Source organism: Streptomyces sp. NPDC091209 (assembly GCF_044757755.1).
In the GTDB taxonomy this organism is placed as follows: Bacteria; Actinomycetota; Actinomycetes; order Streptomycetales; family Streptomycetaceae; genus Streptomyces.
Genome location: NZ_JBIVVR010000012.1, coordinates 57,672 through 115,342, shown reverse-complemented (window position 1 = coordinate 115,342; position 57,671 = coordinate 57,672). Strand labels below are relative to the sequence as shown.

Genomic DNA, 57,671 nt, shown 5'->3' with positions numbered 1-57,671 from the left:
TCTCGAACTTCACCATCGCGGCCATCGGCAGCGACGGCAACTACTGGTTCCGGGTCCGCTCCTCCAACGGCGCGTGGACCGCCTGGCAGGTGAGTTGCAACGTCCAGGACGGCCCGGGTTGCCCGTGACCGCCGTACGGCGCTGCCCTGTTCCTCGGTGGCCAGGTCGGCCAGGCCCGCGGGGCCGAGGTAGCGGCCGGTAGCCGCGTAGCGGACCTCGATCCGGTGGTCGTGGTGGGGCATGAAGCAGACCTGGGCCTGGATCCCGGCCGCTGGGCATTCGCCCACCCTTGACCGCCCTGACCAAGCCCTACTAGGCCATGGGAATATTCCACGCCGAACTCTATTGCTGCACCGGCGTCCTGATGCATGGTGTGTATGTGGACGTCCTTCGCCCCCCGATGAGGACTTCCACACCATGGGCCCCCTGAGCTGCGTGTTCAGCGGGGCCCGCCGCTCCTCCCGGCTCCCCACGGGAGGCTCTGCGGCTGCCCTCAGCCCGGGGCGCGGTTGCCAGTGCCCTGGACGACCCGTCATCAGTTCAGCCAGGGCACCTCCGTGAACGGCAGGTGCCGCTGCGGGTGTTGGTGGGACAGGCCGTCGGCGGTGGGCTGGGTGCCACGGCCGGTGTCGAAGGTCAAGCGGCCGACGACGGGTGTGGTCCGGCCAGCCAGGTGGCAGTTCCGCCGACGGCGGCGAGCCCTGGACCTACCCCGAGCAGCAGGCCGCGGGTCCCGTCGGCGGGGGATCGTCGTGGGTGCGGGCGAGGACGGCCAGGACGCCGACACCGCCAAGGTTGCCTTTCTCGCGCAGGGTGGCCCAGGTGTGGCGGTTCACCTTGGCACGGTCCTCAATACCGGGGGCCTGGTCCACGCCGAGCCCCCGTTCGGCGTCCTCGATGATCCGAGGGCCGCCAGGATGCAGCACCGTGAACCGGACCTCGTCGAGTTCCTGTCGCTTCAAGTAGTTCAGCAGGGCGGGCATGATGTCGTTGACCGCTTCGGTGGCAGACTTCTCCCAGTCGTTGCGCAGGACGCAGCGCAGGCTGCGGCCGTGCTGCCAGGCATCTCCTCGGGCCGCTGCCTCCATCTGGATTCGAACGATGGGCAAGGCTCGGTGCGTGCGGTGAGGGAGAAGGAACTCCTTGTAGAGCGGCGAACTGAATGCGCTGCTCGCGAGTTGGTGCCGGAGTGGTCTGTGGCGGTTGGCGCTGCGCCGGCTTGCGCAGATGTATCGATCCGCTGGTGGCGCGAGCCACCGCAGGTCGCTGGTCTGGCGGCCGGAGCGGTGAATTCGGGACGCTGGCAGGACGTGGGGGCCGCGAAGTATCCACAAGGGTGCGGGCTTGCGCCTGTTGCGGGACGCAGGGTCTTCCTGGACTTCGGCAGGGCCGGCCGCTCCTGGCGGGAGCGGTAGGCCCTGCCGAAGGTGGGGAGTCAGTGCAGTGCGCCGACCTCGGTGGCCGAGAGCGTGCGTGGGAAGACGTGGACGTCGGCTACGGATCCGGGGAACGCCAGGTAGGGGCTGGTGGCTGACGCGCTGTTGACGCAGCCGCCGATGGTCAGGGGCAGGGACGAGTCGTACTGGGGGCTGAGGTTGGTGGCTGTCCCCATCAGGGTCCCGTTTTGGTAGAGGGCCATCGAGCCGGAGCTGGAGTTTCCGGCGACGGGTGCTCGGTAGGTGGCGACGAGGTGGGTCCAGGTGCCGATGGGGGCCGTGTTGGTGTCTCCTTCCGCGGTGGGGAAGTCGGAGTTGTCGTCGTTGGTGGTCGTGGTCTGGTACATCCAGGCCTTACTGGTCTTGTCGTACGAGAGGTAGAACGCCTGGTGCTGGGTGGTGCCCTGGCAGACAGCCGCGGCGCCGAGAGCTGAGTTGATCTTCACCCAGGTCGAGACGGAGTAGTCGCCGAGTGTGTTCACCGCGCTCTGTTTGCTCCTGACGAAGCCGGTGCTCCCGTCGAAGGCGACGCTGCCGGAGGCCCCGCTCGGCGCATCGGTGCCGAAGGCGGCGCTGCCGGAAGCGGTGAACGGGTTGAGGGCGGCGGTGTCGTTGCCGTTGGCGGCGAGCTTCCACTCGTCCTCGGGCATGCCGTTGTCCCAGCCCATGGGCATGATCACGCTGTCTGCGCTGGCCTGGCTCGCCTGCATGGCGTACGGGTAGGTGTGGACGTCTGCCACGGAGCCAGGGAAGGCGGCGTACGGTGCGGTCGCGTCTGGGGCGTTGATGCAGCCGCCGATGGTCAGGGGCATGGACGAGTCGTACTGCGGGGTGAGGTTGGTGGCGGTCCCCATCAGGGTGCCGTTCTGATAGATCGACATCACGCCGGTGTTGGACTCTCCGTCGACCGGGGCAGTGTAGGTGACCAGCAGGTGGGCCCAGGTGCCGACGGCGCCGGTGTTGGTGTCGCCCTCCGCGGTGGGGAATGCGGCGCCGGCGTCGTTGGTGGTCGTGGTCTGGAACATCCAGCCCTTGTTGCCGCTGTCGTAGCCGATGTAGAACGACTGGTGCTGACTGGTTCCCTGGCAGATGGCGGTGGCATCGACAGCCGAGTTGATCTTCACCCAGGCAGAGATGGTGTAGTCACCTGAGGTGTCGACGGCGGTGTGGTCGCTCTCCAGGAATCCGGTGCTGCCGTCGAAGGACGCTGCGCCGGCTCCGGCGTTGACCGCGTCCGGGCCGGCGGCGCTGAAGGTCGTGCCACCGACCGCGGTGGATGGGTTGTCGCCGTTGCTGTCGGTGCCGTCGGTGGCCAGCTCCCAGTCGTCCTCGGGGGTGTCACGGCCTGTGGTGAGCGGGACGATCAGGTTCGGCGCGATGCTGACCACGTTGTTCGTGTCGCTGACATATTGGCTGGCGAGGTCGGCGTAGTAGGCGTTGGACGGATTGCCGTTTGAGAGGTCTGCAGCCTTCACGGTCGATGACTGAGTCGTGCCGTCCGTGGATACCGCCTTGGCGAAATCGATGACCTGACTGGGGAAGTTGTTGAGGAGAAAGTCGTTGACTAGCTCGCGCGCGGCTTCCTGGGTTGCTGTGCCCGGGTGGGCAGAGGTGAAGGGCGGGATGGTGGCGAAGTACGCGGTGATGTTGGCGTTTTGGGTGATGTACTGGCCGTTGACCGTGGTCTGACCGTCATCGGTGTTGTACCAGGTCACCTGGCTGTTGAGCGTGGCCAGTCCGTTCTCGACGTTGGTTGCGCAGGTGTCAGCGCTGCTGGTGCAGTTGAGCAGGTCGGCAGCCCCCGTGGAGAGGACGACGGTGCGTACGTTGCCCTGGGTCAGCACGTTGCGGTCCAGGGGGTTGAGTGCGCTTTCCGGGGTGGCGCTGTTGGTGATCTGTGGCAGCAGGTTGTTACTGAGGCTGGTGCTGTTGGTGCCCGCGTTGAGGACGCCGTAGTCGACGGAGTTGTCCCCGTTGGTGTCGTTGACCAGGGCGTCGGTGATGGCGTCGCTGAGGTGGTGCTGTCCGTCGCCGTTTGGGGAGTTCCCGTCGCCTTTTGCGGTATCACCGTTGACGCTCTGGTCGCCGTAGAGGACGACCGAGCCGGTGGGGGCGGTGGTGGGGGTGGTGACGTCGATGCCGACGAGGTAGGGCAGACCGGTGTAGGTGGTCTGCGTGTAGTTGGCGCCGGCGGTGTCACCGGTGCGGTTGGCGGCGTCGGTGCTGGCCCAGACGGGGGTCTGGGCCACGGCGTGGCCGGGCATGGCGGACACCGAGCCGTGCACCTGCAGGCTGACCAGGAGTGTTGTCTGCTGTGCGACGGGCAGGGACACGGGATCGCTGGTGGCGTCGGCGCCTGCGGGGATGGTTATCGCGCCGGAGCCGCCGAATGTCACGGTTGTCGGTGTCGCGGACGCGGTGGCGCCGCCCGCGGTGGTGTCCTGCAGAGCGACGGAGGCTGCGTCGAAGGTCACCGGGGTGGTCCCCATGGCGTTGGACAGGTGGATGCGTACCCCCTTGCCGTCGTCATCGGTGCCGATGCTGACATGGGCGGGGATACGCAGTGTCTGCCCGTTGACGCTGGCGGTGCTGCCGCTGGACAGCTGTACCTTGGCTGTGTCCTGGACCGAGGACCAGGTGCCGACCCAGTGTTTGGCGCTCGATCCGCTGCCGGTCACGGTCATCGGCCGCACGCCCAGCCCGAGGACGTGCAGAGTGGGCTGTCCTGTCTGGACGCCGTTGGAGAACAACGGCAGGGAGATGCTGCTGATGACCGAGCCGGGACATTTCAGCGGGACACTGACGGCGTAGACCTTCGGGCCTGAGCTCGGACTGGTCTGGGTGTTGTTGCTGTGGTTCTCGTGGACCAGCGTGATGGAGGCTGCGGCGGCCGGACCGGAGAGCCAGTCCGGCACGGTGTCCAGCCGGTATGCCTGGTTGACCGCGTTGTTCTGGTCCACACAGTTGTTCTTGGCGTACGTGATGGTGCCGGTGGCGCCCTTGGCGGCGCCACCGGTCGCGAAGGCAAGGAAGATGACGGCATCACCGGTGTTCACCACTCCGCTGCCGGGCAGGGTGATGGTCTGGCCGGATGCCAGCATGTTGTCGTAGGTGCTGGTGCCGAACTTCGGCAGGGCGACGGTCGCGCCGTCGACGGTCACCGTCTTGTTGCTCTGCCAGCCTGCCGTGCTTGTCAGGTCGGCGGAGTTGATGCTGTTGCCGGAGCCGTCGGCGTCGGCCGTGCTGGTCGTGGTGGTGAAGGTGCTGGTGGTGGTGTTGTTCAGGCAATTGCTCGTGGCGTTGATCGAACAGGCCAGCGCGGGCCCGAGGCGCAGCACGTCAATTCCGGCCTGGTAGCCCGCCGATCCGGGGTTCTTGCCGCTGATGGTGAGGGTCAGGGTGTGTACGCCTTGACTGAGGATGAGCAGCTGGCCGTTGGCGTCCTTGGGGATGCCCAGGTTCAGGAACTGGGTGGTGGTGTAGGAGTTGTAGGCGTCGAAGCCGCTGATCAGGGTGGACTGGGTGCTTTTCCCCGCGTCCAGGATCAGGTGGTAGATGCCGTAGTCCTTGGCCTTGGTGAGATTTGCTCCGAAGCTCCAGGGACCGTCTTTGGGGATGTCGAAGCTGAAGGTGGCGCTGTCACCGCTGACGACCTTCGAGGTGGTGGTCTTGTTGCTGAGCATGGCCTGGTAGCCGTCGGCGAACTCGTAGCCGCTGAAGGCCGCTTGGCTGATCAGCTGGCCGCCGGTACTGGTGGTCGTCGCCTTGGGCACGGCGGTGGTGGTGCCGTCGGTGTTGGTCGCAGTCCAGCCGCTGATCATCTTGTCGCCGTAGGCGTACGTGGGGGCACTGGTCCCGGCGTAGAAGGCGTAGGCAGTCTGAGAGATGGACGTAGAGCCGGCCTGGTCCACCGCCTTGGCATACAGCGTGTGAGGTCCCACCACGGCCGGGGCGAACACGGGCGAGGCGCTGCCGTTGATTGCCGACGTCCCGGTCCCGGGACCGTTGTCGGACGTGGCGTAGTAGATCTGGCCTTGTGCGATCTTCGTGCCTGCCGTCAAGTGCATGACGCCGCTGCTGCTGTACACCGTGCTGCCGAGTGTGGCGTCCAGGGAGAACAGATAGCCGGTGATGTTGTTGGTGTGGTTGTTGCCCAGGACGAAAGTGCCCTGATCGCTGAAGGCGGCGCCTATCTGCTTGGCGGGGAACTGGCTGGAGGTCACTGTGGGGGAGGGCGGTGCGCTGGTGTCCACAGTAAAGGCCTGTGTCTTGGTCCACACAGCTGAACCGGTGTCGGCCCAGTAGCCCGCGGCGTTCTGTGCGGTCGCCTTCCAGGTGTAGGCGCCGTCCGGCAGGCTCGGGGTCGTCCAGTCGCTACCGTTGGTGTTGTACCGGGCGCGTTTCTTGGAGTCCAGATTGGGGCCGAATCCCTGGCCCACGAGGGTGCCTGCGGAGTTGTACACGTGATAGTCGACGCGCACCAGTTCGCTGCCGCCGGCCAGGTCCGGGTCGACCGCGCGGGCGGAAAGCGTCGGGGTGTGGGTGGTGGTCATCGTCTTGCCCGAGCTGACGATGGACGGCTTGATCGCGGGGGTTCCGGTGCCGTTCTTGAGCTTGGGCCGGTAACTGTAGGTGACCGACAGGGTGGCGCCGCCGCCGTAGGCGAGCTGCTTCCACTGGGTGGCGTCGTTCATGTCGGGCGACTGGACCATCAGCGTCATGCTGCTCCAGCTGCCGCCCGCCGCGCTCTGTGCCCGGGAGGTGACGTCGAACTCGAGCGACGGCGGGCTGACCCAGGAGTTGGACCCCTCCTTGACCGGGCAGGTGCCGGCCTCGTGGCTCTTGGGGTTGGTGCCGAGTGCGCCGGTGCGCCCGCCGGGCTCATGTCCCCAGTACAGCGAGGAGGAGTTCCATCCGGCGGGGCGGTCGGTGCCGTAGACGGCGGCGGGGGTGTCGTCGCAGGAGGCGGCGGAGAGCTGGTTCACGTACAGCGAGGCGTGGCTGACCACGGCGCCTTTGATGCCGCTGGTGTTGATCTGGTAGTAGGTGCGGGCCCGTTCACCGTTGCCCGGGGTGCTGTTGTCCCACCCTTCCCGGGCGTTGGTCGCTCCGGTGGTGGAGGTCGAGTTGTAGACGTTCCATCCGTTGTCGGAGATCCGGGCCCAGTCGAGCTGGGAGGGCCTGCCGCTCCACTCCGGGTCCACGTAGACCGGGTAAGACCGTGTCCTATGTGGTGACGGCTCGTTGTCTCATGTATGGGGCGGAGTACGTGGAGTTGGATTGTTCCGGACGGACTGTGGGAGATCGCGGAGCCGCTGATTCCGCCGTCGAGGGTACGGCCGCAGGGCGGCGGAACACAGGACACACCTGATGAGACGCTGTTCGCGGCCATCATCTACGTGCTGGTCAGCGGCTGCGCCTGGCGGGCCCTGCCGCCCTGTTTCGGCGTGTCGAAGTCGACCGCGCACCGCCGCTTCCTGATCTGGTCCAGAGCCGGCGTGTGGGGCAGGCTGCACGAAGCGATCCTGCACCGCCTCGACGACGCGGACCTGCTCGACCTGTCCCGCGCCGTCCTCGACTCCGCCCACGTCCGGGCTAAAAAAGGGGCGAACTCACAGGTCCGAGCCCCGTGGACCGGGGCAAGCCGGGTTCCAAGATGCACGTCCTGTCGGACGCAAACGGACTGCCCCTCCTCGTCGGCCTCTCGGCAGCGAACACCCACGACAGCCAAGCACTGAAGCCCATGATCACGGGTCACCAAACGAGACACGACCCCCACAACGGCCGCTACTTCAAGCCGCAACGCCTACATGCCGACAAGGCCTACGACATCCCTCACCTGCGAAAATGGTTGTGGGGCAAGCACATTGGCGTCCGCATCGCACGCAAGGGAGTCGAGTCCAGCGAACGGCTCGGTCGCCGAAGGTGGGTAATCGAACGGACCATGTCCTGGCTGTCGGGCTACCGCAGACTCAGCCCTCGCTACGAGCGCCATCCTCGCAACTACCTGGCCTTTCTCGGACTCGCCGCGGCCATCTGCTGCTACAAGCGACTCCTCAAGCTGACCACGTAGGACACGGTCTAAGTGGTGGTCTTGGCGGTGAGCAGGGACTTGTCCAGGCCGAGCAGTTGCTTGCCGTGCTTGAGGGTCACCTGGACGCGGGCACGGTGCCGGCCGACCTTGGCCGCTGCGGTGTGCTCGGCCCGTGCGGCAGCGATGGCCGGCGTCCGGGCGCGGGCAGCGCTACCTGTGTTCTGGCCGGTGCTGTCCCACATCAGGGCGGTGTCGCTGTGGAACAGCGTCTTACCGGTGTGCTTGTCGGTGGCCTGCGCGCCGCCGTCTGAGGTGGTGGCCAGCTTGAGGTTGGTCGAGGTGGTGTTCCAGGCAAGACCTCGCAGCCGCGGATCGGCGGCGGCCTTGGGGGTCTTGACCACCAGGATCGAGGAGTACCCAGAGGCGTCCGCCGTCAGCTGGAGGTCGATTCCAGGGAGCACTTCGGGGTAGGTGGCGGTGTCTTTGGAGATTACCGGTCTGGGAAGTGCACCCGGCCAGGAGAAGCCCAGCCTGTCGGCTCCGTCGCGCATCGTGACCAGTGCGCCGGAGCCACCGGCGGAGAAGGTCACGTGCGTGACAGCGGCTCTGGGTGCCCAGGTCCCGTCCGTCTGTCGCACCAGAGTGGTGTCGATGGGTACCCATTTCCCTTGCTGCTGCACGCGCTGCGGCATCGAGGAATCGGTCCGGGTGAAAGTGCCGTCCGGGTTGGCCACCACTTCGGTTCCGCTGCCGGTGAGCGAGTCGACGGTCACTGGTTTGCCAGTCGCTTTCGCCTGCGCGGACGCCGACTCAGTGGGGTTGAGGCGTAGGGCGGACTGGGGGCGGTCGCTCGGGGACGCGGCCTGGCGTGATGGGGTCGGTGCACTCGATAAAGCGTGAGCCGGTGTCGTAGCGGCCAGTGAACCGGCAGTCAGGGACGCGATGACTGCGGCGGCGATCGGTCTCGATGCGGGACGTCTGGACGCGCCGACAGGTACGCGAAAAGCGGACATCGAAGTTAGGGTCCTTCGCAAGTTTATGCGGTTCCCCCCGTGGGTCCCGCGCCGCTGTGCATTCTCTGGGGCCGGTGGGAGCCGGGTCCATCACCAGTTGATCGCCAAGTGCCCATACTGGGTCCACTTTTGACACATGGAAGGTCACTTGTGTTCCAGTCTGTGCGGTTCCTTTGCTTTTCCCCGGAAGATCCTTTGCCTGGAGATGTGACCTCAGGCCCTAGCTTGATTTCCTGCGGGGGGATTGATTGACGTGTGCCTCCGTTTTGACGTGCACTCAAATCGCTGAAGTTAAAACGAACTTGAGCGGATTGGGGCCAGGGAGGGGACGTACAGGATGGCGCGGATTTCGGGGTGGAGACGCGGTCGGGCAGTTTGGGCTGCCCGGAGGGTTCGTCGTACAGCGGTGGTGATGGCCGGCGCCTTGGTGGTGAGCCTGCTACCCGCCGGCGTGGCCGCGGCGGCCACGCCGGAAAAACGGAACATGTCGGCTCCTGCCGCTCCGCACAACAAACGGGTCCCCTTGGCCCGCCCATGGCCCAAGCGGGGCTTATCTCCCAAAAAGTTCCAACACTTCGATCCCCGTGGTCAGGCGAAATTACCCGCACCGGGCAGCGCCTTGGTGACCCTGCCCAACGCGACCCCCTTCGCGAGCCTGATCGCCAAGGCGCCTCAGGTACGGGCCGGAAACATCCCCGTCCTGCTCGGTGCTGCCGCAGGCTCGCAGCCCCAGCCAGTCACCGGGGCGCAGCGAGTGCGGGTCACGATGCTGGACCAGACAGCCGCGCGTGCCGCCGGTGTCCACGGTGTCCTGTTCACGCTGCATCGCACCAGCCCCGGTAACGGAAAGATCCCGCTGCGAGTGGACGACTCCTCGTTCCGCTACGCCTTCGGCGGTGACTTCGCCTCCCGCCTGCACTTGGTTCAGTTGCCCGCCTGCGTGCTGACCACGCCGAAGCTGGCCAAGTGCCAGACGCAGACCGCCGTACGTACGGCCCCGGGCGCGCCGTTGTCCGCCCAAGTCTTGCTGCCGGGCTCGCCCACGGCCTCGGGCACGGCTGTCTCTTCGCGCTCGGCAATGAGCGCATCCAGCGCAATGGTCGTCATGGCCGCAACCGCAGGGGCTTCCGGCTCATCCGGTGACTACTCGGCTACCGCTCTGTCACCGGGCGGCTCCTGGTCGACCTCGGGGAACACGGGCGCGTTCACGTACAGCTACCCGATCACGGTGCCGTCGGCGATCGGTGGGGCAGCGCCTCAAGTGGGCCTGTCGTACAGCTCCGCAGGTCAGGACGCGCGTACCGAGGGGACGAACAATCAGTCGTCGTGGTTGGGTGACGGTTGGACGTCGACGGAGAACTACGTCGAGCGCACCTACAAGTCGTGCAGCGACGACTCTTCGTCCGGTGCTCCGAAGGGCGACGGCGATCAGTGCTGGGCGGGACAGATCCTGACCCTGTCGCTGAACGGTACGTCCACCGACATCGTCTACGACGACGCCACCAAGAGCTTCCGTCCAGCCGACGACAACTCCACAATCAAGATCGAGGACCTCTCGGGCGGTTCGAACGGCACCAAGAACGGTGAGTATTTCAAGGTCACCGAGGGAGGCGTGCAGTACTTCTTCGGCCTCAACCGCCTGCCCGGCTGGACCAGTGGCAAGGGCGAGACCAAGTCCGTCTGGACTGAGCCGGTTTACCACGCACATGCTGGCGTATCCGACTGCCCGGACAGCACGGACTTCGCCGCCACCTCCTGCACGCTCGGGTACCGGTTCAACCTGGACTACGCGGTGGACCTGCACGACAACGCCACCGCCTGGTACTACGCACCGGAGACCGGCTACTACGGTGCGGACCTGAAGGACACCGCAGTGTCCTACACCCGCAGTGGCGTCCTTTCCCGCATCGACTACGGCATGACCTCCACGAGCATCTACTCGGGCACGGCGCCGGAGCAGATCCTCTTCGACACCACGGGAGAGCGGTGCATCCCCGGCACTCCGTCGGGCAACACCTGTGCGGACAGCCAGTTCACGACCGCCAACGCCGCGTACTGGCCGGATGTGCCGATCGACCTGAACTGCACCTCTGGGGCGAGCTGTACGAACCACGGTCCGAGCTTCTGGTCGCGCAAGCGCCTGACGTCGATCACCACGCAGATCCAGACGGGCGGCGCGACCCAGCAGGTCGACAAGTACACATTCACCCAGTCCTTCCCCGACGGCGGCGACCACGCCCCCACCCTGTGGCTGGACTCCATCAAGCGCACCGGCCTGGACACCTTGGGCGGTGCAGCGGGCAGCACGTCCACACCGGCAGTGAGCTTCGATCCGCCCCTGCAACTTCCCAACCGTGTGGGCACCATCCCGCAGATGCCGCTGATGTACCACGACCGCATCCAGACGGTCACCAGCGAGACCGGCGCCCAGACCACCGTCACCTACGACCGGCCCAACTGCTCCGGCGCCCCGGCCAGTGACCCCACAGACCCGACGGACGCGGCCGCCCAGACCTTCGCGTCGACCAACACGCTGTCGTGCTTCCCGGTGTACTGGACCCCGTACGGGCAGCCGGCACCGATGATGGACTGGTTCTACAAGTACAAGGTCACCTCGGTTGTCACCGATGACCCGCACAACTCCTTCCAGGACGGCACCGAGCCGAAGCTCGAAACGGACTACGCCTACAAGGGCAATCCGGGCTGGCATCACGACGACAACGAGGTCGTCAAGGCGAAAAATCGGACTTGGGGGCAGTTCCATGGCTACCCGGAGGTGGACGTCACCACCGGTGATCCCAGTGTTTTCCACCTGACCGACGGCGCCAAGGTCTATGACCAGAAGACGCTGAGCAAGACGTACTACTTCCTGGGCATGAACGGCGACACACTGCCGGGCAGCAAGACCCGCTCGGTGCCCGCGCTCACCAGCCAGGACGGCGCCACCTCCGTCGCCGATGACAACGCGCTGGCCGGACAGGTCTTCGAGACCGACACCTACACCAGTGCCACCGGAAGCCTGGACAAGGCCACCGTCACCGTACCCACGATCATCGGACCCACGGCCTCCCGATCCCGCAGCGGTCTCCGGGACCTGACGGCGCAGATGGTCCGCACCGCCAAGAGCCTCAGCCGGCAGAAGGTCTCCTACGGCTGGCGCAAGACCGAGACCGATACCTTCTACAACACCACCCTGGGCAAGTCGACGACCGGGATGCCCGCGCAGATCAACGACCGCGGCGAGACCGCTGACAGCGACAACGCCGCAAAGTGTGCCTACACCCGCTACCTCACCGGTGCGTTGGACACCTTGGTTGTGCCGGCCGAGATCATTGCCACCGACCAGGACTGTTCCGCCGCCGGAGCGACCCCGGGTGGCACCCTGATCTCCGACGTCCGTACCTCCTACGACAAGAACGCCTTCGCCTACGACGGAGACGGTCAGCAGAGCCCGGCGCTCCCCAAGACCGGAGACGTCACCCTCGTCCAGAAGGCGTCCGCCGCCACCGGCGCCACGGCGACCGCGTTCGTCGACGAGGCGGCAACCACCTATGACGGCTACGGCCGCAACACGCTGATCACCCGTACCCCCCACTCCACCGCCCCCAACAGCACCAGCCTGTCCCAGAGCACCGCTACGAGCTACACCCCCGCGACGGGAGAGCTTCCGACCAGCGTCGTCACCGCCACCCAGGTCACCCCCGGAGCCACCTGCACCACCGGCACGGCCAGCTCCAAGGACTGCCACGTCACCAGCAGCACCATGGACCCGGCCCGAGCCATGCCCACCGCCAACACAAGCACGGCCGGCCTGCTCACCTCAGTCACCTACGACGCGCTCGGCCGTCGCACGGCCGTCTGGCTGCCAAACGAGAGCAAGGCCAACAGCGCACCGGCGAACACCACCTACACCTACAACCTGTCCCAGACAGGCCCCTCGGTCGTCGCCACCAACACCCTGCTGGACAACGGCAGCTACGCGACCAGCGAAACGCTGTACGACGCTATGCTGCGCCCCCTGCAGACGCAGGCGACCGCGGAGAACACGAGCACCACGGTCAGCGACATCGAGTACGACTCGCACGGCTGGACCGTTGACACCAACAACGCCTACAGCGTCGCGGGCAACCCCGTCAGTACGCTCGTTCCAGTCTCTCAGGTGACCATCCCCGACACCACGGTCACCGACCACGACGGACTCGGCCGCGCCGGTCTGGTCACCGAAGAGCACGACGGCTCCAAGACCTGGACCACGACCACCGCCTATACAGGGGACAGGACCACCGTCCTGCCTCCCAAGGGCGGTGTCGCCACCTCGACAGTCGTCAACGCACGAGGCCAGACCACCGAACTGGACCAGTACACGGCGGCCCCCACCGTTTCCGGGACCGCGGCCACCGGCTTCACCGCCACCGGCGGCACCGCCTCACCCACGACCTACGCCTACACGGCGGCGGGCCAGCAGCACCAGGTCACCGGACCCGACCACACGGTGTGGACATCCGACTACGACCTGCTCGGACGCAAGAAGTCCCAGAACGACCCGGACGCGGGCAAGAGCAGCTACGGCTACGACGACGCCGGCAACCTCGTGTCCACCACCGACGACGCCAAGCAGATCGAACTCGACTACACCTACGACCTCCTGGGCCGCAAACTCACCGGTGGTGACAAGTCGAAGTCCAATTTCCAGTTCGCCTCCTGGACGTACGACACGCTGCGCGTCGGCCTGCCTACCTCCTCCACCCGCTATGTCCAGGGTGTGACGGGCGGTTACACGGTCGCCGCCACCGGCTACACCGTCCTTGGCAAGCCGACCGGTACCAAGGTCACCCTGCCGGCGTCCGAGGCGCCGCTGCCGTCGACCTATACGACGACGTACACCTACACCGTCAGGGACCAGCTGCTGGCGACGCAGAGTGACCCGCGCGCCCAAGGGCTGAACAGCGAGACCATCGCCTACGAGCACGACGCGCTGGGCAACCCGACGAGAACCAGCAGCACCGGCGACATCTACGTCGACGGGACCGTCTATACGGACTACGGGGCGCTGTCGCAGGTCACCCAGGGCGCCTCGACCAACCCGGCCACGACCACCTACCACTACGACGACCAGACCCTCCGGCCGACCGAGCGCCTCATCAGCCGGACCCAGGCACCCGGCCCGACCGTCGATGACACCAAGTACGCCTACGACGCCTCCGGCAATCCGACCTCCATCACCGACCAGCAGTCGGAGACCGGCAACACCGTCACCGACCAGCAGTGCTACAGCTACGACGCCCTGGACCGGCTCACCGACGCCTGGACCGGCAAAGACAACTGCGCCGCCAACCCGCCCACTTCAGGCACGCTCACCACAACGCCCGGCTCCTACTGGCAGTCCTTCAGCTACGACGCCATAGGCAACCGCCATCAGAGCGTCGACCACGCCATCGGCAGCACCGGCACCACCACCACCACCTACGCCAACGGTTGCACCGCCAACTGCAACTCCACTGGCGCCCAGCCCCACACCCTGACCGCCACCACTGGTGGCACCAACCCGACGACGTTCGGCTACGACGAGAACGGCAACCTGCACACCCGCACCCCCACCACCGGACCGGGCCAGACCCTTACCTGGGACGACGAGGGCCACCTGGCCCAGGTGGACACCAGCGGCTCCAGCCCCACGACCACCAAATACCTGTATGACGCCGACGGCAACCAGCTCATCCGCCGCGACCCCGGCCAGACCACCCTCTTCGTCGGCGACACCCAGATCGTCGTCAACACCGGCGTCACCCCCAACGTCCTCCTCGGCGCCGTTCGCAACTACTCCCACGGCGGCGCCGGGACCCCCGTGGCCGTCCACTCCAGCCTCACGGGCGGTGGAGTGAAGTACCTGTTCAACGACCCGTACGGCACGGCGACCCTCTCGATGGACACCACCACCCAGCAGATCGCCCGCCAGCAGTACACCCCCTACGGCCAGCCACGCACCAGCGCCAACACCACCACCTGGCCCGACCCCACCCATTCCTACCTCGGCAAACCCCAGGACACCTCCACCGGCTACACCGACGTCGGCGCACGCAAGTACGACCCCACCCTGGGCCGCTTCATCAGCGTCGACCCCGTCTTCGAAGCCACCAGCCCCCAGGAACTCGGTGGTTACTCCTACGCCGGCGACAACCCCATCACCAACAGCGACCCCACCGGCCTCTGCTTCGCGGATGTATGCGGTGTCGGCACCCCCAAAGGCGATGGCTCAGGGCAGATCATCACGGACGGTCCGATAGACCCGGGCAACCCCGGTGCCGGCAGCTGCCACCACGGTTCTTGCGGCCGCAGTGATAGTGGCGGTGGCGGCGGCAGTGGCGGCGGCGGTGGCAGTGGCAGTGGCGGCTGCTATTTCGTCCTGCTCAACCCGTGTGGTGTGGTCACGGTCCCTATGCAGTCCCATGGTCACGCCAGCGCGACGACGATCATCGCGGGGGAGCTCGCTGGCGTAGCCAACGGTCTTGACAAGATAAGCGACTTCGCGAATCCGGCGTGCTGGATCTTCTCGGACGCCTGCAGTAGCTCTGACTCGTCGCGTGCAGAGACCGACAAATGGGCGAAGGATGCGGGAGCAGATACTAGCTCGAGTATCTACGAGGCGGCAAAAAATAACGGATTCGCGGCGCCATTCCTTGCCCTCGGTGGTGGCCGATTTCCCGAAGATGATGCCCCACTCCTCGGGGTGACATGTAGTTTCACGCCTGCGACCCTGGTTTTGATGGCCCACGGCAAGATCAAGGCCATAGCGAAGATCAAAAGCGGTGATAAAGTCGAGGCCGCTGACCCCCAAACAGGAAAGCATCGGGGTCCACGTGTGGTCCTGGCACGCCTCGTCAACCACGACAACGACTTGATCGACCTGTCGATCGAAACAGCACCGCACCACTCCGCCATTATTCACACCACCTCGCGCCACCCATTCTGGGACGACACAGACCACACCTGGGTGCCAGCCGGTCGCCTCAAGCCGGGGCATGTCCTAGAGAGCGCAACCAACCGGCACGTTCGCATCCTCGACGTCCGGGTTCGTCTGGGTGCGGCGGACATGTACAACCTCACTGTCCAACAGCTCCACACGTACTATGTGCTGGCTGGGACCACGCCGGTCTTGGTCCACAATTCCAACGGCTGCATTCTTACCAACGAGCAAGGGCTTGCTGCTGCGAATGCGGCGAGCGGTGAGTTCGCAAATCCGGGCAACATGAGCGGAGCTCTCTACCTGGAGGGTCACGACAGTTCGATTGCCCTGTCGTCCGGACGTGGAAATGTTGGGGATGGATATGTCCGCCCTCCGGGTGCTGGTGATTTCTATCATCACCTGGAGGCTCAGGCGGCAGCCGAGATGCGGAGGACCGGCGTCATGGACGGGCATCTTTTCCTCAGCGGCGACTATATTTGCGGAGCGTGCACTGACAGGCTCCCGACGATGCTGCCGCCAGGTGCGACGCTCAGGGTGACCTTCCGAGCGGGTGACGGAAGTATGCAGACCGTTCCGTTTGTTGGCGCGGGCTAGTAGAAATTCGACGACCCCGGCAGGGTTTCCCTGCCGGGGTCGTTTGCTTCCTGAGCCTCGATGTTCCGGTGTCTATTACTCGATCCGACCGGACCTCATCCAGCGGAGACCGCCCAGCTCGTCAAGATAGGCCAGAAGAGCCGGATCGTTGCTGCCAATTTGGACTTGCACATACCCCGGCCTGTTTCCCCAGGGGGCCTGGTCCTCCAGGGCTGGCCCCACGCTGGCTACGAGTGCATCGCTCATGAAGACTCGGTGCCCCGGGCGGGGCCATCGCCACCCTCCGAATGTAACCTCTGTCATTGGGGCCAGGATGTCATCAAGTCGACTCTCTGCCACCTCGTCGCAAGCCCGCCTGGATGTAGCGTTGTAAGCGGCCTCATTCAAGGCGTTATGGATCAGAAATTCAGAAAGACTCTCTGTGGACTTTTCCCAGCCCTCGTAGAGCTCACCTTCGTAGACATCCATTGGGCTGTCTGGATCGAAAGCCCAGACTGCATCTCCGGGGTCTGCCATGAAGATGGCTTTTCCGCCCTTTACTGCGATCTCTTCTGGTGCTCGCATCCTCTTGAGAGTCATGAGCGGAGTTGTCCATTGAGACGAAAGCTCGTGCCATTCTTTCAAGGGTTCGGGCAGCCATGCGGCGCTGTCCGGCAGGCGGCTCGGCGGAGCATCGGGAGATCCGTACCAATTAGCAAGGAATCGGGGCAAGTCGATGCTCGGCGGATCAATCATGGTGTGATTATGGCACGGCTCCGGCGAGGAATTGTCATCGCTTGGGCTGTGGCCGAGACGCGTCGGCCAAAGGCTGTGAGGGAGGCTGCGTCCAGGCGCAAACGGCGGCTCATCGAGAAGATCGCCGCCTCCAACAAGGGCATACCCGTCGCCTCCGACGCCACCACCACCGTCGGCGACTACCTCACCGCCTGGATGGAGACCGTCGCCGTCCACAATCTCCGCGAGACCACCTACGCCACCTACGACAGATACGTGAGGACCTTCATCATCCCCGGCATCGGCAGCAAGCGGCTCGCCGCCCTCACCCCCAAGGACGTACGCCTGTGGCTGCACCAGGTCCGCACCGCCTGCCAGTGCTGCGCCGAGGGCTGGGACGCCGCCCGCGACCCGGCCGCCAAGCGCCAGACCTCCCGGCCGCGCTGCTGCGCGATCGGCCGGTGCTGTGACAAGCGGGTGTCCCCGGGCACTCTGCAGTACCTCCGGAGCGTGCTGTCCTCCGCCCTCGCGCATGCGGTTCGTGAGGACGAGCTGCCGCGCAATGTCGCCTCCTCGATCCGGCTCGGCGACACCCGCCCGAAGGCGTTCGAACCGCTCACCGGAGCGGAGGCACGTCGGCTCCTGACGGCCGCTCGCGGCAGCCGCCTCGGTGCGCTGATCGAGCTCACCTTGCGGACCGTCCTGCGAAAGGGTGATGTCCTGGGCCTGCGCTGGTCAGACCTCGACCTGACACAAGGCGTGATGAGCATCCGCCAGACCCTCCAGCGCAGTCCAGCCGGCGGGCTGGCGTTCTACGGCACCAAGACCGATTCCTCCGAGCGCCGGATCGTCCTGCCCCGAGAATGCGTCAACTCCCTCCTGGCCCACCGCGAACGACAGATGACCGAACGGGAGGAGGTCGAGTCAGCCGGCGGCGTGTGGCCGGACCAGGACCTGGTGTTCACCAGCCCGAGCGGCAAACCGGTGGAGGGCAGCACACTGACCCGCCAGTTCGGCAAACTGTGCTACCAGGCCCAGATCCGCCGCATCCGGTTTCACGACCTCAGACACACCTGCGCGACCCTGCTGCTGGAGCAGGGCGTCGACCTGGTCACCATCAAGGACCTGCTCGGACACTCCCAGATCCACATCACCGCCGACGTGTACGCCCACGTCCGCCCCCGCCTCCAGCGCAACGCCATCGAGGCCATGGGCAACGCCCTCAACGAAGAGGAGGACGACGACCCACCGCCGTTGGTCCCGGCGTGACCTGAACTGACAGCCCGTTGAGCACCACCAAGGATCACACCTCGGTGGTGCTCAGGCTCAGTCAAGATTTCCGTGACAGGGTGACGCGGCGTCATCTTGGTGGCACGGTCTACAGTGTGTGACGACTGGCTCGGCCTTGTGTTTCCGCACCTGGAGAAGGTGCTGGTGGAACGGGTGCAGGTGGAGGATGGCGTGGTGCGGGTCGAGGCCCGCACTCGAGACAATGTGCTGCCGTGTCCGGCCTGTGGTGTTCCCTCGCGCCGGGTCCACAGCTGGTATCAGCGGCGCCTGGCCGATGCCGCCGTGGGCGGGCGTGCGGTGGTCATCGACCTGTCGGTGCGGCGACTGTTCTGCGATGTCGCCGATTGTGCGCGTCGCACTTTTGCCGAGCAGGTCGAAGGACTGACGATCCCGGAAGAACTGCTGCCGCACGAGAACGGCTCCGTCAAAGACGTCGTGCAGCTACTGAAGCGACTGCATCCCTACGCCCCCCGACTTCCCCCTGGGGCGCTTGGACCCGTTCGTACGCGTCTCCGAGCGCATCACCGCGGCGACCTCACTGACCCAGGACGACCGCGACTGGCTCCGTGGACGGCTCAAGGAACTGACGGAACAGTGGGAGCAGCGCCCGGACGGGCGGCCCGACTACGTGGTGCACGGCGATGCGTGGGTCGGCAATGTCGCCCGCACTGCCAACGGCCCGGTCCTCATGGACTTCGAACGCGTCACCATCGGCCCGCCGGAATGGGACCTCGTCTCAACGGCTCTCAAGACAACGACCACGGGCGCAGTGACCGAGGAGGAATACGCCGAGTTCTGCGCCGAGTACGGCATGGACGTCACCCAGTGGGAGGGCTACGAACTCCTGGCCGGTGCCCGAGTTGCGCATGACGACGTACGCGGCCCAGCACGCAGCGACCCGACCACAGTGGCGAGCCGAGGCGCAGTACCGAGTCGACTGCCTCCGCGGCCGGACGGCGCCCAAGCCGTGGCACTGGACCGGAATTCTGTAGCGCGCATCGAGCCGAGCCTCGACCTGACGCACTCTGACCACGCGCGTATCGCCGCGCATGGTCAGACGACGAAGTTCTTCTGAAGGAGCGGACCAGCACCGTTGCGCTTGAATTTTGAGCCGCAGGTCGAACATGTTGCGCAATTCCGTGCGGGGTGGCTGTGGGCGCGGGATGAGAATGGGCGCGCTGATTCGGACGCCGACGAAGTGCACAGTAGTTCTTCCGGGGATTCAAGGAGAACCTCGCTGGGTGCAGATCTTTTTAAGGGTGTCCGGCACAAGGGTGGCTTGCGGGTTCTTGATCCAGCAAGGCCACGCCGTGCCAGATACGCCCGGCCGTACGGCGCCGACGCGGGAAAATAGGTGCCGTGAGAGACAGGCAGGTCTACGGTGATGGACCCCGTGGCGATGATGGACTCGATCCATGCAACCGTAGGTGGGCCAGGCCTTCAATAGATCTGCACCCAAGCTTGTTTGAGGAGTTGGAGGCCGCGTGCTGGAACAGATTTGGTGGTGTGAACGCCGGTTCCTATTTCTAATGGACCTTCTGCTGCTCCAGCCATTTGAAGATCTCAGCTCTCTTGTAAAGGACCTTGGAGTTCCTGCCTCGGCCGAGCTTGTAGCCCTTCAAGCCCAGTTTCGATGCCTCCCTGTAGACCCAGCTTGTGGACATGTTGAGCATCGCTGCGACCTCAGCAGTGTCCATAAGGACGGGCTCGACGCTACGGCGCCCGCGCGACAAGTTGATATCAGTGTGGGTCTCGTCGGGGTGCGACTGCGGTTCCACGGGCAAGATGGCTCCTTGAGGCTGGCATGAGCGTGGTCGCGGCATCGGCTCGCGCTCTGCTCTGGCCGAATTTCAACCGTCTTTGACACCCGCCCTGTGTCACCTCCAAGAGTCACCGGACGAGCTGTAGCCATGGTCATGAGAATCGCCGGTTTGGCTAACCGGCGATCCGCTGCTATGTTGCCGCGCCCTTTGGCCACTGAGGTTCCTTGATGAACATGGGGGCCTCCTCCTTCGGCGAAATAGAGGGGCTTGGGTCGGCTGACCCATGGTGGCGCGTGGCCCGACTCCCGCTCGACCGCCATCGCTCGTGGCTATCGCCCAGAACGTCCGAGTGACGGTGATCACGGAAGGCCTTCGAAGGGTGCTGCGTAGGCTTGGGCCGTCGTTGTGGCGGGGTCCGGGAGAGCGGGCGAAGCATTCAAGTGGTCAGCATGAGTCCTGCAAAACCTGGGGAAAGCTGCCCGGACGTGCGACTCGTTATAAGGTTCAGAAACAGCCCTTGACCTGCAAAAACGCAGGCAGGGAGCCTACTTGTGGGAGTACCTCGATGCTGCGTACCATGTTCAAGTCCAAGATCCACCGTGCCACGGTCACCCAGGCCGACCTGCACTACGTGGGATCCGTCACCATCGACGCAGATCTGCTCGACGCGGCCGATCTGCTGCCCGGTGAGCTCGTTCATATCGTCGACATCACCAATGGCGCCCGCCTGGAGACGTACGTCATCGAGGGGGAGCGCGGTTCGGGGGTCGTCGGGATCAACGGAGCGGCGGCCCATCTCGTGCATCCCGGTGACCTGGTGATCATCATCAGCTACGCTCAGGTCACCGACGCCGAGGCGCGGGCGCTGCGGCCGAGCGTGGTGCACGTGGACCGTGACAACCGGATCGTGGCCCTCGGCGCCGACCCGTCCGAGCCGGTACCGGGCTCGGACCAGCAGCGCAGCCCGCAGGCCGTCACCGCCTGATCCACGGCGGCCTCGCAGGACCCCTGGAACCGAGGACCCGAGGAGTGCCCGTGAGCGACATCGAGATCCGCGACGACCGCCCCGCCGGCCGCCTTGAGGCGGTTGCCGACGGCCAAGTGGTCGGGCGCATCGAGTACTTCGTCCTGGACGAGCCCGCGCGAGCCCTCGTCCCCGTGCACACCATCGTGGAACCCGAGCACGAGGGCCGGGGCATCGCCGGCTCCCTCGCCCGCGAGCTGTACGTCATGGCCGCGCGCGAGGGCGTCGTCGTCGCGCCGCTCTGCCCGTACGTGGTGAAGTGGGCGGCGCGGCACCCCGCGGAGGCTCCGGTGGCCGATCCGGCGCTGCTGACCGCCGCGGTGGAGTGGCTCACGGCGCATCCCGGACGTTTCTGATGGCCGGCGTGCCGCTCCCGCCCGGGTTCGGACCGCTCGCCCTGCTGCACACCTCGCCGGCGCACGTCCCCGTCTTCGACGCGCTGCGCGACGAGGCCCAACCGGGCCTGGAACTGCGCCACTTCGTCGACGAGGAACTGCTCGCGAGGGCCCGGCGCGAAGGGCCCGAAGCGGTGGCCGACGACGTGCGGGCGCTGCTCGCCGCGGCCGTCGCCGACGGAGCGCGGGCCGTTCTCTGCACCTGCTCGACCATCGGCGAGGTCGCCGAGCGGGCCGACGCCGGGGTGCCCGTGCTCCGCGTGGACCGTCCCATGGCCGCCGCCGCGGTGGCAGCGGGCCCCCGGGTCGTCGTCCTCGCGACGGTGGCGAGCACCCTGGAACCGACCCTCGCGCTGGTCGAGGAGGAGGCCCGCCGCGCGGGCCGCCCCGTCGATGCCCGTACGGCGCTGGTGGACGGCGCGTGGGCGCTGTTCGAGGCGGGGGACACGGACGGCTGCGCCCGCGTCGTGGCCGTCGCCGCCGACACGGTGACCGACGCCGACGCGATCGTCCTCGCCCAGGCGTCCATGACGGCCGCCCAGCGGTTCACCACCACCTCGGTGCCGGTGCTGTCGAGCCCCCGTCCCGGGCTCGCCGCGGCGGCGGACGCGGTCCGCGCGGCGTACGCCCGGTAGCTCCGCCGGCCGTCCGGGCCTCGGACCGCGGGCGGGCCGACCGTGAGCCGAGCACCGAGGGCGGGCCCACTCGTGGTCCGGGCAGCACCCCCGCGCGGGGCGGCGAGCATCCGCCCGGCGCACCCGGGCAGGTCCACCTGACCGCGGTCCCTCGTGCGACGGGGTGACTGGGTGCGCCCTGGCCGGGTACGCGTGGGACAAGTCCAGAGCCGACGCACCGACTGGCTGGAGGGCCGCCATGACGCATCCGTACCCCGACCCCGTACCACCGGGACCGACCCCGGGTCCGAGCCCCGAGCCGCCGGGGCCGAGTCCCTTCCCGGACCCGACGCCGAAGCCGGGCGGCCCCGATCCCGCCCCCGGGCCGAACCCCGTCCCCGGTCCGGAACCCGTGCCCTCCCCGTCCCCGATCCCGAAACCGCCGGGCCCCGACCCGGTACCGGAACCCCAGCCCGGGCCCCTGACCTGACGGAAGTCCCCGCGCGCCCGGCCTCGACGGGTTCCCGGCCGGGCGCGTGAGGAACCGGGACTCCCGCGCCCGGCCGGGGCCGCCCGGATGCCGCGCCGCGTCGGCCGCTGCTGAACGGCACAGGACATCGGGTGCGGACCGCGAGCCAGGTACCGCGCACCCGGGCTGATCCGGGCGGGTGCCCTACGCCTCGACCTCCGACCGGTCGCCGCCCCACAGCGTGTGGAACGACCCCTCGCGGTCCGTCCGGCGGTAGGTGTGCGCCCCGAAGAAGTCCCGCTGCCCCTGGGTGAGTGCGGCCGGCAGGCGCTCGGCGCGCAGGGCGTCGTAGTAGGCGAGGGCCGCGGAGAAGCCGGGAGTGGGCACGCCCTGGCGGGTCGCGGCGACGACGACCTCGCGCCAGTCGTCCTGGGCCGCCGCGATCTCCTGCGCGAACGTCTCGTCCGACAGCAGGCTCGGCAGGTCGGGCCGCGCGTCGTAGGCGGCACGGATGCGGTCGAGGAAGGCCGCGCGGATGATGCAGCCGCCGCGCCAGATCGAGGCGACGGAACCGAGGTCGATGTTCCAGTCGTATTCGTCGCTGCCCGCGACGATCTCGTGGAAGCCCTGGGTGTACGAGACGATCTTCGACGCGTACAGCGCCTGCTCCACCCGGTCCGCGAAGGCCCCGGCCTCGGACGCGTCGAGCTGCCGCGCCTTCGGGCCCGCGAGGTCGCGCGAGGCGGCGCGCAGGTCGGCGTGTCCGGACAGGGAGCGGGCGAAGACGGCCTCGGCGATACCCGACACCGGCACGCCCAGGTCCAGCGCGATCTGCACGGTCCAGCGGCCCGTGCCCTTCTGCTCGGCCCGGTCCTGGACCACGTCCACGAACGGCTTGCCCGTCGCGGCGTCCACGTGCGACAGCACCTCGGCGGTGATCTCGATCAGATACGAGTCGAGACGGCCGGTGTTCCAGGTGCGGAAGATGTCCGCGATCTGCGCGGGGGAGTACCCGGCGACGTCGCGGAGCAGCTGGTAGGCCTCGCCGATGAGCTGCATGTCGGCGTACTCGATGCCGTTGTGGACCATCTTCACGAAGTGCCCGGCGCCGTCGGGACCCACGTGCGTGACGCACGGCGACCCGTCGGTGGCCTTCGCGGAGATCTTCTCCAGCATCGGGCCGAGCGAGGCGTACGACTCGACGGAGCCGCCCGGCATGATGCTCGGCCCGTGCAGCGCGCCCTCCTCGCCGCCGGAGACGCCGGTGCCGACGAAGTGGATGCCCTGCTCGCGCAGCGCGCGCTCACGGCGCCGGGTGTCCGCGAAATGCGCGTTGCCGCCGTCGATGATCATGTCGCCGGGCTCCAGGAGCGGGGCGAACTCCTGGATCACGGCGTCGGTCGGCTCGCCCGCCTTCACCATGATCACCAGGCGTCGGGGCCGCTCCAGCGCCGCCACGAACTCCTTCGCGGTCTCGGCGGCCACGAACGTGCCCTCGTGGCCGAACTCCTCCACCAGCGCGTTCGTCTTCGCCACGGTGCGGTTGTGTACGGCGACCGCGTAGCCGTTGCGCGCGAAGTTGCGGGCGAGATTGCGCCCCATGACCGCGAGACCCGTGACGCCGATCTGGGCTGAAGTGCTCATTCGGTTGGCTCCTAAGAAGTGCGGTAAGTCCGGTGACCGGCACGGGAACGATCCCGGTATCGGTACGGCCGGTCGTGCTGTCCCGGTAGCGGTACTGCCGGTCGTGCTCGTCCGTCTGCTCGTCAGTATTGCCCCGGGCCATCCTGACGTGTCGGAGGTGTCCACGGAGGGGAACGTCCCCGCGTCGCGAGGGCGGATTTCGGACAGGCCGTTCGACGGCCGGTGCCGGCAGCGACGGTGTCCGGCGCCCCGGAGGCGGGCCCCGCTCCGGCGCGGTCCCTTCCGGCGAGCGGGACGGCCGCCCGTCGCCGGACGCAGGAACCCGATGTCGGCAGGCCTCGGAGCGGCGGACGCCACACCCCGGTCCCGCGCCGGCACGGTCACCCACCGTGCGGAGCGCGTTCGGGCCGTATGCGGTCCGGGAGCCCGGCAACCGCCTTTTCGGAGCGACCGGTTGCCGTCTTGTCCTGTCCTGTTCACAGCGCTTACTTTTGCCGCTCCTGACGCATGTCTAGGGGGGCTCCCTCATGGCCGTACGCGGCCGGCACCGCCGGTATCAGCCGAACAGGATCAACCGCGCCTCACTCACCGTCACGGCGGGCGGCGCCGGGATCGCGCTCCCGCTCGTCGGAGCCGGAGTCGCCCACGCGGCCGACGTAGGGACCTGGAACAAGGTCGCCGCCTGCGAGTCCAGCGGCAACTGGAGCATCAACACCGGCAACGGCTACTTCGGCGGACTGCAGTTCACCCAGTCCACCTGGGAGGCGTACGGCGGCAAGGCCTACGCCCGGCGCGCGGACCAGGCCACGAAGGACCAGCAGATCGCCGTCGCCGAGAGGGTGCTGAAGGGCCAGGGGCCCGGTGCCTGGCCGGTGTGCTCGGTCCACGGCGGGCTGACCAGAGGGGGCGCGACCCCCGACATCAGCCCGGCGGGCACCTCGCCGCGCCCGGCGAAACAACGCTCGGTGCGGGACGTGAAGCCGCAGACCACACCGCAGTCGCAGGCCGGGACCACCGAGATGTACACCGTCGTGCACGGTGACACGCTCTCCGGTATCGCCGACTCCCGGCATGTCCAGGGCGGCTGGCAGGGTCTGTACGCCGCGAACCGGCCGACCGTGGGCTCCGATCCGGACCTGATCCTGCCGGGCCAGCGGCTGACCCTGCGCGGCAAGGCCCAGGCGCCCGCGGGGCACGCGCCGGCGAAGGCGCCCTCGACGACGCACCAGCGGACGCCGGCGAAGAAGGCCTCGACCCATACGACGACCCCGTCCAGGACCACTCCGGACAAGGCCGGGACACACTCGCTCGTGGCCCCAGTGCACGCGGCCACCGGCACGCCCTACCGTGCCGCCGGCTCCCACTGGGAGAAGGGCTACCACACCGGCGTCGACTTCCCCGTGCCGACCGGCACCTCCGTCGCGGCGGTCGCCGCCGGTCATGTGGTCAGCTCGGGCTGGGGCGGATCGTTCGGCTACCAGGTGGTGATCCGGCACGCCGACGGCCGCTACACGCAGTACGGCCACCTCTCCGCGATCTCCGTGAAGGCGGGGCAGAGCGTGGTGGCCGGCCAGCGCATCGGCCGCTCCGGGTCCACGGGCAACAGCACGGGCCCTCATCTGCACTTCGAGGTGCGGACGGGGCCCGGCTTCGGTTCGGACATCGACCCGGTGGCCTATCTCCGGGCGGGCGGCGTCAGGATTTGACGCGGGTGCGGCGGTGGTTGACGAACGGCATCGGCACGTAGGGCACACCGAGCATGGCGGTCAGGAAGGGCAGTTCGTCCCTGGCCGCCGGGCCCCGCGAGGCCACGACCTCCATCGCCGGCACGGCGGCCCTGAGCGGAGCCGGAACGGAGGCGCCGATGGCGGTGGGCTGTCCGGCCGGCCGGAACAGGGCCTCGCCGCCCGCCTGCGGAGCCGGTGGCACGACGCTCGTGGCACCCGGCTGCGAGGCCGGTACGGACCCGTCCTCGCCCCCGGCGGGCCTGGGCAGACCGTCCAGCAGCTTCTCCACGGTCGCCTCGGTGACCGTGAGAGCGCCGAACTCGGCCACGACCGGTACCGCGGGCTCGGGGAAGCGCGGTACGGATGAGGCAGCGACGGCCGGCTCGGGAGGACGCGGCTCCGACCCGGCGGCCGCGACGGCAACCGGAGCCGGCTCGTCGGCGGGCCGGTGGGCGTCGTCGGCCGGCTCCCCGCCGTCGGTGTTTGGCAGGGCCGCGCGCTCCGGGTGAGGGGTCGCTGGTCGGTCGCCGCTGCCGATCCGCTCGATGGTGAGCAGGATCAGACCGCCCGCCGCGACGACGCCGCAGCCCAGCGCGAGCGCGGTGCCGGTCGCGCCGTAGCGGAAGGTCTCGCCGAACATCGTGATGCCGACCGCGGCCGCCACGACGGGGTTCACCACCGTCAGCGTGGCCAGCGGCGCCTCCAGGCCGGCGCCCCGGTAGGAGGCCTGCGAGATCAGCATGCCGGCCGTCGCGAAGACACCTATGGCCGCGAGACTCGACAGATCGGCGAGCGACACGTGCTGCGACCAGTCCACCGCGACCGTCTTGGTGAACACGGACGACATGCTGAAGGCGACGCCCGCCGCGACCGCCAGCAGCACACTGCGCACGGCCGCGTGCCGGTGCGCCGCGCGCCCCGCCACCATGAGGGCCGCGACAGCGCCCCCCGCCACCATGCCCAGCGCCAGGCGCTGGGCATTGCTCAGGGACTGCGTGTCGGACGCGCCGACCAGGGCCAGCAGGCCGGCCAGACCCACCGTGGCCATGATCGCGCCGCGCCAGGCGGCCGCTCCGGCCCTGCGGCCGACGAAGAGGGCCGCCATCGGAAGCGCGAAGACGATCGTGAGCGCGCCGAGCGGCTGCACGAGGCTCAGCGGGCCGAACGCGAGGGCGACCACGTGCAGCAGCCCGCCCAGGCCGGTCAGCGCGACGGCGGCCCACCAGCCCGGCCTGCGCAGCGGTGCGTACGTCTGGCCGGGAGAGGTCGCGGTCACCGCGACCTGCTCCTGAATGATCGCGCCGCCCGCGTACGCGACGGCTGAGACGAACGACAGCACCACGGACAAAGCGAGGGCACTCATGAGTCCCTCCTCTGCGTACGGCGCGGAGCGGCGGCCCGGCGCGACGAACGAACGGCTTCCATGCAAACAACGATGCCGTGCGATTTAGTTCTCGTCGTCGTCCCTGAGCAGTCATTGGGTCCTACTGCCGATGGAGTACGAATCGCCCCTTGTCCTCCCCAGGGTGGGCGACACCACGGACCGATCCACTGGTGGTTACCCCTAGGGGGCTTGGTACTACTGCTCTTCGTGGACCTCGAACCCCAACTCGCGGCGCTCGACGCGCTCGGCGGATTCTTCGTACTACGCACCGGCGTACCGCCGCGCGGCCCCCTCCTCACCCTCGCGAGCGCCTGGGCGGACCCGCGATCCGAGACGCCCGGGGAGGTTTACGCGGATCCGATAACTTTTCGAGTCCAGAAGGTGGCGGAGAGTGTTCGGGCGCCCGAGGCGCGTGTCGCGGCCTCGGTGGCACAGCAGGGTCTCGCGGCCCGCTTCTGGTCGATCGCGCTCGGCGCCGCGGCGCTCTGCGGCCGGCTGCCCGACCTCGATCCGGAGCTGCTGCGCTGGGACCCGGACGCCAGTGCTCCGGACGACCTCTGGCTCACCGAGGTCCGCGTCCGGCCCGTGGCCGATCTCGACACGGTCGTACGCGCCGGACTCCTCGTCCCGCTGAACGCCGCCCTGCGCTCGCGCCACCGCGTCTCACCGGGCCTGTTGTGGGGCAACGCGGCCTCCGCCCTGGCCGGAACCGTCCGTCAGCTGGACCGCTGGGCGCTCGCCCACGGACGCCCGGACGTGGGGGAGCGGGCCAGGACGCTGGCCGGCCCGCTCTTCGCGCACCCCGGCCTCTCCGGCGCCCTCGACCCCAGGACCCTCCGCCGCCGGAGCTGCTGTCTCTACTACCGGGTGCCCGGCGGCGGAGTCTGCGGCGACTGCTGCTTCGACCGCCCGCCGCGGCCCGCGCCCCGGCGGACCTGACGGAGGGGCTTCCCGCGTGGTCTTCCGTATCGGCTTCAACTGAGTGACCATGAGGGGCACCAACCGGCTACGACGGGGGTTCTGTGTGCGCGTGGGACTGCTGACCCGGGAGTATCCGCCGGACGTGTACGGCGGTGCGGGCGTCCATGTCGAGTTCCTCGCACGGGAGTTGCGCGCCCTCACCGAGCTCGATGTGCACTGCTGGGGCGAGGGCGGCACCGGCGGGGTCTTCCGCCACCGGCCCTGGCCCACGCTCGACGGCGCCAACGACGCCCTGCGCACCTTCTCCGTGGACCTCTCCATCGCCGCCGCCCTCGAAGGCCGCGAACTCGTCCACTCCCACACCTGGTACGCCAACCTCGCGGGCCACTTCGGAAAGCTCCTGCACGGCATCCCGCATGTGATGACCGCCCACTCCCTCGAACCGCTGCGCCCCTGGAAGGCCGAGCAACTCGGCGGTGGCTACGCCCTGTCCAGCTGGGCCGAGCGCACCGCCATCGAGGCCGCGGACGCCGTGATCGCCGTCTCCGGCGCCATGCGCGAGGACATTCTGAGCTGTTACCCGGTCCTGGACCCGGCCAGGGTGCGCGTCGTGCACAACGGCATCGACACCTCCCTCTACCGGCCCGACCCCGGCACGGACGTCCTGGAGCGGATCGGCCTGGACACCGGCCGCCCGTACATCCTGTTCGTCGGCCGCATCACGCGGCAGAAGGGCGTGCCCCATCTCCTGCGCGCGGTACGGGACATCGACCCGGCCGCGCAGGTCGTGCTGTGCGCCGGTGCCCCCGACACCCCGGAGATCGACCGGGAGTTCCGCGAGCTCTACCAGGAGCTGAGCGCGGTGCGCGACGGCGTGCACTGGATCCCGCAGATGCTGCCCCGGCCCGACGTCATCCAACTCCTCACCCACGCCGCCGTGTTCGTCTGCCCCTCGGTGTACGAGCCGCTCGGCATCGTGAATCTGGAGGCGATGGCCTGCGGGACGGCGGTGGTCGCCTCGCGCGTCGGCGGCATTCCCGAGGTGGTCGAGGACGGCGAGACCGGCCTTCTCGTGCCGCTCGGGGGCGACTTCGAGGCGGGGCTCGCGACGGCCCTGGACGCCGTGCTGGCCGACCCCGGCACGGCCCGCCGCATGGGCGAGGCCGGACGGCGGCGCGCGGTCGAGGAGTTCGGCTGGGACGCGGTGGCCCGAAGGACGGTCCAGTTGTACGAGGAAGTCCTCAAACCGGGGTAACCATCGGACAGACGAACTTCAGAACATGGGGCGGGCCCGGGCAGCCGGGCGTGGCCCGACCGGGCGTAGAGGGGCGGCGGCATGCGGCGCGGTGGGCGCGGTGGACCTTCGGTGCTGGGAATCGTACTGGCGGGCGGTGAGGGCAAGCGGCTGATGCCGCTCACGGCGGACCGGGCGAAACCAGCGGTGACCTTCGGCGGCACGTACCGCCTCGTGGACTTCGTACTCTCCAATCTCGTCAACGCCGACATCCTGCGCATCTGCGTGCTCACGCAGTACAAGTCGCACTCGCTGGACCGGCACATCACCACCACCTGGCGGATGTCGAGCCTGCTCGGCAACTATGTGACGCCGGTACCGGCCCAGCAGCGCCTCGGGCCCCGCTGGTATCTGGGCAGCGCGGACGCGATCCTCCAGTCGCTCAACCTGATCCACGACGAACAGCCGGAGTACGTCGCGGTGTTCGGCGCCGACCACGTCTACCGGATGGACCCCCGGCAGATGCTCGCCCAGCACATCGAGAGCGGCGCGGGGGTGACGGTGGCCGGAATACGGGTGCCGCGCACCGAGTCGTCGTCCTTCGGCGTCATCAGCCCCGGTTCCGACGGCCAGAGCGTGCGGGGCTTCCTGGAGAAGCCCGCCGACCCGCCGGGCCTCGCGGACGACCCCGAATGCGTCTTCGCCTCGATGGGCAACTACCTCTTCACCACCAAGGCGCTGATCGAGGCGCTCCAGCGGGACGCCGAGGACGAGAACTCCGTGCACGACATGGGCGGTTCGATCCTGCCGGCGCTCACCGAGCGGGGCGAGGCGCAGCTCTACGACTTCAGCGACAACCACGTGCCGGGCGAGACGACCCGCGACCAGGGCTACTGGCGTGACGTCGGAACCCTCGACGCCTACTACGACGCCCACATGGACCTGATCGCCGAGCGTCCCGCCTTCAACCTGTTCAACCGGAGCTGGCCCGTCTACACGAGCTCCGGGCAGCTCTCGCCCGCGCGCTTCAACGCCGGAGGCATCGCGAGCGAGTCCATCATCAGCGCGGGGTGCCTGATCCGCGGGCAGGTGACGCGGTCGGTGCTGTCGCCGGGTGTGGTCGTCGATCCGGGGGCGGTGGTGCAGGGCTCGATCCTGCACGACAACGTCAAGATAGGCCGGGGTGCCGTGGTGCGCGGCGCGGTGCTCGACAAGAACGTCGAGGTGCCGCCGGGCGCGACGATCGGCGTCAACCCGGAGCGCGACTCCGACCTCTACACGGTCTCGAAGGGCGGCGTGATCGCCCTGGGCAAGGGCCAGCGCGTGCCCTGACCTGCCGACGCGGGCGGACGGCGGCCTCGGACACCCGGCCCATGGGGGCGGCGACTCCAGGCCGTTGTCGGCCCGCGTTTGTCATGTCCCTGGACAGAGGTCCGCATCGCGTGTTGTCTTGCCGATGGCCCGGGACGACATCGTCGTTGTGCTCTGACAACGATGTCATCCCCTGGGGTGGTCCCGGACGTGCCGGGCCCGGACGCGACGCGTCCGCGTGATCCCTTCCGGTTGCCCGGAAAGCCGGTCCCCCGCCCCGACCATGCATGAGGACAACGTTGTCGATCACCCACCGGAGGTCTCCCGCATGAGATGGACCCGGCGCCTGCGCCTGTGCACGGCCGGGCTGGTGGCAGCCTCCGCGCTGTTCACCCTGCCCACCGCACAGGCCGCCGAGCCGCGCGACGGCCAACTCACCGATCTGGTCAACCCGTTCATCGGAACGGAGAACGAGGGCAACACCTATCCCGGCGCCGCCGTGCCCTTCGGCATGGTGCAGTTCTCGCCGGACACCGGCCACGACACCGGCTACGACCACTCCCAGAACCACATCCGCGGATTCTCCCTCGTCCATCTCTCGGGCGTCGGCTGCGGCCTCGGCGGTGACCTGCCGGTCCTGCCCACGATGGGAGACGTCACCCGGACGGACGACGCGCAGTACGCGGCGGAGTTCGGCCACGACACCGAGGAGGCCCACCCCGGCTTCTACCGGGCGGACCTCAAGGGCGGGATCGGGGCCGAGCTGACAGCCACCGCCCGGACCGGCGTGCAGCGTTACACCTTCCCGGCCACCGACAAGGCCAACGTGCTGCTGAACGCAGGCCAGTCGCTGCACAAGACGGTCTCGACGAAGGTCGAGATCCTGGACAACCGGACCGTCCGCACGGCGATCACCGGCAGCGGCTTCTGCCGGGCCACCAAGCCCTACACGGTGTACACGATCACCCGCTTCGACCGGCCGTTCACCACCGCGGGCACCTGGAACGGCGACACCGTCACCGGCGCCAGGGAGGCGGCCGGCACCACGGGGCGCACCGGCGCCTTCGTGCGCTTCGACACCACCGAGGACCGCACGGTCGAGGCGACCACCGCACTCTCGTACGTGGACGCCCGCGGCGCGGCCGTCAACCTCCGCTCCGAGGGCGGCCGTTCCTTCGACGAGGTCCGCGAGGCCGCCCGCCGCGCCTGGGAGGACCGGCTCGGCGACGTACGCGCGCAGGGCGGCACCGACGCCCTGCGCCGCACCTTCTACTCGTCGCTCTACCGTTCCTTCCTCGCGCCCAACATCGGCAGTGACGCCGACGGCCGCTACACCGGCTGGGACCAGCGGATCCACCGGGCCAAGGGATTCACGTACTACCAGAACTGGTCGCTGTGGGACACCTACCGCACCCAGTCGCAGCTGCTCGCCCTGCTCGCCCCGCGTGAGGCGCGCGACATGGCGATCTCCGTACTCAAGATCGACGAGGAGAGCGGCTGGCTTCCCAAGTGGGGCTACGGCACGGTCGAGACGAACATCATGACCGGCGATCCGGTCACCCCCTTCCTCACCAACGCCTTCCAGCAGGGTCTGCTCAAGGGGTACGAGGAGCGGGCGTACCGCGCGCTGAAGAAGAACGCGGACGGCGTGCCGCCCGCCGACTCGCCCGCGGTGGGCCGCGAGGCCGCCCGGGAGTACATCGCGAACGGGTTCGCCCCCTACCTCCAGGGCCGCCCGCACACGAAGTCCGGTGACTCGGACTACGACCACGGCGCCTCCGTGACCCTGGAGTACGCCCTGTCGGACGCCGTGCTCGGCGAGATGGCACGGGAGCTGGGCCACGACGAGGACGCGGCACGCTATCTGGCGCGGTCCCAGAACTACCGCGCGATCCACGACCCCTCGACGGGCTTCTTCCGGGCCCGGGACGCCGCCGGGGCCTTCACCGGCCCTGTCGACCCGGCGCAGAGCGTCGGCTTCCACGAGGGCACGGCCTGGCAGTACCAGTGGCTCGTGCCGCAGGACCTGCCGGGCATGATCGGCATGATCGGCGGCAAGCAGGCCGCGAACGACCGGCTCGACTCGTTCTTCGCCTACGGGCAGTTGCTGAAGGACCCGGCGAAGACCGCCCGCGAGGTATGGGTCAACGGCCCGTACGCGTACTACAACGCGGACAAGTACAACCCGCAGAACGAGCCCGACCTGATCGCCCCGTACACGTACCTCTCGACCGGCCAGCCGTGGAAGACGACCGACGTCGTGCACGCGGCGCTGACCCTGTTCACGGACGCGCCGACCGGGATGACAGGCAACGACGACCTCGGCACGATGTCCGCCTGGAACGTCCTGTCGTCCATCGGGATCTTCCCGGTGCAGCCCGGCTACGACACCTGGGGTCTGTCCACGCCCGTCTTCGAGCGGGTCGACCTCAAGCTCGACCGGCGCTACTACCCGTTCGGGGCGCTGACGGTCACGGCGCCCGGCACCTCGGACACCCAGCGGTACATCCAGTCGGCCCACGTGGACGGATCGCCGTACGGCCGCACGTATCTGACGACCCCCACCCTGCGGCGCATCCACGCGATCCGTTTCACCGTGGGCCCGGAGCCGTCCGAGTGGGGAACGGCGGCCTCCGCGGCGCCCCCGGTCCTGAAATGACGTCCGGCGTGTCATGAAGTGAGCGAGTCCCGTCCCTCCTCCGAGGGGCGGGACTTAATGCGCTGTTAACTGTGCGTAACTTGATCGTACTTGACCGTAATCACCAGTCCGGGTTTGACTGCAAGTTCACCCGTCGTCGACGCGAGAGCAAGCCTTTGATCTCCGACCTCCTCGCACCACTCGACCTGGCGTTCTGGAACATCGAGTCCGACCGGCACCCGATGCACCTCGGCGCCCTCGGTGTCTTCGCCGCGCACTCGCCCACCGCCGGCGCCCACGCCGCGGACCTGCTCGCGGCCCGCGCCGCCGCCGTCCCCGGGCTGCGCATGCGGATCCGCGACGTGTGGCAGCCGCTGGCCCCCCTCGCCTTCGGCGGTGCGGCCCGCGAGCCCGCACCCGACTTCGAGCCGCTGGACCACGTCCTGCTGCACAAGCCGACCGCCGACTTCCACGCCGAGGCCGGCCGGCTGATGGAACGCCCGCTGGAGCGCGGCCGGCCGCCGTGGGAGGCGCATGTCCTGCCCGGCGAGGACGGCGTGTCCTTCGCGGTGCTGTTCAAGTTCCACCACGCGCTCGCCGACGGCCTCAGGGCGCTCATGCTCGCCGCCGCCATCATGGACCCGGTGGACCTGCCGGAACCCCGTCCGCGCCCCGTGGAGCCGCCCCGGGGGCTCTTCCCGGACGTCCGCAAGCTGCCCGGCCTCGTCCGCGGCACCCTCTCCGACGTGGGCCGCGCCCTCGACATCGGCACCTCGGTGGCCCGCGCCACACTCGGCGTGCAGTCCTCGCCCGCCCTCACCTCCGCGCCCACCGGTACCCGGCGCACCGCCGGTGTGATCATCGACCTCGACGACGTGCACGTCGTCCGCAAGACCGTCGGCGGCACCGTCAACGACGTCCTGATCGCCGTCGTCGCGGGCGCACTGCGCCGCTGGCTCGACGAACGCGGCGACGGCAGCGAGGGCGTCTCCCCGCGTGCCCTGATCCCCGTCTCCCGGCGCCGGCCGCGTACCGCGCACCCGCAGGGCAACCGGCTCTCCGGCTACCTGATACGGCTTCCCGTCGACGACCCGGACCCGCTCGGCCGGCTGCGTGCCGTAAGGACGGCGATGGACCGGAACAAGGACGCAGGACCCAACCGGGGCGCCGGCGCCGTCGCCCTGCTCGCGGACCACGTACCGCCGCTCGGGCACCGGCTCGGCGGTCCGGTCGTGGGCCAGGCCGCCCGGCTGCTGTTCGACATCCTCGTCACCAGCGTGCCGCTGCCCAGCCTCGGGCTGAAGCTCGGCGGATGCCCGCTCACCGAGGTCTACCCGTTCGCCCCGCTGGCCCGTGGGCAGGCTCTCGCGGTGGCCGTCTCGACGTACCGGGGAAGCGTCCACTACGGGCTCGTGGCCGACGCGGAGGCCGTGCCGGACCTCGATCTGCTGGCCCGTTCCCTGACCGAGGAGGTGCGCGAACTGATCACCGCCTGCACGCCTTGATCACCACGGGTTTGGTGCCGCGCGCGATTGGTCCGTAAAATTCCGCCTTCGAAAGCGAGCGCGGTTCGAACGCGGCGCACAACCCGAGGAACGGCAGCAGCGATGACGGTGACAGAGGACGGCCGGGCGACCCCCGCCGTGGACACGACAGATGTGGCGGCCGTCGCGTTCGGTCCCGGTATCGACCCCGAGCGGCTGGCCGTCTGCCTCAGCGTGCTCGACGAACTCGAGAAGATCGACGTCGACCACCCCGACGCCATCGCGGTGCGCCGTGCCACCGCGGGCGTCTACCGGACCGTGAAGCAGCGCCGCCGCCAGGAGCGCCGCGCCGCCAAGACGGCCCACGACAAGCAGGTCACCGAGTCCACCGCGACCGGCTCCGCCCAGCGCATCGACGACGAGACCGAGGGCATCCTGCCGTCGTCGGTGACGGAGGAGGGCAAGATCGCGGGGATACTCCAGCGCCCGCGCTCCTGCTACACCTGCAAGACGCGGTACGTCGAGGTCGACTACTTCTACCACCAGCTCTGCCAGGACTGCGCCGCCCTGAACCGCGACCGGCGCGACGCCCGCACCGACCTCACCGGCAAGCGGGCGCTGCTCACCGGCGGCCGCGCCAAGATCGGCATGTACATCGCGCTGCGCCTGCTGCGTGACGGTGCGCACACCACCATCACCACCCGCTTCCCGAAGGACGCCATCCGCCGCTTCAAGGCCATGGACGACTCGGCGGACTGGATGCACCGCCTGGAGGTCGTCGGCATCGACCTGCGCGACCCGGCCCAGGCCGTGGCGTTGGCCGACCAGGTCGCCGAGCAGGGCCCGCTCGACATCCTGATCAACAACGCGACCCAGACCGTGCGCCGGCTGCCCTCCGCCTACGCCGCGCTCGTCGAGGGCGAGAGCGCCCCGCTGCCGGCCGGCGAACTGCCGTCGAGCCACGTCATCGGCGCCTTCAACTCCGGCGCGGTCGACGGACTGACGGCGCTGCCCGTCGGCGTCTCCGGTCTTGACGCGCAGAAGGTGGCCGACCTCGCCCTGGTCGCCGGCAACGCCAGTGTGGTCCGCCACCGTGAGGGCACCGCCATCGACGCGGGCGGCCTCGTCCCCGACGTCGTCGACAGCAACACCTGGGTGCAGACCATCGAGCAGATCTCCCCCGTGGAACTGCTGGAGACCCAGCTCTGCAACTACACGGCGCCGTTCATCCTGATCAGCGCGCTGCGGGCGCGGATGGCCGAGGCCGCCCGCAAGGCGCCGACGGGGCGCGCGTACATCGTCAACGTCTCGGCGATGGAGGGTGTGTTCGGCCGTGGCTACAAGGGCGCGGGCCACCCGAACACGAACGCGGCGAAGGCCGCCATGAACATGGTGACCCGCACCAGCGCCCAGGAGATGTTCCAGACCGACGGCATCCTGATGACCTCGGTCGACACCGGCTGGATCACCGACGAGCGCCCGCACTACGACAAGCTGCGCCTGGCCGACGAGGGCTTCCACGCCCCCCTCGACCTCGTCGACGGCGCGGCCCGCGTCTACGACCCGATCGTCCGCGGCGAGCTGGGCGAGGACCTGTACGGCGTCTTCATGAAGGACTACGCGCCGGGCAAGTGGTAGCAGGTCGGGGCTCCGGTCGACGGCGACGGGCGCGGGCGTCGGGTCGGCCGGGGGCCCGGGTGTGTCACCCGTCGGGAGTCCGTGCCCGGAGCCGCTCGTGGACGGTGTGGCCCGGGGAGCCCGGGTAGGCCGCCCTCACCCGTGTTCCGCCGTCGACCAGCAGGTCGGCACCGGTGATCCACTCGGCCGCGTCGGACGCCAGCCAGGTCACCGCGCGGGCGATGTCCTCGGGGCGTCCGATGCGGCCCAGCGGGAGTCCGGAGCCCAGTTCGTCCTCGGCGTGGTCCCAGACGAACCGGGCCATCTCGGTGCGGACGAGACCGGGGGAGACCGAGTTCACCCGTACCTTCGGGGCCAGTTCGCCGGCGAGTTGGCGGGTCAGATGGAGCAGGGCGGCCTTGCTGGTGCCGTACGCGCCGACCTGCGGCCCGACATGTCCGGCGCCCTCCGTGCAGACGTTCACCACGGCCCCGCCGTGCTCGCCCATCCAGGCGTGCCAGGCGTACTGCACCAGCCGTAGCGGCGCCTCGACGTTGACGGTGAACGCGTCGCGCCAGGCCTGCGGGTCGGCGTCCACGAGGGGGCCGTAGGGCTGGTTGGTCGCCGCGTTGTTGACCACGATGTCGACGCGGCCGAAGGTGCGGAGCGTCAGCCCGGCCAGCTCCCTCAGATGCGCCCCGTCGGCCACGGAGCCCGCCAGCCCGATACCGCCGACCTGTTCGGCGGCGCGCCGGACCGCGTCCGGATCCCGCGCGGTCACGCACACCCGCGCGCCCGCTCCCGAGAGCGCCTCGGCGACGGCGAGACCGATCCCGCGCGAGGCCCCGGTGACGATGGCGGCCCTGCCCTCGAGTCCGTACGGCGACATCATCCGCGTACCGTCTCATGACGGGCCGTCAGCCGACAGGCCTCGGCGGCCATCACTGCCGTCCGTCCGGCATGACGGGAGGGGCAGGGCGGACGTGCCGCCCGTGCGGAGTCCGCACGGGGTGGGGCGCTCGCGTGCCGCGGCCTGTCTCGGAGGAAGCCGCACTGCCGGGCGGCAGTCGGTCCCGGGTCCGGCGGTCGTCGGTCTGGAGCCTGGCGGTGGTCGGTTCAGGGTCCGGCGGTCGTCGGTCTGGAGCCCGGCGGTGGTCGGTCCGGGGTCCGGCGGTCGTCGGTCTGGAGCCTGGCGGTGGTCGGTCCGGGGTCCGGCGGTGGTCGGTCTGGAGCCTGGCGGTGGTCGGTCCGGGGTCCGGCGGTGGTCGGTCTGGAGCCTGGCGGTGGTCGGTTCAGGGTCCGGCGGTGGTCGGTCTGGAGCCTGGCGGTGGTCGGTTCAGGGTCCGGCGGTGGCGCCGGTGGCGGGCGGCCCGGCGCGGGCGGCGCCAAGGGCTGTCCGGTCGTCCCCGGTGGATCGGCGCGCCGCGTCGGACGCGGTGAACCGCCCGGCGAAGGGTCGTCCTCGTGCGCTGCGGGTTCGGGCGGTCCGGCAGCGCGGCGAGGTGCCGTAACGGTCGTCGTGCGCCCGCCCGAGGGGACGGCGGGACAGCCCTCAGTCCACGGCCCCGAGCCGCGCGGAACGTTCCGCGACCAGTTCCAGCACCGTGCGCCAGTCCTCCATGACCCCGGCGTAGAGGCCGACGACCTTGCCGGCGTCGTCCGCCTGCCGCAGGGTCACCGCGTCCTCGGCCAGCGGGTCGTGCTCGAACGCGGCCACCTCGCGCGCGGTCATCGCGCCGCCCTGCGCGGCCAGGGTGAGCGCGCTCTGCGGAGACAGCCCGCGGCCGGGCGACGTGGTCGCCAGATAGCGCTTCGCCGCCACATGCAGGCGTACGAGACGGGAGACCCGCTCGCCGAGCAGCGGCCGTACCGCGTCGGCGGCGCGGTCGCCGTGCCCGGCGTCGTCACCCGGCCTGAGCAGATGCCCGAGGTCGTGCACCAGGCCCGCGACCTGGAGTTCCTTGTCACTGGGATGGCCCCGGCGCAGCAGCGCGGCGGTCTGCAGAGCGTGGTCGTGCAGATCGACGGGGTCGCCGCTGCCGTCCGGGGTGTCCCAGGCGCCCCGGCAGGCGTGCAGCAGGTCCATCAGCTCCTCGACGCTGCGCAGCTCCATGCGTCAGTCCTCCCGCGAGAAAAGCCGTTTGCCGTGCGACAGCAGACCATGGCCTCCTTGCGAACCGGCCAACGGGACCTGAACTGCGTGGCGTCTTCGGTACCGGATGTGCGTGACGACCAGCGGCCGACGGTGACTTCGGACATACCCGTGGCCGGTCCCGACGCCCTCGCCGAGGGGCGATATTGAGCCGAATGAGTGGTCGCGAAGAGGGCATCATGTTTCAAATCCCCGCAGATCGCGGCCCGATGACTCCTGGATGACGTGTGACAGTAACCTCAAGTTTTCAGCCCCATAGAGCGGGGGGCTGCTCATTTGGTTACCCTGTAGCCGACGGGCAGCCTTACTGGGTCCACCCACACCCACGGTCCGTCCCGGGACAAGCCGGTCACCACGGCCTGCTCTCACATGAGTTACCGGCGCCACCGCGTCCCTAACTGCTTCGACTCAGACCCGAGCGGGCGTCAGGCGACCCGAGAGCACCGGGCGCCGACGTCCCGAGGGTGACCCGACACATAAGGAGTGCGCGGTGACACCAGAGAAGACGAATCGCGATCAGGGCCCCAAGGAACAGACGGAGCGCCTGGGCGGTGGGTCCGACACCAAGCTCGGAAGCCTGGACGTGTGGGCCAGGTCCGCCCCCATCCGCCTCGCGGGCTACGAGGACGACCTCGCCGAGCCCCACATCCTGCCCAGCGTCGACTGACCATCACGAGGATCCGGCGCGACCGACGACGGCACGGGCGTGCGGGACCGGCGCCCCTGCCGAGCGGAGAAGCCGCGGCCGACGAACGGCCGCGGCTTCGGCATGTGACGACCGGCCCCGGCCGGGCGGCACCACGGTCACAGACCGGGCGGCGCGGCAGTCACTGGCCCAGGGGTGCGGCGGTCACTGGCCGAGCGGTGCGGTACGCCGCCACGGGTGCAGTACCTCCAGTTGTCCGGCCACGTCGAGCAGAGCCGCCTCGGATCCCGGCAGGCCGACGAGCTGGACGGCGCACGGGGTGCCGTTCGGCAGTCTTCCGAACGGGACCGACATCGCGGGCCAGCCGGTGAGGTTCCACGGCGGAGTCATCGGCGAGTAGGTGGTGTTGGCCAGAAGATTGCGCAGCCAGCCCCGCTTGTGCCAGTCGACGGAGGCGGGACCGCGCCGGGCGAGCGTCGGCGTGAGGAGCACGTCGTGCTCCGCGAAGAACGTCGCCAGGCGGCCGCGAAGCTGCTCGCGGCGCGCTCCCTTGCGTACGCCGGTCACGAAGCGGCGTCCGACCGCGGCGTGCACGCGGGTGCGCCGGGCCAGTCGGCGCGGGTCGAGATCCTCGGCGTCCACCGCGGTGCCCGCGGTCCAGTGCGCGAGCGAGGTCGTGCTCAGCCAGAGCGGGTACGGCGGATTCGCGGACCGTACCTGGTGACCCGCCTCGGCCAGCAGGGCGGCGGCCTCCCGGGCCGCGTTCGTATACGGTCGGCTGACGCGGATGCCGGCCAGGGGGCTGCGGATCGAGACGGCGATCCTGCGGGTGACGGGCTCCGCGGGCGGTGCCGGCTCGATGCCCGCGAGGAGCGAGAACATCAGCCGGGCGTCCTCGACCGTCGTGGCCAGCGGGCCGTTCTCCGACATGCCGAACCAGTCGCCGTGACCGATCCCGGCGGGAATCACGCCGTGGCCCGGCTTCAGGGTGACCAGACCGCAGTTGGCGGCCGGGATCCGCAGCGAGCCCATGCCGTCGTTGCCGAGCGCGATCGGCACCATCCCGGCGGCCACCGCCGCGGCGCTGCCGCCCGAGGACCCGCCCGCCGTACGGGACAGGTCCCAGGGGTTGCGGGCGTTGCCGTACGGGCCCTCCGTGGTGCCGAAGACGCAGAGTTCGGGCACGTTCGTCAGGCCCACCACGACGGCGCCCGCCGCGCGCAACCGGGCCACGGTGACGTGGTCCTCGGCGGCGGCCGTGTCCGGGGTCGCGGCGGAGCCGTTGCGGGTCGACTCGCCGCGCACCGCCAGGTTGTCCTTGACCGCCACCGGCACGCCCGCGAGGGGGAGTTGGCCGAGATCCCGGGTGGCCAGGTCGTCGGCCTCCGCGAGGGCGGCCTCGGCGCGGACCCTGCGGAAGGCGCCGACGCGCCCGTCGAGGCGTTCGATCCGCGCGAGATGTTCGGCCACCACCTCGCGGGGGGTGACCCGCTTCTCGCGTACGGCTGCGGAGATCTCGGTGGCGGTCCGGCCGGCCCAGGTGGTCACGGGCGCTCCTCACTCGTTTCGTACTGGCGAGTAGTTACGGGGAGCACTCTGCCCGCAGTGGGGCGCCGCGTCGAGAGTCGTCCGCCACGGACACGGGGTCCGGTCCTTCCCGATTTCCACACGGTCGTTCACCGATGCCCCGCACCGGTGAGCGGCACGCGCCGTGATTCGATCATATGCTCGGGCGATTAGTGCCGAATACCCATTTCGCGGCTTTTTGTGTTTCGCCTGGGGTGCCTCGCCGTTGGCGGTGCCCGACGAGAGCCTTCGTCGGGCACCCGGCGGCAGCTTGCGTCACGCCCGACGGGGCCCGGTGCTCTCCCGCTCGATCAGTCGCGGCACCGGCACCCGCACCGTCCGCGCCGGGCCGCCGTCCAGGAGCGCGGTCAGTTCCTGGGCCGCCGTGCGGCCGAACTGGACCGTGTCGCGGGAGAGCGCGGACAGCCAGGGCTTGACCATGCGGCAGAGGGGGGAGTCCTCCCAGGCGACGACGGACACATCCCCCGGGACGCTGAAGCCCAGCTCCGTCGCGGTGGCGACACCGGCGAGGGCCATCACGTCGTTGTCGTAGACCAGGGCGCTCGGCGGGGCGTCGCTCTCCAGTACCCGGCGGGTGACCGCGGCGCCCTGGGCGTCCGAGTAGTCCGTGGTCACCGAGCGGACCTCGGCCAGCCCCCGCCGCTCCGCCTCCGCCCGCAGCGTCCGGATGCGGCGCTCCGTGTGGGCGAGGCCTGGCAGGCCGGCGATGTGCGCGATCCGTCGATGGCCGAGGGCGTACAGTTCGTCGACGACCGCGGCCATCGCGCCGGCGTCGTCCGCCCAGACCGTGGACAGTCCCGGATGCCGGGCGTCCGGCGCCCCGCCGATGACGACGGCGGGCAGACCCAGTTCGTCGAGGAGACCCGGACGCGGATCGTCCACCCGCGGGTCGACGACCAGCACGCCGTCCACCCGGTGCTCCGCCCACCAGCGCCGGTAGACCGCGCACTCGGCGTCGACGTCCTCGACCACCTGGAAGAGCAGCCCGAGATGGCGCTCGGCCAGCACCTCCTGGATTCCCGAGATCAGCTGCAGGAAGAACGAGTCCACGCCCAGGGTGTCGGCGGGGCGCGCCACCACCAGACCGACGGTGGCCGCGCCCTCGCCGGAGAGCTGGCGCGCCGCCGTGCTGGGCCGCCAGCCGAGCTGTTCGGCGACCCGGCGCACCCGGTCGCGGGTCACTTCGGAGACTCCGGGCCGGTCGTTGAGTGCGAAGGAGACCGCGCTCTCGGAGACCCCGGCGCGCCGCGCGATGTCCTTCATCGTCGGACGGCGCGCGGGGGACCGCCTGGCCGTCGGCATCTCGGCTCCCCCTTCTCCGGTGGGCGCACTAATGCGCTTGAGCGATCGCAGCCTAAAGCGCATTAGTGATCGTGTGCAAGTGGGTGTTGATATTGCTCTGACCTGCACTAATGCTAGACGGATTCCTTTAGTGGGTGCGAATGCATTGACTTCCTCGAAGCCCGCCGGGCAAGGTCGCTGGCGCCACCGTCCGCGACACCTCGAGGGAGCCTGTCACCGTGTCCTTACCCCGCAGAGCACTTGTCGCCGCCGCCGTCGCCCTCGTCCTGCCGCTCAGCGCCTGCGGCTCCACCGACAGCGGCGGTGGATCGACGGACGCCTCCGGCAAGATCGAGGGCGACATCACCTTCCAGACCTGGAACCTGAGGGCCAACTTCAAGGCCTACTTCGAGGGGGTGATCGCCGGCTTCGAGAAGAAGTACCCGGGAACCCACGTGAAGTGGATCGACCAGCCCGCCGAGGGCTACGCCGACAAGATCAGCGCGGACGCGGCGGGCGGCACCCTGCCCGACGTCGTCAACGTCTCGCCCGACCTCGTGGCCCCGCTCGCCAAGGCGGGGCTCGCGCTCGACCTCGACAAGTCGGCTTCCCGGTACAAGAAGGAGTACCTGGACGGCGCCTGGGCCGGCCACCGGATCCCGGGCATGACCGGCACCTACGCCTTCCCCTGGTACCTCAACACCGGGCCGCTGTTCTACAACAAGTCGCTCTTCCAGCAGGCCGGGCTCGACCCGGCCCGGCCGCCGACGACGTACGACGAACTCTTCACGGACGCGCTCCGGTTGGCGAAGAAGAGCGACGGAAAGGTCGCCACCCTCGCCAACGTGCCCACGGTCGAGGACTTCGGCCGCTACGGCGTCGAGCTGATGAACAAGGCGGGCAGCGCGTTCTCCTTCAACGACACCAAGGGGGTCGAACTCCTCACCAAATACAAGGAGTTGTACGACGCCAAGGCGCTCGACGCACAGGCGCTGACCGCCACCCCGGAGTCGTCCGGAAGGAAGTTCCTGACCGGTGCCGTCGCGATGAACCCGGGCAGCGCCCTGGATCTCGGCAACTTCAAGAAGCAGGCGCCGAGCCTCTACAGGAACATCGGCATCACGGACCAGATCACCAGCACCGGCAAGGTGAACATGTACGTGATGGGCGTGATGGTCAACTCGCGCACCAGGCACACCCCGGCCGCGGTCGCCTTCGCGCACTACGTCACCGACGCGCGGAACCAGATGTCCTTCGCCAAGAAGGTCGCGATCTTCCCGAGCACCGCGGGATCCCTGGACGACCCGTACTTCACCCAGGAGGACGGCACCGACGAGACGCGCGTGCGGATCGCCGCCGCCAAGTCGCTGAAGAACGCGGTCAATTACACGCCGGTCCTGTTCAGCGAGCAGATGAAGACCGCGCTGCGCAACGAGGTGGCCAAGGCGCTCCAGGGCAAGGAGAGCCCCGAGACGGCTCTTGACAACGCTGTCAAGGCCTGCAACACACTGCTTCGGCAGCAGGGCTGAGCGGACATGGCGAGTTCTTCCGGCACCGCGCGGGAGCCTCGGCCGCTCGCCCGCCGGCGGCGACCCCCTGCCCGGGGGAGGCGACCCCTTTCTCCGGGGCGAGGGGCAGACGCGCGGCGGCCAGGCACCCGCGTACGGCGCCAACTGGGCAGCAGTCCCTGGCTGTTCGCCGCTCCGGGACTCCTGGTCGTGGCCGTGTTCATCCTGTATCCGTTCGTGTCGACGGTGGTCAACTCCTTCACCGACCGCCGCACCCTGATCCCCGGCGGGTTCGTCGGCCTGGCCAACTTCCGGGAGCTCCTGCACGACGAGATGTTCTGGACGGGGCTGCGCAACAGCACGCTGTACGTCCTCGGGGTCGTCCCCGCGCTCGTCCTGCTGCCGCTGCTGCTCGCCCTCCTCGTCCAGAAGAACATCCCCGGCATCACCGTCTTCCGGTCGGCCTTCTACACGCCGGTCGTCGCGTCGATCGTCGTGGTCGGGCTCATCTGGGTGTGGCTCCTCGACGAACGCGGCCTCGTGAACGCGCTGCTGGAAGCGGTCGGGATCGGCAGGGTCGGATTCCTGAGCGACCAGTGGCTGCTCCTGCTCAGCGCCATGGCCGTCACGGTCTGGAAGGGCCTCGGCTACTACATGGTCATCTACCTGGCCGCGCTCGCCAACGTGCCCCGCGAACTCCACCAGGCCGCCTCGGTGGACGGCGCGGGCGCGGTCCGCCGCTTCCTCACGGTCACCGTGCCGGCGGTCCGCTCGACCATGGTGCTGGTCGCCGCGCTCTCCTCGGTCGCCGCCTTCAAGGTGTTCTCCGAGGTGTACCTGATGGCGGGCCCGGACGGCGGTCCGGCCGGCGAGGACACCACCCTCGTGATGCTCGTCCAGCGCACCGGCACCGGACTGACCGGCCGGGTCGGCTACGCGTCGGCCCTCTCGGTCGTCGTCTTCGTCGTCACCGTCGCGCTGATGCTGCTCGTGCTGCGCGCCGACCGGAAGGAGGACACATGAGCGTGCTGGAGAAGGCGCGTGCCGTCGAGCGGCGACCGGAGGAGGAGCGCCGCCCGCGCCGCCGCGGTGTCACCGACGAACATGGACGCCGTATCCGCGCCTGGGAACTCGCCCTGCGCTACGTGCTGTTGCTCGGGGTCCTCGCACTCACCGTCGGCCCCTTCCTGTGGCAGCTGTCCACCTCGCTCAAGGGACCGACCGAGGACGTCTTCAGCTCACCGCCGACGTTCCTCCCCGGCCATCCGACCCTGCACAACTACCAGCGGGTCGCCGACACCATCCCCGTCTGGGACTACGCCCTCAACTCGCTCAAGGTGGCGGGCGCGAACGTCGTCACCAACTGCGTGGGTTCGGCACTCGCGGGCTACGCCCTGGCCCGGCTGCGCTACCGGGGCCGACGTGCGGCCACCCTGGTCTTCGTCCTCGCCATGCTGGTGCCCGTCGAAGGCATCATCATCGCCCAGTTCACCACCATGCGGGAACTCGGCCTGAACAACACGCTCATCGGGGTCGTCCTGCCGGGCTGCGTCGGAGCGATGAACGTGCTGCTGATGCGCAACGCCTTCCTCAACCTCTCCTACGAGATCGAGGAGGCGGCCTTCGTCGACGGTGCCGACGTCTGGCAGCGGTTCCTCAGGATCGCGCTGCCCTCGGTGAGGGGCACCCTCGCCGTCGTCGCGATCTTCGCCTTCATGGGTGCCTGGGACGACTTCCTGTGGCCGCTCATCGTGCTCAGCGATCCGTCGAAGTTCACCCTGACCATCGGACTCAACTATCTGCACGGCACCTTCGCCAACGACGAACGGCTCGTCGCCGCGGGCACGGTCATCGCCGTGGCGCCGCTGATCGCCCTCTTCGCCTGTCTCCAGCGGTACTTCTTCCGGGGGGTGGGCGAGGGAGCCGTAAAGGGCTGACCCCGGCGCGCAGTTCGCCGCCGACCCCGTGCCTCCGTACCGCTGTGCCGCTGTCCTGCGCACTCCCGTACTTCCGATTCGCAAGGATCCCGTATGCCCTCTGCCGTGCGCTTCGGCGTCAACTACACCCCGAGCGAGGGGTGGTTCCACCACTGGCTCGACTTCGACCTGGACTCCGTACGCGCCGATCTCGACTCCGTCGCCGCGCTCGGCCTGGACCACATCCGCGTCTTCCCGCTGTGGCCCTACTTCCAGCCCAACCGGACGCTGATCCGCCCACGGGCCGTCGAGCAGCTCGTCGCGCTCGCCGACGCGGCCGCCGAACGGGGACTCGACGTCGCCGTGGACGGCCTCCAAGGACATCTGTCGAGCTTCGACTTCCTGCCGGCCTGGACGCGGACCTGGCACCGGCGGAACATCTTCACCGCTCCGGACGTGGTCGAGGGGGAGGCGCACTACCTGCGGACCCTGGCCGCGGCCCTCGCCGACCGGCCGAACTTCGTCGGGATGACGATCGGCAACGAGGTCAACCAGTTCGCGGCCGGACCGCACCCCGACCCCGACCGCGTCACCGCCGTCCAGGCCGGGCAATGGCTCACGCGTCTGCTGGCCGCCTGCGAGGAGGGCGCCCCGGGCAGGACGCATCTGCACGCCGCGTACGACGCCTCCTGGTACCAGGACGACCAGCCGTTCACGCCGGAGCACTCCGCCCGGCTCGGCGCGATGACCGCCGTGCACTCATGGGTGTTCAACGGGACGGCGCAGCGCCACGGCCGAACCGGCGTCGCCACCGAGCATCACGCCGCCTACCTCATCGAGCTGTCCAAGGCCTGGGCCGACGACCCGCACCGGCCGGTCTGGCTCCAGGAGGTCGGCGCGCCCGCTCCCCTGATCCCCGCCGAGCACGCGGCCGCCTTCACCGAGGCGACCGTCGCGAACGCCCTGGACTGCCCGGATCTGTGGGGCGTGACCTGGTGGTGCTCGCACGACGTCAGCCGCGACCTCGCCGATTTCCCCGAACTCGAATACGGCCTCGGCCTGTTGACCAACGACCGGCGGACCAAGCCCGCGGGGGAGAGCATCGCGAGGATCGTCGAGGAGCGCCGTGGCCGTCCGGACGAGGCACCCGCCCCGCGCACCACCGCGCTGGTCGTCGACACCACGCCGGGCCGTTCGGTCTGCGCGCCGGGCGGCCCCGTCTTCGAGGCCTTCGCCCGGCTGACCGCCGACGGCGTCCGACCCACCACCGTCCTCGCGAGCCGCGCCGCCGACAAGGAACACCTCGCCGCCCGCGGCATCACCGAGGTCGTCACACCGGGCCACGCCACCGCATGACCCCGGCACTGATCCGTTGCGCGGCGATCGACCGTACGGCCCCGGCACCGAAATCCGTGCCGCGGCGATCCCCGACCGCAGGGCCCGGGCACCGAATCCGCGCCGCGGCGATCCACCGCACGACCCCGGCACTGATCCGTTGCGCGGCGATCCACCGCACGACCCCAGCACCGTAGACCGTCCCCCAACGATACGGAGCACACAGTGGACCTCAGCAGACGCACCGTCCTGCTCGCCGGCGCCGGCGCCGCCGCCGGGCTCGCCCCCGGCCTGCCGGGCACGGCCGCAGCCGTCGGCCGTGACCTCCAGCCGTACGCCTCCTACTGGTATCCCGACTCGCTGCCCTCGGGTACCCCGGGCGCCGGAATCACCTGGCGCGGACTCACGTCATGGAGCGCCGACAGCGACACGGACCTGGCTTTCAACGCCGCCACCGTGCCGCTCGCCCCGCGCTTCACTCCGGTCCCCGCGAACACCACGGCCCGCTCCGGCCAGGCCCGCGTCCAGTCCCTGGTCTCCTTCGGTCCCACATCGGGCAACCCCGCCCAGGGCGCGGCCACAGCCGACTACTACGCGCTCACGCACTGGTCGTACATCGACGAACTCGTCTTCTGGGGAGGCTCGTCGGGCGAGGGACTGATCCTCGCGCCCAACGCGCCCATCGTGGACGCCGCCCACCGTCACGGCGTACCCGTCCTCGGCAATGTGTTCCTGCCGCCCGTCGCCTACGGCGGCCAACTGCGGTGGACGCGCGATCTGGTGCGGAAGGACTCCGGCGGACACTTCCCGCTCGCCGCGCAACTCGTCGCGGTCGCCGCCGCGTACGGCTTCGACGGCTGGTTCATCAACGCCGAGACCGGCGGCGGGAACACCGCGCTCGCCACCGACATGCTCGGCTTCGTGCGCGAACTGAGAGAACTCGGCACGGCCGAGGGACAGCGCGTGACCTGGTACGACGCGATGACCGTGAACGGCACGGTGAGCTGGCAAGGCGCGTTGAACAGCCAGAACAAGGCGTTCTTCCAGGCCGCCGACTCCATGTTCCTCGATTTCCGCTGGTCCCGGAGCAGCCTCGCCTCCTCGGGGACGACGGCCATTCAACTCGGCCGAGACCGGTACGAGTTGTGGGCCGGTGTCGACGTCGAGGCGAACGGCACGAGCGCCTCGGTGAACTGGGACGCCATCGTGCCGACAGGTTCGGCGCACATCGCCTCCATCGGCTTCTACCGGCCGGAGTGGACCCGCAACCACCTCCCCGCGAGCCGCACACCCGGTGACTTCCACGCGGCCGACGACGCGTTCTGGACCGGCGCGTCCCTGGACCCCGCAGCACCCGACCCGGCGGCGGCATGGCGCGCCCCCGCCGTCTCCGTCGCCGACCGGTCCACCGTCACCTCCGTCCCGTTCGCGACCGTCTTCAACACCGGCCACGGCCTGAAGTGGTACGAGGACGGCAGCGCCACGTCCGAGGCCGCCTGGAACCACCTCGGTCTGCAGGACCGGCTTCCCCCGCGCCGCTGGGTGGTCCGCACCACCGGCCAACGGCCCTCGGTCACCTTCGACTTCGCGGACGCCTGGCGCGGCGGCAGCAGCCTCCTCGTCTCCGGCGACCTCGACGAACCGGCCACCCTGGACCTGTACGCGACGCGGCTCCCGCTCGGCCCGGACACGGTCGTCGAGCTGACCCACCGCACCGACACCGGTGACGCGGCCCTGGAACTCGCCGTCGCCACCGCCGACCCGGACACGGCCGGCGGGGCACCCCCGTACACGTACATTCCGCTGACGCCGGCCGACGGGCCGGCGTCGGGCGACGGCTGGCAGACCACCACCGTGCCGCTCGGCGGACTGCCCGGGACCGTAAGGGCCCTGGGCGTCCGGCTCACCGGTGCCGGAGCCCCGGTGCGCTGGCGACTCGGCGCTCTCGCCGTCCGGGACGCGGTCGTGACCCCTGCCGCGCCCACCGGCCTGCGCGTCACCGACGCCGAAGGCGGCAGCCTGCGCCTCGCCTGGCAGGCCGCCCCCGGCCCGGCCGACGACGCGACGGCGGGAGCCACCCGCCACTACGAGCTGTACCGGATCCTCCCCGACGGCAGCCGCCGCTTCCTCGGCGGAACCTGCCAGAGCGCCTTCTACGTCGGTGGTCTCACCCCCGAACAGGGCGAGACGGCCGCGCTGTTCGAACTGCGGTCGGTGGGGGAGCTGTTCACGGTCTCGACCCCCGCGACGACCACCCACACCTGGTAACCCTCGCCCTCACCGGCACTCCTCACCCGCACTCCTCACCCCACGGAGCACTCACATGCATGACGACCGCACCCTGGTCGAAGCCCGCCTCAAGCGCGTCCTGGACGAACGCATCCGTCCGGCCGTGTACCCCGAGTCCGTCCCGCTGGACGTTGCCGTGTGGAACGCGCCGGACGAGCCCGTCCCGGTCGCCGAAGGGCTCGCCGCCACACCGGAACCGATCGCGGTGGGCGCGCGCTGGGGTGCTCCGTGGGGCACGAGCTGGTTCCGGGTCACCGGCACCGTCCCCGAGGCGTGGGCCGGCCGGACCGTCGAAGCCCTGCTCGACCTCGGCTTCGACGAGAACATGCCCGGCTTCCAGTGCGAGGGCCTCGTCCACCGGCCCGACGGCACTCCCGTGAAGGGCCTCAACCCGCGCAACCAGTGGGTCAGGATCGGGGCTCCGGTGGAGGGCGGGGAACAGGTCCAGCTCCATATCGAGGCCGCCTCCAACCCGGTGATCCTCGACTACCACCCCTTCCTGCCCACCCGGTTGGGCGACAAGGAGACGGCGGGCCGCGAGCCGCAGTACCGGCTGGAGCGGATGGACCTCGCCGTCTTCGACGAGACGGTGTGGCAGCTCGTCAACGACCTGGAAGTCCTCGGCGAGCTGATGGCCGAGCTGCCGGTGGAGTCCGCGCGGCGCTGGGACATCCTGCGCGCGGTGGAACGGGCCCTGGACGCGGTGGACCTCCAGGACGTCAACAGCACGGCGGAGGAGGCGCGTTCACAGCTCCGGGAGGTCCTGGCGGCGCCCGCCGTGCCGTCGGCCCACCGGATCAGCGCCGTCGGGCACGCGCACATCGACTCCGCCTGGCTGTGGCCGCTGCGCGAGACCGTCCGCAAGGTGGCCCGCACGACCTCCAACATGACCGCGCTCCTGGAGGACGAGCCCGACTTCGTCTTCGCCATGTCCCAGGCCCAGCAATGGGCGTGGGTGAGGGACCACCGGCCCGAGGTGTGGGCCCGGGTGAAGAAGGCGGTCGCCGACGGGCGGTTCGTGCCCGCCGGAGGCATGTGGGTCGAGTCGGACACCAACATGCCGGGCTCGGAGGCGATGGCCCGTCAGTTCGTGCACGGGAAGCGGTTCTTCCTCGACGAGTTCGGCATCGAGAACGACGAGGCCTGGCTGCCCGACACCTTCGGCTTCGCCGCCGGTCTGCCGCAGATCATCAAGGCGGCCGGCTCCAAGTGGCTGCTGACCCAGAAGATCTCCTGGTCGCAGACCAACAGGTTCCCGCACCACACCTTCCGCTGGGAGGGCATCGACGGCACCCGGATCTTCACGCACTTCCCGCCCGTCGACACCTACAACTGCTCGATGAAGGGCGCCGAGATCGCCCACGCGGCGAACAACTTCAAGGACAAGGGCGTCGCCCGGCACTCCCTCGCCCCCACCGGCTGGGGCGACGGAGGCGGCGGCACCACACGCGAGATGGTCGCCAAGGCGGCCCGGCTGCGCGACCTCGAAGGCTCCGCGATCGTGGTCTGGGAGACGCCCGGGGAGTTCTTCAGGAAGGCCGAGGCCGAATACCCCGACGCTCCCGTCTGGGTCGGCGAACTGTACCTGGAGCTGCACCGCGCCACCCTCACCAGCCAGGCGAGGACCAAGCAGGGCAACCGGCGCAGCGAGCATCTGCTCCGGGAGGCCGAGCTCTGGGCCGCGACCGCCGCCGTACGGACCGGATTCCCCTACCCGTACGAGGAGTTGGACCGGCTGTGGAAGACGGTGCTGCTCCACCAGTTCCACGACATCCTGCCGGGCTCGTCCATCGCCTGGGTGCACCGCGAGGCCCGCCGCACCTACGACCGGGTCGCCGGGGAACTGGGCGCCGTCATCGACGCGGCGCAGCGCGCGCTGGCGGGCGAGGGCTCGACGGCCCTGGTTTTCAACTCGGCCCCGCACAGCAGGGACGGGGTCCCGGCGGGCGCCGCCGCCGCGCCGCGCGTCGACGGCGAGGTGCGACTCGCTCCGCGGGAGGGCGGCGGCCACGTGCTCGACAACGGCCTGCTGCGCGTCGAGATCGACGAGCGGGGGCTGGTGGTCTCGGCGTATGACCTCGATGCGGACCGCGAGACGATCGCGCCCGGCCGGGCAGCCAACCTGCTCCAGCTCCACCCCGACTTCCCGAACATGTGGGACGCCTGGGACGTCGACGAGTTCTACCGCAACACGGTCTCCGACCTGGTCGACGTGGACGAGGTCGGGCCGGCCGAGGACGGCGCGTCGGTGCGGATCGTACGGTCCTTCGGAGCGTCGCGGGTCACCCAGGTGCTGTCGCTGAGCCCGGGGGAGCGCCGGCTGAGCATCGACACCGAGGTGGACTGGCACGAGACCGAGAAGTTCCTGAAGCTCGCCTTCCCGCTCGACGTGCACGCCGAACGGTACGCGTCCGAGACCCAGTTCGGGCACTTCCACCGGCCCACGCACACCAACACCTCATGGGAGTCGGCCAAGTTCGAGGCGTGCAACCACCGCTTCGTGCACCTGGAGGAACCGGGATGGGGTGTCGCCCTGGTCAACGACTCGACGTACGGGCACGACGTCACCCGTACCGTGCGCGCCGGCGACTCCGGTACGACCACCACCGTGCGCGTCTCGCTGCTGCGCGCCCCGCGCTTCCCGGACCCCGAGACCGACCAGGGGACGCACCGCTTCCGGCACGCGCTGGTGCCGGGCGCCGCGATCGGCGACGCGGTGCGCGAGGGCTGGCGGATCAACCTGCCCGAGCGGCGGGTGACGGGCGCGAGGGAGGTCGCGCCGCTGGTCACCGTCGACCAGGACGCCGTCGTCGTGACGGCGGTCAAACTGGCCGACGACGGCAACGGCGACGTGGTCGTCCGCTTCCACGAGTCCCGCGGCGGCCGGACGAGGGCCACCCTGACGGCCGGGTTCACGATCGGGGACGTCACCGTGACCGACCTGCTGGAGCGCCCGCTCGCGGACGCCGCGTCCCCGGACCGCGAGGGCGACCGGATCCGCCTGCGGCTGCGCCCGTTCGAGCTGGTGACCCTCCGGCTGGGGCGCGCCTGACGCCGATGGACGGCGCCGGTCCCGGCTGCGGCCGCTACGGCTCCAGCCGGGTCCGCAGCCACCGTTCGACCTCGCCCACGTGCGCGGCCGCCGCCGCCCGCGCCGCCTCCGGGTCGCGGGCCACCAACGCGCGGTGGATCGCGGCGTGTTCGCGCCGGGTGCGTTCGAAGGCGTCCTCCTCCTGGTGGCCGCGCCGGACGCGGGCACGGAACGTCCGTGAGGAGAGGCCGTCCAGAACGGCGGTCATCGTCTCGTTGCCCGCGCAGACCACGATCGCGCGGTGGAAGGCCAGATCATGGGCGAGGACCTCCTCGGGGTCGTCCGTCGCGTTCATCGCGGTCAGATGCCTCTCCACCTCGGCGAGCCGGTCCGGGGTGATCCGCGCGGCGGCCGTCGCGGTCGCCGCCGACTCCAGGATGCGGCGCAGCTCCAGCAGTTCGAGGAGCTGGGGGCCGCGGGAGAGGTCGGCCACGACACCGAACGTCTCCAGCAGTTCTCCGGCCTCCAGCCGCGTGACAAAGATGCCCGATCCGTGCCGGGCCTCCAGCACGCCGAGGACCGTGAGCGCCCTGATGGCCTCACGCATCGAACTGCGCGAGATGCCCAGCAGGCCCGCCAGATCCCGCTCGGCCGGCAAGCGCTGCCCCGGCTCCAGAGAGCCCTCGCGGATCATCGCCTTGATCCGTTCGATCGCGCGCTGCGTCACGGTGCCCTTCCGCTCGGCCGTGTCCCGGCCGGACCCGGTGGCACGCGGCTCCGTGGCACCGGGTTCCGCGTGACCGGGTTCCGTGTGACCGTGCGGCGTCGAATCGCCGTGCCGTGCCTCGTCCACGCCGTGTCCTCCTGTCGCCGGTGCGTCGCCGTCCGAACAGCGATGTGGTCGGACCACTGAGGCTGAAATTAGCAAAATGTGGCACCAGAGGGTGTCTGGACCTCGAAGTGGTCTGATAAATATGCGTCCGGCCGGTAGAGGCGCCTCCGGCCACGCGTCCGGCTCGACACACCCGACAGGGCCGGACTACGCCCGACGATGTTCGACCAGGCAGACAACGCTCGACGAGGACCGACCGAAAGGCCTCCCGTGTCCCCGACTCCCGCGCGTATCACCGCAGTCGACACCTACGACATCCGCTTCCCCACCTCGCGCGAGCTCGACGGCTCCGACGCGATGAATCCCGACCCCGACTACTCGGCGGCGTACGTCGTCCTGCGCACCGACGCGTCCGACGGAGCCGAGGGGCACGGCTTCACCTTCACCATCGGGCGGGGCAACGAAGTCCAGGTCGCCGCCATCGAGGCGCTGCGGGGACACGTGGTCGGACGGTCCCTCGACGCGTTGTGCGCCGACCCCGGATCGCTCTCCCGGGACCTGGTCGGGGACAGCCAACTGCGCTGGCTCGGACCCGAGAAGGGCGTGATGCACATGGCCATCGGCGCCGTCGTCAACGCCGTGTGGGACCTGGCCGCCAAACGCGCCCGCAAACCCCTGTGGCAGTTGCTCGCGGACGCCGATCCCGGCTGGCTCGTCGGCCAGGTCGACTTCCGCTACCTCACGGACGCGCTCACGCCCGAGGAGGCGCTGGAACTGCTGCGCCGGGGCCGGGAAGGGGCCCCGGGACGTGCCGCGACCCTGCGCGCACAGGGCTACCCCGCGTACACCACCTCGCCGGGCTGGCTCGGCTACAGCGACCAGAAGCTCACCCGTCTCGCCACCGAGGCGGTCACGGGGGGATTCCGGCAGATCAAGCTGAAGGTGGGAGCGGACCTGGCGGACGACCTACGCCGTTGCCGCGCCGCCCGTGCGGCGGTGGGCCCGGACATCCGCATCGCGATCGACGCCAACCAGCGCTGGAACGTGGACGAGGCGATCACCTGGACCAACGCCCTCACCGAGTTCCGGCCGTACTGGATCGAGGAGCCGACCAGCCCCGACGACATCCTCGGCCACGCCGTCGTGCGCGAGGCGGTCGCCCCCGTCAAGGTCGCCACCGGCGAACACGTGCAGAACCGCGTCGTCTTCAAACAGCTCCTCCAGGCGGGCTCGATCGACATCCTCCAGATCGACGCCGCTCGTGTCGGCGGGGTCAACGAGAACCTCGCCATCCTGCTCCTGGCGGCCAAGTTCGGCGTGCCCGTCTGCCCGCACGCCGGGGGCGTGGGCCTGTGCGAACTCGTGCAGCACCTCTCGATGTTCGACTTCGTCGCGCTGTCCGGCACCACCGACGACCGTGTCATCGAGTACGTCGACCATCTGCACGACCACTTCACCGACCCGGTGGTGATCCGCGACGGCCGCTACACGGCACCCACGGCGCCGGGCTTCTCCGCCACCATGCGACCCGAGTCCATCGCGGAGTTCACCTACCCCGGCGGCGCCTTCTGGGCCGCGGACCTCGCCCGGCCGGACGTCAACGACCAGAAGGGAAACCTCGTATGACAGACCCCCAGGACTTCGACGGACTCAAGGCACTGGTGACCGGCGGCGCTTCCGGTATCGGCAGGGCCACCGCCGACCTCCTCGCCGCCCGCGGTGCCCACGTCGCCGTCCTCGACCTCGATCCTTCGTCCGTGGACAAGCCGTTGACCGGCCACCGCGCCGACGTCACCGACGACGCCTCCGTGCGGGCGGCCGTCGCGGCCGCGGTCGCGCACCTGGGCGGCCTCGACATCCTGCTCAACAACGCGGGCATCGGCGCCCGCGGCACCGTCGAGGACAACGACGACGACGAATGGCACCGTGTCCTGGACGTCAACGTCCTCGGGATCGTCCGGACGACCCGCGCCGCACTGCCCCACCTCCGGGAGTCCGCCCACGCGGCGATCGTGAACACCTGCTCCGTCGCGGCCACGGCGGGCCTGCCCCAACGGGCGCTGTACTCGGCGTCCAAGGGCGCCGTGCACGCCCTCACCCTCGCCATGGCCGCCGACCACGTCCGCGAAGGCATCCGCGTCAACTGTGTCAACCCCGGTACGGTGGACACCCCTTGGGTCGGCCGGCTCCTGGACGCCGCTCCCGATCCGGCCGCCGAGCGCGCCGCCCTGGAGGCCCGCCAGCCCACCGGCCGCCTGGTGTCCGCACCCGAGGTCGCGGCAGCCATCGCCTATCTGGCGAGCCCGCTGTCCGGCTCCACCACCGGCACCTCCCTCGCGGTGGACGGCGGGATGCAGGGGCTGCGGCTGCGCCCGGCGGGCCGGTGAACACCCTCGGCAGGAGCGGCGTCCCCGTCACCGGGCTGTCCTTCGGCGCCGCCGGCATCGGCAACCTGTTCACCGAGGTCACCGACGAGCAGGCGTACGACGCGGTCGACGCCGCCTGGACGAGCGGCATCCGCTACTTCGACACCGCCCCGCACTACGGCCTCGGCCTCTCCGAACGGCGCCTCGGCGCGGCCCTGCGCGACCGGCCCCGCGCCGAGTACACCGTCTCGACCAAGGTGGGCCGCCTCCTGGAGCCCGTGGACACCGGCGGCGACGACCTGGCCGACGGCTTCGCGGTGCCCGCCACGCACCGCCGTGTCTGGGACTTCAGCGCCGACGGCGTACGCCGGAGCCTGGACGCCAGTCTCGAACGGCTCGGCCTCGACCGCGTGGACGTCGTCCATCTGCACGACCCCGACGACCATGCCGAGCAGGCCTTCCGCGAGGGCTACCCCGCCCTGGAGGGACTGCGCTCGCAGGGTGTGGTCGGCGCGATCGGCGCGGGCATGAACCAGACGGAGATGCTCACCCGGTTCGTCCGTGAGACGGACGTCGACGTGGTGCTCTGTGCGGGCCGCTACACCCTCCTGGACCACAGTGCCCTCACCGGACTGCTCCCCGCCGCCCAGGACCGCGGCACCTCCGTCGTCATCGGCGGCGCCTTCAACTCCGGCCTGCTGGCGGACCCGCGCCCCGGAGCGACATACAACTACAGCGAGGCACCTGGCGAGTTGGTGGACCGTGCCCGGCACCTGAAGCAGATCGCCGAGCGGCACGGCACGACCCTGCGCGCCGCTGCCCTGGCCTTCCCGGCCGCCCACCCCGCCGTGGCGAGCGTCCTGGCAGGCGCCCGATCGGCGGCCGAAGTCCGCGACTGCGCCGAGCAGTTCGCGATGCCGGTGCCTGCGGACTTCTGGCGCGAGCTGCACGCACGGGGCCTGTTGCCCGCCGCCGCCCCCCTCCCCGTACGGAAACGGCCGTGACCGTCGACGCGCACCACCACGTTTGGGACCTGTCGGTCCGGGACCAGGACTGGATCACCGGCCCCGAACTCCTGCCCCTGCGGCGCGACTTCGGCATCGCGGACCTCGCGCCGGAGGCTGACGCGGCCGGGGTGGACCGCACCGTCCTCGTGCAGACGGTCACGGTGGCGGAGGAGACCCCGGAACTCCTCGCGCTCGCGGAGCGGAGTCCGCTGGTGGCGGGCGTGGTCGGCTGGACGGACCTGACCCGGCCGGACGTCGCCGACGAGCTCGCCCGGCTGCGGGAGACACCCGGCGGCGGTCATCTCAGGGGCATCCGTCATCAGGTCCAGGGCGAGAGCGACCCTCGATGGCTGCTGCGCCCGGACGTGCGGCGCGCACTGGCCGCCGTCGCGGACGCGGGCCTCGTCTACGACCTGGTCGTCCTGCCGCACCAGCTGCCCGACTGCGCGCAGGCGGCCGCCGAGCACCCCGGACTGACTTTCATCCTGGACCACTTGGGCAAGCCGCCGATCGCCACCGGCGCCCTGGACCCCTGGGCGGGCGCGGTCCGCGCGGTGGCCGCGCTGCCCAACACGGTCTGCAAGCTCTCCGGGATGGTCACCGAAGCCGACCCCGCGCACTGGACCCCCGACGACCTGCGGCCGTACACCGACACGGTCCTGGAGGCCTTCGGCCCCGACCGGATGATGTTCGGCTCCGACTGGCCGGTGTGCACACTCGCCGCGACCTACGGCCAAGTCCTGGGGACAGTCGAGGAGTTGACGGCGGCCCTGAGCGAGAACGAGCGCCGGTCCGTCTTCACCGACACGGCCACCCGCGTCTACCGCGTCTGATCCCGGTCCGCCTGTCGGGTCGGCCGAGGGCGGCGGCGTCGAGGTCGAGCGTCAGCAGGTTCCCCCAGTCGCACCGCGCGCCTGCTAGGGAATCCGCCGCTCGGTGGCACCCTCCAGCCGGGTCGGCGGAAGGAATTCGCGCACGTACGTCCGGTGCCAGCACGCGCCCGTCTCGCGGAGTTCGTGCCAGGTCGTGTACCGGTAGCGGAAGAGGCGGGCGCGGATGTAGCGGGGCGGGGCGTCCGCGGGGAACGGGGAGCGGCGCAGGAGTCGCAGGGTGTCACGGTCGTTCTCCAGGAGCCGCTCCACCAGGCCCGTGAACCACGTGCCGGCGTATCCGGGCGAGAGCGCCGCGAACCACATCATCCAGTCGAGCCGCAGATGGTACGGCGCGAACTGGCGCGGCCAGTACCGCGGATCGCCCGGCTTGCCCCGGAACTCGTACTCCCGCCAGTCCGCGTCCTCGCGCGGCACCTCGTCCGCGGTGCCCTCGACGACCACCTCGTGACGCACCCGGCTGACGCTGCCGAACGCCCCGTAGGTGTTGACCAGATGGAGCGGGTCGAAGGAGCGGTTCATGACCTGGCGCCGGGAGATCAGGTTGCGTGCCGGACGGTA

Annotated in this window: 39 protein-coding genes and 1 pseudogene (2 of these 40 cut by a window edge); 27 read left to right on the top strand and 13 right to left on the bottom strand. The window is 69.7% G+C overall.

The genetic code is table 11. The annotated features are described in order from the left end of the window. Nucleotides 1-128, top strand: partial view of a hypothetical protein gene (locus tag ACIQRL_RS30885; RefSeq protein ID WP_401337676.1) — the end only. The gene continues 301 nt to the left of window position 1, outside the view; 128 of the gene's 429 nt are visible here — the last part of the coding sequence; the start codon falls outside the window, past its left edge; the stop codon is at nucleotides 126-128. Nucleotides 129-707: 579 nt separating this feature from the next. Here the strand turns inward: ACIQRL_RS30885 and ACIQRL_RS30880 are convergent. After that, nucleotides 708-1,109, bottom strand: a complete 402-nt coding sequence (locus tag ACIQRL_RS30880) for a hypothetical protein (RefSeq protein WP_401337674.1) — start codon at nucleotides 1,107-1,109, stop codon at nucleotides 708-710. Between the two features lie 326 nt (nucleotides 1,110-1,435). Continuing rightward, the gene (locus ACIQRL_RS30875; protein ID WP_401337672.1) at nucleotides 1,436-6,640 is read right to left on the bottom strand and encodes a LamG-like jellyroll fold domain-containing protein; all 5,205 of its coding nucleotides are present in this window, start codon (nucleotides 6,638-6,640) and stop codon (nucleotides 1,436-1,438) included. Nucleotides 6,641-6,691: 51 nt separating this feature from the next. On the opposite strand from ACIQRL_RS30875, the gene ACIQRL_RS30870 reads away from it, so the two are divergent. Further along, a protein-coding gene (locus tag ACIQRL_RS30870) for an IS5 family transposase (RefSeq protein WP_328446020.1) occupies nucleotides 6,692-7,509 on the top strand; the annotation gives its coding sequence in 2 pieces (ribosomal slippage) (nucleotides 6,692-7,040 and nucleotides 7,040-7,509; 819 coding nt in all). Between the two features lie 8 nt (nucleotides 7,510-7,517). On the opposite strand, the gene ACIQRL_RS30865 is transcribed toward ACIQRL_RS30870, so the two are convergent. Beyond that, on the bottom strand, nucleotides 7,518-8,243 hold the full coding sequence (locus ACIQRL_RS30865; RefSeq protein ID WP_401337670.1) for a hypothetical protein: 726 nt from the start codon (nucleotides 8,241-8,243) through the stop codon (nucleotides 7,518-7,520). A gap of 652 nt (nucleotides 8,244-8,895) precedes the next feature. Here ACIQRL_RS30865 and ACIQRL_RS30860 point away from each other — a divergent pair. Next, the gene (locus ACIQRL_RS30860; protein WP_401337668.1) at nucleotides 8,896-16,041 is read left to right on the top strand and encodes a polymorphic toxin-type HINT domain-containing protein; all 7,146 of its coding nucleotides are present in this window, start codon (nucleotides 8,896-8,898) and stop codon (nucleotides 16,039-16,041) included. A 75-nt stretch (nucleotides 16,042-16,116) separates the two neighbouring features. Here the strand turns inward: ACIQRL_RS30860 and ACIQRL_RS30855 are convergent, their stop codons facing one another. After that, on the bottom strand, nucleotides 16,117-16,776 hold the full coding sequence (locus ACIQRL_RS30855; RefSeq protein ID WP_401337666.1) for a hypothetical protein: 660 nt from the start codon (nucleotides 16,774-16,776) through the stop codon (nucleotides 16,117-16,119). Between the two features lie 75 nt (nucleotides 16,777-16,851). On the opposite strand from ACIQRL_RS30855, the gene ACIQRL_RS30850 reads away from it, so the two are divergent. The 3 genes and pseudogenes from ACIQRL_RS30850 to ACIQRL_RS30840 all read left to right on the top strand — a co-directional run bounded on the left by ACIQRL_RS30850 (nucleotide 16,852) and on the right by ACIQRL_RS30840 (nucleotide 19,120). Next, complete coding sequence (locus ACIQRL_RS30850; RefSeq protein WP_401337664.1) at nucleotides 16,852-18,024, top strand: tyrosine-type recombinase/integrase; 1,173 nt, start codon at nucleotides 16,852-16,854, stop codon at nucleotides 18,022-18,024. 99 nt (nucleotides 18,025-18,123) lie between these two features. Further along, nucleotides 18,124-18,369 (top strand): annotated as a pseudogene (locus ACIQRL_RS30845) (transposase family protein); the annotation flags it as partial. Nucleotides 18,370-18,535: 166 nt separating this feature from the next. Continuing rightward, entirely contained in the window at nucleotides 18,536-19,120 is a 585-nt protein-coding gene (locus tag ACIQRL_RS30840; RefSeq protein WP_401337662.1) for a phosphotransferase family protein, read from the top strand. Nucleotides 19,121-19,571: 451 nt separating this feature from the next. Here the strand turns inward: ACIQRL_RS30840 and ACIQRL_RS30835 are convergent, their stop codons facing one another. After that, entirely contained in the window at nucleotides 19,572-19,823 is a 252-nt protein-coding gene (locus ACIQRL_RS30835) for a helix-turn-helix domain-containing protein (RefSeq protein ID WP_401337660.1), read from the bottom strand. Nucleotides 19,824-20,373: 550 nt separating this feature from the next. Between ACIQRL_RS30835 and panD the strand changes: the two genes are divergently transcribed. Genes panD through ACIQRL_RS30820 form a run of 3 tightly spaced genes read left to right on the top strand, consistent with a single transcriptional unit; the run spans nucleotide 20,374 to nucleotide 21,862 of the window. Continuing rightward, nucleotides 20,374-20,793, top strand: a complete 420-nt coding sequence (gene panD / locus ACIQRL_RS30830; protein ID WP_261706628.1) for an aspartate 1-decarboxylase — start codon at nucleotides 20,374-20,376, stop codon at nucleotides 20,791-20,793. Between the two features lie 50 nt (nucleotides 20,794-20,843). Continuing rightward, the gene (locus ACIQRL_RS30825) at nucleotides 20,844-21,188 is read left to right on the top strand and encodes a GNAT family N-acetyltransferase (RefSeq protein ID WP_401337658.1); all 345 of its coding nucleotides are present in this window, start codon (nucleotides 20,844-20,846) and stop codon (nucleotides 21,186-21,188) included. Beyond that, the gene (locus ACIQRL_RS30820) at nucleotides 21,188-21,862 is read left to right on the top strand and encodes an aspartate/glutamate racemase family protein (RefSeq protein ID WP_401337656.1); all 675 of its coding nucleotides are present in this window, start codon (nucleotides 21,188-21,190) and stop codon (nucleotides 21,860-21,862) included. Before ACIQRL_RS30825 ends, ACIQRL_RS30820 begins: the two co-directional genes overlap by 1 nt. A 652-nt stretch (nucleotides 21,863-22,514) precedes the next feature. Here the strand turns inward: ACIQRL_RS30820 and gndA are convergent. Then, nucleotides 22,515-23,954 (bottom strand): NADP-dependent phosphogluconate dehydrogenase, encoded by a 1,440-nt coding sequence (gndA, locus tag ACIQRL_RS30815; RefSeq protein ID WP_401337654.1) that lies wholly within the window; start codon nucleotides 23,952-23,954, stop codon nucleotides 22,515-22,517. Nucleotides 23,955-24,481: 527 nt separating this feature from the next. On the opposite strand from gndA, the gene ACIQRL_RS30810 reads away from it, so the two are divergent. Further along, complete coding sequence (locus ACIQRL_RS30810; protein WP_401337652.1) at nucleotides 24,482-25,660, top strand: transglycosylase family protein; 1,179 nt, start codon at nucleotides 24,482-24,484, stop codon at nucleotides 25,658-25,660. Here ACIQRL_RS30810 and ACIQRL_RS30805 read toward each other — a convergent pair. After that, entirely contained in the window at nucleotides 25,650-27,044 is a 1,395-nt protein-coding gene (locus tag ACIQRL_RS30805) for a DMT family transporter (RefSeq protein WP_401337651.1), read from the bottom strand. The genes ACIQRL_RS30810 and ACIQRL_RS30805 overlap by 11 nt on opposite strands. Nucleotides 27,045-27,254: 210 nt before the next feature. On the opposite strand from ACIQRL_RS30805, the gene ACIQRL_RS30800 reads away from it, so the two are divergent. The 6 genes from ACIQRL_RS30800 (at nucleotide 27,255) to ACIQRL_RS30775 (ending at nucleotide 36,291) form a co-directional block, all read left to right on the top strand. Then, a complete protein-coding gene (locus ACIQRL_RS30800) occupies nucleotides 27,255-28,004 on the top strand; it encodes a (2Fe-2S)-binding protein (protein ID WP_401337649.1) in 750 nt (249 codons plus the stop codon). Between the two features lie 85 nt (nucleotides 28,005-28,089). Continuing rightward, nucleotides 28,090-29,241 (top strand): glycogen synthase, encoded by a 1,152-nt coding sequence (gene glgA / locus ACIQRL_RS30795; protein WP_401337802.1) that lies wholly within the window; start codon nucleotides 28,090-28,092, stop codon nucleotides 29,239-29,241. 81 nt (nucleotides 29,242-29,322) lie between these two features. After that, a complete protein-coding gene (glgC, locus tag ACIQRL_RS30790; protein ID WP_401337647.1) occupies nucleotides 29,323-30,552 on the top strand; it encodes a glucose-1-phosphate adenylyltransferase in 1,230 nt (409 codons plus the stop codon). A gap of 307 nt (nucleotides 30,553-30,859) precedes the next feature. Beyond that, nucleotides 30,860-33,190 carry a GH92 family glycosyl hydrolase gene (locus ACIQRL_RS30785; RefSeq protein WP_401337645.1) on the top strand — a complete coding sequence of 777 codons (2,331 nt, stop codon included), beginning with the start codon at nucleotides 30,860-30,862 and terminating at the stop codon, nucleotides 33,188-33,190. A 155-nt stretch (nucleotides 33,191-33,345) separates the two neighbouring features. Beyond that, on the top strand, nucleotides 33,346-34,674 hold the full coding sequence (locus ACIQRL_RS30780; protein ID WP_401337644.1) for a wax ester/triacylglycerol synthase family O-acyltransferase: 1,329 nt from the start codon (nucleotides 33,346-33,348) through the stop codon (nucleotides 34,672-34,674). Between the two features lie 102 nt (nucleotides 34,675-34,776). Further along, the gene (locus tag ACIQRL_RS30775) at nucleotides 34,777-36,291 is read left to right on the top strand and encodes an SDR family NAD(P)-dependent oxidoreductase (RefSeq protein ID WP_401337642.1); all 1,515 of its coding nucleotides are present in this window, start codon (nucleotides 34,777-34,779) and stop codon (nucleotides 36,289-36,291) included. Between the two features lie 64 nt (nucleotides 36,292-36,355). Here ACIQRL_RS30775 and ACIQRL_RS30770 read toward each other — a convergent pair whose 3' ends face one another. Beyond that, nucleotides 36,356-37,162 carry an SDR family oxidoreductase gene (locus ACIQRL_RS30770; RefSeq protein ID WP_401337640.1) on the bottom strand — a complete coding sequence of 269 codons (807 nt, stop codon included), beginning with the start codon at nucleotides 37,160-37,162 and terminating at the stop codon, nucleotides 36,356-36,358. Between the two features lie 660 nt (nucleotides 37,163-37,822). Next, on the bottom strand, nucleotides 37,823-38,383 hold the full coding sequence (locus ACIQRL_RS30765; RefSeq protein ID WP_401337638.1) for an inositol oxygenase family protein: 561 nt from the start codon (nucleotides 38,381-38,383) through the stop codon (nucleotides 37,823-37,825). 529 nt (nucleotides 38,384-38,912) lie between these two features. On the opposite strand from ACIQRL_RS30765, the gene ACIQRL_RS30760 reads away from it, so the two are divergent. Next, nucleotides 38,913-39,089 carry a hypothetical protein gene (locus ACIQRL_RS30760; RefSeq protein WP_401337636.1) on the top strand — a complete coding sequence of 59 codons (177 nt, stop codon included), beginning with the start codon at nucleotides 38,913-38,915 and terminating at the stop codon, nucleotides 39,087-39,089. A 183-nt stretch (nucleotides 39,090-39,272) separates the two neighbouring features. On the opposite strand, the gene ACIQRL_RS30755 is transcribed toward ACIQRL_RS30760, so the two are convergent. Further along, complete coding sequence (locus tag ACIQRL_RS30755; protein WP_401337634.1) at nucleotides 39,273-40,616, bottom strand: amidase; 1,344 nt, start codon at nucleotides 40,614-40,616, stop codon at nucleotides 39,273-39,275. A 294-nt stretch (nucleotides 40,617-40,910) separates the two neighbouring features. Continuing rightward, nucleotides 40,911-41,957, bottom strand: a complete 1,047-nt coding sequence (locus tag ACIQRL_RS30750) for a LacI family DNA-binding transcriptional regulator (RefSeq protein WP_401337632.1) — start codon at nucleotides 41,955-41,957, stop codon at nucleotides 40,911-40,913. Nucleotides 41,958-42,175: 218 nt separating this feature from the next. Here ACIQRL_RS30750 and ACIQRL_RS30745 point away from each other — a divergent pair, with 218 nt between their 5' ends. From ACIQRL_RS30745 to ACIQRL_RS30720, 6 genes are all read left to right on the top strand, one after another. Then, a complete protein-coding gene (locus tag ACIQRL_RS30745; protein WP_401337630.1) occupies nucleotides 42,176-43,465 on the top strand; it encodes an ABC transporter substrate-binding protein in 1,290 nt (429 codons plus the stop codon). Between the two features lie 6 nt (nucleotides 43,466-43,471). Next, nucleotides 43,472-44,467 carry a carbohydrate ABC transporter permease gene (locus ACIQRL_RS30740; protein WP_401337628.1) on the top strand — a complete coding sequence of 332 codons (996 nt, stop codon included), beginning with the start codon at nucleotides 43,472-43,474 and terminating at the stop codon, nucleotides 44,465-44,467. After that, on the top strand, nucleotides 44,464-45,381 hold the full coding sequence (locus tag ACIQRL_RS30735) for a carbohydrate ABC transporter permease (RefSeq protein WP_401337626.1): 918 nt from the start codon (nucleotides 44,464-44,466) through the stop codon (nucleotides 45,379-45,381). Before ACIQRL_RS30740 ends, ACIQRL_RS30735 begins: the two co-directional genes overlap by 4 nt. Nucleotides 45,382-45,474: 93 nt before the next feature. Then, nucleotides 45,475-46,716, top strand: coding sequence for a glycosyl hydrolase (locus ACIQRL_RS30730; protein ID WP_401337624.1), 1,242 nt, complete (start codon nucleotides 45,475-45,477; stop codon nucleotides 46,714-46,716). A 204-nt stretch (nucleotides 46,717-46,920) separates the two neighbouring features. Beyond that, nucleotides 46,921-48,963 carry an endo-beta-N-acetylglucosaminidase gene (locus tag ACIQRL_RS30725; protein ID WP_401337623.1) on the top strand — a complete coding sequence of 681 codons (2,043 nt, stop codon included), beginning with the start codon at nucleotides 46,921-46,923 and terminating at the stop codon, nucleotides 48,961-48,963. 55 nt (nucleotides 48,964-49,018) lie between these two features. Further along, nucleotides 49,019-52,036 carry an alpha-mannosidase gene (locus tag ACIQRL_RS30720; protein ID WP_401337621.1) on the top strand — a complete coding sequence of 1,006 codons (3,018 nt, stop codon included), beginning with the start codon at nucleotides 49,019-49,021 and terminating at the stop codon, nucleotides 52,034-52,036. Between the two features lie 34 nt (nucleotides 52,037-52,070). On the opposite strand, the gene ACIQRL_RS30715 is transcribed toward ACIQRL_RS30720, so the two are convergent. Continuing rightward, complete coding sequence (locus tag ACIQRL_RS30715; RefSeq protein WP_401337800.1) at nucleotides 52,071-52,742, bottom strand: FadR/GntR family transcriptional regulator; 672 nt, start codon at nucleotides 52,740-52,742, stop codon at nucleotides 52,071-52,073. A gap of 375 nt (nucleotides 52,743-53,117) precedes the next feature. On the opposite strand from ACIQRL_RS30715, the gene ACIQRL_RS30710 reads away from it, so the two are divergent. The 4 genes from ACIQRL_RS30710 to ACIQRL_RS30695 are packed head-to-tail and all read left to right on the top strand — an operon-like array spanning nucleotide 53,118 to nucleotide 57,053. Beyond that, a complete protein-coding gene (locus ACIQRL_RS30710; protein ID WP_401337619.1) occupies nucleotides 53,118-54,473 on the top strand; it encodes an L-fuconate dehydratase in 1,356 nt (451 codons plus the stop codon). Further along, on the top strand, nucleotides 54,470-55,234 hold the full coding sequence (locus tag ACIQRL_RS30705) for an SDR family NAD(P)-dependent oxidoreductase (RefSeq protein WP_401337618.1): 765 nt from the start codon (nucleotides 54,470-54,472) through the stop codon (nucleotides 55,232-55,234). Before ACIQRL_RS30710 ends, ACIQRL_RS30705 begins: the two co-directional genes overlap by 4 nt. Next, the gene (locus tag ACIQRL_RS30700) at nucleotides 55,231-56,217 is read left to right on the top strand and encodes an aldo/keto reductase (protein WP_401337616.1); all 987 of its coding nucleotides are present in this window, start codon (nucleotides 55,231-55,233) and stop codon (nucleotides 56,215-56,217) included. Before ACIQRL_RS30705 ends, ACIQRL_RS30700 begins: the two co-directional genes overlap by 4 nt. Continuing rightward, nucleotides 56,214-57,053 (top strand): amidohydrolase family protein, encoded by an 840-nt coding sequence (locus ACIQRL_RS30695; protein WP_401337615.1) that lies wholly within the window; start codon nucleotides 56,214-56,216, stop codon nucleotides 57,051-57,053. Before ACIQRL_RS30700 ends, ACIQRL_RS30695 begins: the two co-directional genes overlap by 4 nt. Before the next feature lie 84 nt (nucleotides 57,054-57,137). Here the strand turns inward: ACIQRL_RS30695 and ACIQRL_RS30690 are convergent, their stop codons facing one another. Next, nucleotides 57,138-57,671: the final stretch of a lipase maturation factor family protein gene (locus ACIQRL_RS30690; RefSeq protein WP_401337613.1), read on the bottom strand. The gene runs 894 nt beyond the window's last position; only the last 534 of its 1,428 coding nucleotides appear in the window; the start codon falls outside the window, past its right edge; it ends in the stop codon at nucleotides 57,138-57,140.

What these genes read in the sequence shown, in the direction of transcription:
- ACIQRL_RS30785 (WP_401337645.1), top strand. Translation starts at nt 30,860, where the DNA reads ATGAGATGGACCCGGCGCCTGCGCCTGTGCACGGCCGGGCTGGTGGCA.
- ACIQRL_RS30770 (WP_401337640.1), bottom strand. Translation starts at nt 37,162, where the DNA reads ATGATGTCGCCGTACGGACTCGAGGGCAGGGCCGCCATCGTCACCGGG.
- panD (WP_261706628.1), top strand. Translation starts at nt 20,374, where the DNA reads ATGCTGCGTACCATGTTCAAGTCCAAGATCCACCGTGCCACGGTCACC.
- glgC (WP_401337647.1), top strand. Translation starts at nt 29,323, where the DNA reads ATGCGGCGCGGTGGGCGCGGTGGACCTTCGGTGCTGGGAATCGTACTG.
- ACIQRL_RS30775 (WP_401337642.1), top strand. Translation starts at nt 34,777, where the DNA reads ATGACGGTGACAGAGGACGGCCGGGCGACCCCCGCCGTGGACACGACA.
- ACIQRL_RS30735 (WP_401337626.1), top strand. Translation starts at nt 44,464, where the DNA reads ATGAGCGTGCTGGAGAAGGCGCGTGCCGTCGAGCGGCGACCGGAGGAG.
- ACIQRL_RS30705 (WP_401337618.1), top strand. Translation starts at nt 54,470, where the DNA reads ATGACAGACCCCCAGGACTTCGACGGACTCAAGGCACTGGTGACCGGC.
- gndA (WP_401337654.1), bottom strand. Translation starts at nt 23,954, where the DNA reads ATGAGCACTTCAGCCCAGATCGGCGTCACGGGTCTCGCGGTCATGGGG.
- ACIQRL_RS30810 (WP_401337652.1), top strand. Translation starts at nt 24,482, where the DNA reads ATGGCCGTACGCGGCCGGCACCGCCGGTATCAGCCGAACAGGATCAAC.
- ACIQRL_RS30805 (WP_401337651.1), bottom strand. Translation starts at nt 27,044, where the DNA reads ATGAGTGCCCTCGCTTTGTCCGTGGTGCTGTCGTTCGTCTCAGCCGTC.
- ACIQRL_RS30820 (WP_401337656.1), top strand. Translation starts at nt 21,188, where the DNA reads ATGGCCGGCGTGCCGCTCCCGCCCGGGTTCGGACCGCTCGCCCTGCTG.
- ACIQRL_RS30720 (WP_401337621.1), top strand. Translation starts at nt 49,019, where the DNA reads ATGCATGACGACCGCACCCTGGTCGAAGCCCGCCTCAAGCGCGTCCTG.
- ACIQRL_RS30860 (WP_401337668.1), top strand. Translation starts at nt 8,896, where the DNA reads ATGGCCGGCGCCTTGGTGGTGAGCCTGCTACCCGCCGGCGTGGCCGCG.
- ACIQRL_RS30740 (WP_401337628.1), top strand. Translation starts at nt 43,472, where the DNA reads ATGGCGAGTTCTTCCGGCACCGCGCGGGAGCCTCGGCCGCTCGCCCGC.
- ACIQRL_RS30730 (WP_401337624.1), top strand. Translation starts at nt 45,475, where the DNA reads ATGCCCTCTGCCGTGCGCTTCGGCGTCAACTACACCCCGAGCGAGGGG.
- ACIQRL_RS30855 (WP_401337666.1), bottom strand. Translation starts at nt 16,776, where the DNA reads ATGATTGATCCGCCGAGCATCGACTTGCCCCGATTCCTTGCTAATTGG.
- ACIQRL_RS30765 (WP_401337638.1), bottom strand. Translation starts at nt 38,383, where the DNA reads ATGGAGCTGCGCAGCGTCGAGGAGCTGATGGACCTGCTGCACGCCTGC.
- ACIQRL_RS30750 (WP_401337632.1), bottom strand. Translation starts at nt 41,957, where the DNA reads ATGCCGACGGCCAGGCGGTCCCCCGCGCGCCGTCCGACGATGAAGGAC.